This is a genomic window from Microbacterium rhizophilum (assembly GCF_039605615.1).
Lineage (GTDB): Bacteria > Actinomycetota > Actinomycetes > Actinomycetales > Microbacteriaceae > Microbacterium > Microbacterium rhizophilus.
Genome location: NZ_JBCNUN010000010.1, coordinates 1 through 56,291, shown reverse-complemented (window position 1 = coordinate 56,291; position 56,291 = coordinate 1). Strand labels below are relative to the sequence as shown.

Here is a 56,291-nt window from a genome sequence, read left to right as displayed (position 1 = left end):
CGTCGATGCCGTGCGGGTTGTCGATGCGCAGCGCGTCGAGCACGAGGTTCTTCGGCAGGAAGCCCTCGCGGTCGGGGCGGTCGCGCAGGTCGACCTCGTAGACGCGCTTTGTGACCGACTGGTCGCCCTCGAAGTCGTCGCGCTCGATCAGCAGAAGGGCGCCGTCGCGGGTCGTGAAGGCGTCGCCGATCACGTTCAGCGGGTTGTCGGTCTGGTACGACCACGTGCGACCCGTGTAGCGGCCCTTGCGCGTGTCGAACTCGTTGATCACGCGGCGGCGCTGGTCGGTGTCGGCCAGGTACGCGCCCTCGAGCACGGGGTAGAGGTAGCGGCCGTCGCGGGACCCGGCCATCGCCTCGAAGCCGCGGCTGGCCGCGACGGTCGGCTGGGCACCGTCCAGGTACGGGTTCTGCGGCGACTGCGCGCCGGTCAGCGGGAAGGGCTTCTCGAGCAGCGTGCCGTCCTTCGCGAAGTGCAGCAGGAACGGCCCGAATTCCTCGCCGACCCAGAGCGTGCCGTCCTTCGCACGCACGACCGACTCGATGTCGAAGTCGGCGCCCGTGAGCAGCCGCTCGTCCGTGCCCTCGTTCACGATCGGGAAGTCCAGCAGCCCCTTGCGGTCGTTGTACGAGATGTACCTCAGGATGTCGATCTCGCCGGCCCCGCCGCGGGCGGTCTGCCAGTCGGGCTCGACGAGGTAGTTGCGCAGCAGGAAGTCGGCCGAGTTGGCCTGGCTGCCGAAGCCGTTGTCGGGCTGGGCCCAGAAGGTGCCGTCGCCGTTGTCGATCATGGCGGAGAAGCCGGGGATGACCTGGCCGTCGAATGGGCCGGTGCGGCCGTTCGCGGGGGTCACGGCAGCCCCGGAGGCGGGGCCCTCGGCGAGGTGGTCGGCGGAGAGGGTGGCGCGCGCCTCGAGCGTCGGGACGACGGTCTTGACCGTGCGGTCCGGGCCCGAGTGGCCGTGGCCGTGGCCGCCCGCGGCGGACGCGGCGGTGGGGACGAGCGCGGCGATCAGGGATGCCGCGGCGGAGAGGGCGATGAGCGCGGCGGGCGACGTGAGCCGGCGGCGCTGCTGGGGGATGGTCGTCACCCGTGCGACGCTCCTCGCCCCGCCTCACGGCACGGAGGCCATCCGGTGAACGGGGGCAGAACTGCCCAGGCTCGGGATGCCCGCACGCGTGCGGATCGGATCCGTCGGGACGGCGGATCGGATCGCGCGCGCCGCGCTCGGATGTCGGCGGGCGCGACTACCCTGGGTCGCGTGACCGAGCCGATCCCGACCCCGTACGAAGACCTGCTGCGCGACGTGCTCGCGCACGGCACGCACAAGGACGACCGCACGGGCACCGGCACGACGAGCGTCTTCGGCCGGCAGCTGCGGTACGACCTCTCGCAGGGGTTCCCCCTGATCACCACCAAGCGCGTGCACTTCAAGTCGGTCGCGCTCGAGCTGCTGTGGTTCCTGCGCGGCGACTCGAACGTGCGGTGGCTGCAGGAGCGCGGCGTCACGATCTGGGACGAGTGGGCCGACGAGAACGGCGAGCTCGGGCCCGTGTACGGCGTGCAGTGGCGCTCGTGGCCCACCCCGAGCGGCGAGCAGATCGACCAGATCCAGCAGGCCGTCGACCTCCTGAAGACCAACCCGGATTCGCGTCGCATCATCGTCTCGGCCTGGAACCCCGCCGAGATCCCCGGCATGGCGCTGCCGCCGTGCCACGCGTTCTTCCAGTTCTACGTCGCCGACGGCCGGCTGTCGTGCCAGCTCTACCAGCGCAGCGCCGACATGTTCCTGGGCGTGCCGTTCAACATCGCCTCGTACGCGCTGCTGACGCTGATGATGGCGCAGCAGGCCGGCCTCGCGCCGGGCGAGTTCGTCTGGACCGGCGGCGACGTGCACATCTACGACAACCACCGCGACCAGGTCGCCGAGCAGCTCTCGCGCGACCCGTTCCCGTACCCGACGCTCGAGATCACGCGGAAGCCCGCGTCGATCTTCGACTACGAGTTCGAGGACTTCGCGGTGCACGACTACCAGCACCACCCGCCGATCCGCGCGGCCGTCGCCGTCTGATGCCGGTCCGCGCGATCTGGGCGCAGGCCGCGACGGGAGCCATCGGCGCCGACGGCGGCATGCCGTGGGATCTGCCCGAGGACATGGCCTTCTTCAAGCGCGCCACCACGGGCTCGCCCGTGCTGATGGGGCGCCGCACGTGGCAGTCGTTCCCCGAGCGCTTCCGGCCGCTGCCCGACCGTCCGAATCTCGTGATCACGCGCGACGAGGCGTTCGAGGCGCCCGGAGCGGAGGTCGTGCACTCGCTCGAGGCGGCGCTGCGGCGCGCGTGGGAGCTGGACGACGAGGTCTGGATCATCGGCGGCGCCGAGATCTACCGCCAGGCGATGCCGCAGCTCGACGAGCTGTGGGTCACCCGCATCGACCTCGACGTCGAGGGCGACGCGTACGCCCCCGAGATCGACGACTCGTGGCACCTCGTGCGCGCCGATCCCGCGCCGGGGGAGTGGCACACCAGCCGCACCGGCACCCGCTACCGCTTCGAGGTCCTTCGCCGCGCCTGACCCGTGCCCGGGCTCCCGCTCGACGGTCGCTGACTGCTCGGTCTGACGGGTCCGAGTGGCGAGCGGCATGCGCTGAGGTCCGGGTGCGTCCATCCGCACCGCCGACCCGTCAGATCGGCGTTGGTGAGACTCGGGACCCTCGCCCACAGTCTCCGTTGCCGCGCCATCCATCCACATCGACCGCGGATGGCCGTCCGCGAGTCCCGCACGCGGCGAAGCTCGCTACATGGACACGGCCGACCGCGGCGTCTGGCGCACCGCCGAGCTTCTCGCGGACCGGATGTCGCACCGCGACATCGCGCACTCGGTCGCGTCGGGCCGTCTGTTGCGCCTGCGCAAGGGCGTGTACGCGCGTCCCTCGGCCGATCCGGATGTCGTGATCGCGGCCGGCCACAATGCCGCCGTCTGCTGTGCCTCAGCATTGCGGAAGCACGGCGTGTGGGTGCTCGAGGACGAGCCGAAGCTGCACGTGTGGCTAGGGGCGAACGGCAAGGACCCGCTGCGGCACGAGGACGGATGCACCTGCCTGCGTCACTGGGATGGCCCGGGCGCCGCGTTCGGCGTGGTTCCCGTCGTTCACGCGCTCGTGCAGTCAGCGGAATGTCTGGGGCAGGAGGGCTTCTTCGCGGCGCTGGAGTCCGCGATGCAGAAGCAGCTGCTGAGGTACCGCGACGTCCGCGAGATCCGCAGGAGAGTGTCGGCCCGTCATCGCTGGCTGGTGGATCTCGCTCGCTGGGACGCCGAGAGCGGGCTGGAGTCGGTCGTGCGGCTCCGGCTGGTCCGGCTCGGTCTCCGTGTCGCCTGCCAGGTGCGCATCCGCGGTGTGGGCCGAGTGGACTTCGTGCTGAACGGCCGGCTCATCATCGAGATCGACGGACGCGAGAACCACGACGGGCCGAGCAGCCGGCACAAGGACCTCCGGCGCGATGCCGTCTCGGCCGGGCTCGGGTTCCTCACGCTGCGTTTCGACTACGCGCTCGTGATGCACGAGTGGACCGTCGTCGAGTCCGCGATCCTCGCCGTCCTGTCTCGTGTGACGGGGCGGTGAGGCGGGATGGATGCCACGTGACCTCTGCGTGCGCATCAGCCACCCCCGCCCGTCAGATGTTCACTCCGAAGCAACATCCCGCGCCCTCCCGCTCGGCGGGAATGAACAGCCGCGGGACGATAGCCTGGGAGGCATGACGCACTCGGGCAACCCCTTCGGACAGGTGCTCGTCGCGCTCGTCACCCCGATGACGGCCGACGGCGAGGTCGACTGGCCCGCCGTCGAGAAGCACATCGACGACGTCATCAGCTCGGGCGCCGACGGCATCGTCGTCACGGGCACCACCGGCGAGACCTCGACCCTCACCGACCCCGAGAAGCTGCGCCTCGTGGAGGTCGGCAAGGACGTCGCGGCGGGCCGCGCGAAGATCATCACGGGCGGCGGATCGAACGAGACCGCGCACGCGATCGAGCTCTACCGCAAGAGCGAGAAGGCCGGCGCCGACGGCATCATGATCGTCACGCCGTACTACAACAAGCCCACGCAGGCGGGCATCCTGACGCACTTCCGCCTGGTCGCCGACTCGACCGACCTGCCGGTGATCCTGTACGACATCCCGGGCCGCACGGGCGTGCCGATCAGGTACGAGACGATCCTGCGCCTCGCGAAGCACCCGAACATCCTCGCGATCAAGGACGCCAAGGGCGACTTCAGCGAGGTCAGCCGCGTGCTCAACCAGACCGACCTGCTCTACTTCTCCGGCGACGACGCCAACGTGCTGCCGCACCTGGCGATCGGCGCCTCGGGCCTCATCGGCGTGACGGCGAACATCGCATCGGCGCCGTACCGCACGATCGTCGACGCAGTGAACCGCGGCGACCTCGCCACGGCGACCGAGCAGCACAAGAAGCTCGAGCCGCTCGTGCGCGCCGTCATGACGCACGTGCCCGGCACGGTGTCGGCGAAGTACATCCTGCACGGCCTCGGCCGCATCTCCAGCCCTCGCGTGCGCCTGCCGCTCGTCGGTCCGGAGGAGTGGGAGGCGGCCATCATCGAGGACGAGCTCGCGCTCGTGAAGGACGTCTCGGGCGTCGACTTCTCGAACTTCCGGCCCGATCGCAACGCCGCCGCCGGCGGCGCGCTGCCGAAGATCGCCGGCACCACGCGCTGACCAGCGCCCCACGGATCTCCCCGCGGCCGAGAACGCCGCATCACAACACAACACATGAGACCGGATGCCGCATGCGGCCTGCGGTCGGAACCCCCGGGTGCCGCAGAGCGCCCGCGAAAGGCGGACCATGTCCACTCCGATCTTCGATCCTCCCGCCCTCGAGAACGGCGCCCTGCGCGTCACGCCGCTCGGCGGCCTGGGCGAGGTGGGTCGCAACATGACCACGTACGAGTTCGACGGGAAGATCCTGATCGTCGACTGCGGCGTGCTCTTCCCCGAGGAGCACCAGCCCGGCGTCGACCTGATCCTGCCCGACTTCGAGCCGATCCGGAATCGCCTGGACGACGTCGTGGGCGTGGTCCTCACGCACGGTCACGAGGACCACATCGGCGCCGTGCCCTACCTCCTGAAGATGCGTCAGGACATCCCGCTGATCGGATCCGCGCTGACCCTCGCGCTCGTCGAGGCCAAGCTCAAGGAGCACCGGATCAAGCCGGTGCTGACGGTCGTGAAGGAAGAGGAGGAGTGGGACATCGAGCCGTTCGTGCTCGAGTTCGTCGCGGTCAACCACTCGATCCCGGATGCACTCGCCGTCGCGATCCGCACCCCCGCGGGCCTCGTGCTGCACACGGGCGACTTCAAGATGGACCAGCTGCCGCTGGACGGCCGCATCACCGACCTGCGCGCGTTCGCGCGCCTCGGCGAGGAGGGCGTGGACCTGTTCCTGCCCGACTCGACCAACGCCGACGTGCCGGGCTTCACGCCGACCGAGCGCGCGATCGGCCCCGTGATCGACCAGGTCATCTCGAAGACCCCGGGCCGCGTGATCGTCGCGAGCTTCTCGAGCCACGTCCACCGCGTCCAGCAGGTGCTCGACGCCGCCGCCGCCAACGGCCGCCGCGTGGCGCTGCTCGGCCGCAGCATGGTCCGCAACATGACGATCGCCGCGGACCTCGGCTACCTGAAGGTGCCGGACAACGTCCTCATCGACTACAAGAAGGCCAAGGACATCCCGGACGACCAGATCGTCTACATGTCGACCGGATCCCAGGGCGAGCCGATGGCGGTGCTCAGCCGGATGGCCAACCTCGACCACGCGATCGAGCCGGGCCACGGCGACACGGTGATCCTGGCGTCCAGCCAGATCCCGGGCAACGAGAACGCGATCTACCGCGTGATCGACGGCCTCACCAAGCTCGGTGCGAACGTGGTGCACAAGTCGAACGCGAAGGTGCACGTCTCCGGTCACGCCGCGGCGGGAGAGCTGCTGTACTGCTACAACATCCTGAAGCCGAGGAACGTGCTGCCGGTGCACGGCGAGTACCGCCACCTGATGGCGAACGCCAAGCTCGCACAGGACACGGGCCTCGCCGAGGAGCGCACGATCCTGGGCGAGAACGGCTCGGTCGTCGACCTCAAGGACGGCGTCGCGCGCGTCGTGGGGCAGCTCGACCTCGGCTTCGTCTACGTCGACGGATCGACCGTGGGCGAGATTACGGATGCCGACCTGAAGGATCGCCGCACGCTCGGCGAGGAGGGCTTCGTCTCGGTCATCGTGGTGGTCGACGCGGCCACCGGCAAGATCATCACGGGTCCGGAGATCCACGCACGCGGGATCGCCGAGGACAGCTCCGTGTTCGAGGCCGTGAAGCCCAAGATCGCCCGCGCCCTCGAGGAGGCAGCCGCCTCCGGCGTGCGCGACACCCACGCGCTGTCGCAGGTCGTCCGCCGCACGATCGGGCGCTGGGTCAACCAGTCGCTGCGCCGCCGGCCGATGATCGTGCCGCTCGTCATCGAGGCGTGATCTTCGTGCCCGCGCGCTGATCGATCGCTCGGCCGACCCTTCGGGCCGGCGCTCGCGCTCGATGGCTGTCGCTGACGCTCCATCCACGCGCTGGTTTGGTCGCTTCGCTCCACGCTCCCTTCGGTCGCACAGGGGCATACCCCGACGGACGCAGGGTGCGGTCGCTCCGATCCCACGGAATCGGTGCCGGATCCCCGCGTTGATCGGCGTCGCTCCCGCGGGATGTCGGTGGTCCGACGTACCGTGGAGGCATGCCACGCACGTCCGCCGCGTCGAAGAGCTCGAGTCCGAGCAGAGGCCGAGCGGCTTCGAAGACCGAGGCCGCGAGCGGCTCGCGCGCGCGCAAGAAGCCCGAAGCCGCGGCGAAGCCGTACTTCGAGGCCTCGGATCGCCCGCCCGTCGCGGTGCGCGCCTGGAACGGCCTCGGCCACGCGGTCGGCGGCCTCTTCCGCGCGTTCGGCCCCGAGTCGCTGGAGAAGGACGACCGCCGCGACGGCTTCCCGCTGCTGCTCGTGCTGCTCGCGGTCGCGGGCGCGGTCACCGAGTGGTTCTTCATCGGCAACGAGATCGCGATGAACATCAGCGCGTACACGTTCGGCGGGCTCATCGGCCGCACGGCGTTCGTGTTCCCGGTCGCGCTGCTTCTGCTGGCGGGCTGGCTGTTCCGTCATCCGTCGTCCGTGCACGACAACGGGCGCATCGGCATCGGCTTCGCGCTGCTGACCATCACGGTCGCGGGGTTCTGCCACATCGCAGGACTCCGGCCCCAGCCGTCCGAGGGCGTGCCCGTGCTGAGCCAGGCCGGAGGCCTGTTCGGCTGGATGGCCGGCGAGCCGACCGCGATGCTGCTGAGCGAGATCGGCGCGTACGTCCTGCTGTCGCTGATCGCGGCGCTGAGCGTGCTGATCATCACGAAGACGCCGCCGAACCGCATCGGCCGCCGCCTGGGCGAGCTGTACGCGTGGATGTTCGGCGCCGAGCGCGCCGAGGAGGCCGCGAAGGACGGGACCGCCGCGACCGAGGTGCTCGAGCAATCCGATGACGAGCACGTGCCGTGGTGGCGCCGCAACAAGTCGGGCCGGGAGGAGGATCCCGACGTCGTCGACTCGCCGCAGGATCTCACGGAGCTCCTCACCGAGCAGTCGAACGGCGGCTACGACAAGGCGATCGTCGTGGCGGAGCCGGATGAGGACCCGCGCGACTCCGCCACGCAGGTGCTCAGCTCGATCAGCGGCGTGACCGGCGGCCTGGCCGAGCGCGGCTCCACGGGCCTCGTGGGCGACGGCGACGACTCCGAGACCGGCGAGCTGCCGGGCCTGCTCGGCTTCGGCACCGACGGTCCCGGCGCGCGCGGACCGCAGCCGCCCGTCGCCCCGTACGTGCTGCCCTCGCCCGCGTCGCTGTCCGCGGGGCCGCCCTCGGTCGCCCGGAGCGAGGCGAACGATCGCGTCGTCGAGCAGCTCACGCGCGTGCTGGCCGAGTTCAAGGTCGAGGCCAAGGTCACCGGCTTCTCGCGTGGCCCGACGGTCACGCAGTACGAGATCGAGCTGGCGCCCGGTGTGCGCGTCGAGCGGATCACGCAGCTGCAGAGCAACATCTCCTACGCCGTCGCGTCGAACGACGTGCGGATCCTCGCGCCCATCCCGGGCAAGAGCGCCATCGGCATCGAGATCCCCAACACCGACCGCGAGACCGTCGCGCTCGGCGACGTGCTGCGCTCGGGTGCCGCGCAGAAGTCGGCGCATCCGATGACGGTCGGCGTCGGCAAGGACGTCGGCGGCGGGTTCGTCGTCGCCAACCTCGCCAAGATGCCGCACCTGCTCGTGGCGGGCTCGACCGGATCGGGAAAGTCCAGCTTCATCAACTCGATGATCACGAGCATCCTGATGCGCGCGAAGCCCAGCGAGGTGCGCATGGTGCTGGTGGACCCGAAGCGCGTCGAGCTCACGAACTACGCCGGCGTGCCGCACCTGATCACGCCCATCATCACGAACCCCAAGAAGGCCGCCGAGGCGCTGCAGTGGGTCGTGAAGGAGATGGACATGCGGTACGACGACCTCGCGTCGTTCGGCTTCCGCCACATCGACGACTTCAACGCCGCGCTCGCGAAGGGCGAGGTGGAGGTCCCCGCCGGCAGCGAGCGCGTGCTCAAGCCCTACCCGTACCTGCTGGTCGTGGTCGACGAGCTCGCCGACCTGATGATGGTGGCCCCGCGCGACGTCGAGGACTCGATCGTCCGGATCACGCAGCTCGCGCGCGCGGCCGGCATCCACCTGGTGCTCGCCACGCAGCGTCCGTCGGTCAACGTCGTGACGGGCCTCATCAAGGCCAACGTGCCCTCTCGCCTCGCGTTCGCGGTGACGAGCGTCACGGACAGCCGCGTCATCCTCGACGAGGGCGGCGCCGACAAGCTGATCGGCCAGGGCGACGCGCTGTTCTCGCCCATGGGCTCGTCGAAGCCGATCCGCGTGCAGGGCGCGTGGGTCACGGAGGACGAGATCGATCGCGTCGTCAGGCACGTCACGGGCCAGGCGCGCCCCGAGTACCGGGCCGACGTGGCCGAGGCGATCGAGGCGAAGAAGAAGGAGATCGACGAGGACATCGGCGACGACCTCGAGGTGCTGCTGGCCGCCGCCGAGCTGGTGGTCACGAGTCAGTTCGGCTCGACGTCGATGCTGCAGCGCAAGCTTCGGGTCGGCTTCGCCAAGGCCGGTCGCCTCATGGATCTCCTCGAGTCGCGCGAGATCGTCGGCCCCTCCGAGGGCTCAAAGGCCCGCGACGTGCTGGTCACGCCCGAGCAGCTGCCCGAGGTGCTGGCGCGCATCAAGGGCGAGGAGCCGCCGACGAGGTCCACCGCGACCCCGGCCGGCGACGACGACCACGCCGACGACGACCGCTACGGCGAGGATCCGATCGAGGCGCAGTTCCAGGGCCGGCCGGTCGAGGACGATGAGGGCGACGAAGACGCCTGGCAGCTGACCGGACGGGACTGACGGACATGGCCATCCCACGGCAGCTGCCCAACGCGATCACGGTCGTCCGCATCCCGCTCGCCGTCGTCTCGTTCGTCCTGCTGCTGATGGGCGGCGTGCTCGGCGCGGACGATCTCACGCTGCGCTGGATCGCGGCGATCATCTTCGTCGTCGGCATGGCGACGGACTGGGTGGACGGCTATCTCGCCCGCAGGCACGGCATCGTGAGCGATTTCGGCAAGCTGTGGGATCCGATCGCGGACAAGTTCCTCACGGGCGCGGGCTTCGTGGGCCTGGCGATCCTCGGCGAGGTGTGGTGGTGGATGGTCGTGGTCATCCTCATCCGAGAGTGGGGGATCACGATCCACCGCCTCATGATCGCGAACGAGCACGTGGTCGCCGCCGCGTGGATGGGCAAGATCAAGACCGTGGTGCAGGCGGTCGCGCTGTCATGGGCCCTGCTGCCCTTCTGGCTGTGGATCGGCGTGCCCGCGTTCACGATCATCTCGCTGGTGCTCGTGTCGACGGCGGTGCTCCTGACGATCGCGAGCGGCATCGACTACGTCGTCGCGCAGGTCCGCGGGGCGCGGCGGGCGGCATGACGACCGACGCGGGGGCCGCCGAGCTGCTCGCCCTCCTGCGGGACCGTGGCTGGACCGTGGCGGTCGCCGAGTCCCTCACGGGCGGGCTCGTGGTGGCCTCGCTCGTCAGCGTCCCCGGCGCGTCGCTCAGCCTGCGCGGGGGAGTGGTCGCGTACGACACCGCGATCAAGGCCTCGGTGCTCGGCGTCGACGGCGACCTGCTCGCCGCGGACGGCCCCGTCCACCCGCAGGTCGCCCTCGAGATGGCCGAGGGCGTGCGGCGCGCGCTCGCGGTCGACGGGCGCCCGGCCGACGTCGGCATCGCGACCACGGGGATCGCCGGGCCGGACTCCCCGGACGGCCAGCCCGTCGGCACGGTGCACATCGGGGTCGCGACCCCGGAGGGCCCGCTGGTCGAGTCGTTCGTCTTCCCGGGCGACCGCGTCGCGATCCGGGAGGCGGCGCGCGCCGCGGCGATCGCGACGGCGCTGCGCGCGGTCGGTGCCGATCCGCGGGACCCTCGTGTTTCGAAGGTGTGAAACATGGCCGATTCTCACCCCATGCATATGCCGGCGGGATTAAATTGGGTCCATCGGTGTTGTACTCTGGTGCACCCGGTCGGGACAGCAGTGAGGAGGGGGCCGCGATGATCCTGGTTCGTCAAGAGATCGGCGATGTGCTGCGCGACATGCGTCAGCAGAAGGGCCAGACCCTCCGTCAGGTCGCCAGCAAGGCGAGCGTCGCGCTCGGCTACCTCAGCGAGGTGGAGCGCGGCCAGAAGGAGGCGTCGAGCGAGATCCTGGCGTCGGTGGCCGAGGCCCTCGATGTGCCGATCTCGTCGATCATGCGCGAGGTCGGCGACCGCATCGCGGTGCTCGAGGGCGTGCAGTCCTTCCCCGACGTCGTGCCCGACGACCTCGTCGCCGAGGTCGGCCCCGAGCTGTCGCTGCGTTGAGGCGCAGCGAGTTCCTGCGCGCGGTCGACGACGAGTTCGGCCCGCGCGCCACGACGCTGATGAGCGATCTCGTGCTCCCCGGCATCGGGCTCACGCCGCAGGATGCGCTCGAGGCCGGCGTGTCACCGCGAGAGATCTGGCTCTCGCTGTGCGCCGAGACCGACGTGCCGCTGAGTCGTCGGTACGGTGCGGGCCGGCTCGAGCCGCGTCGCTGACCTCCTTCGAATACCGTCCCCGCCCTTCCGGCGTGTCATCGAAGATGCGTTCGAAGTCGGCGTAGTGTCGTCCCCAGGTGGCGGATGCCGCTCATCTGCTCCCGTAGGCGGGCTCGCCGGATCGAATGTCGGTGGCCCTCCGTAGCGTGACAGGTGGCACATCAGCCACGCGCCTTGTCGCAGATGCCCGGCCTCCGCCGGGAGCGCGACAGCCTACAGGCGACGGACACACGATCCAGAAGGAGCAGGTCATGGCATCAGCAGCCGATCGCGAGAAGGCCCTCGACACGGCCCTCGCCCAGATCGACAAGCAGTTCGGCAAGGGCTCGGTCATGCGACTGGGCAGCGACGAGCGCGCGCCCGTCGAGGTGATCCCCACCGGGTCGATCGCGCTCGACGTCGCTCTCGGCATCGGCGGCCTGCCCCGCGGCCGCATCGTCGAGATCTACGGTCCGGAGTCGTCGGGTAAGACGACCCTCACGCTCCACGCGATCGCCAACGCACAGCGTGCGGGCGGCATCGCCGCCTTCGTCGATGCCGAGCACGCGCTCGATCCCGAGTACGCCCAGAAGCTCGGCGTCGACATCGACCAGCTCCTCGTCTCGCAGCCCGACACGGGCGAGCAGGCACTCGAGATCGCCGACATGCTGATCCGCTCGGGCGCGATCGACCTGGTCGTCATCGACTCCGTCGCGGCGCTCGTGCCTCGCGCCGAGATCGAGGGCGAGATGGGCGACTCGCACGTGGGTCTGCAGGCGCGCCTCATGTCGCAGGCGCTGCGAAAGATCACCGGTGGCCTCAACCAGACCAAGACGACGGCCATCTTCATCAATCAGCTGCGCGAGAAGATCGGCGTGTTCTTCGGATCGCCCGAGACCACGGCCGGCGGCAAGGCGCTCAAGTTCTACGCGTCGGTGCGCCTCGACATCCGCCGCATCGAGACCATGAAGGACGGCGCCGAGGCGGTCGGAAACCGCACGCGCGTCAAGGTCGTGAAGAACAAGATGGCGCCGCCCTTCAAGCAGGCGGAGTTCGACATCCTGTACGGCACGGGCATCTCGCGCGAGGGCAGCCTGATCGACTTCGGCGTCGACCACGGCATCGTCAAGAAGTCGGGCTCCTGGTACACGTACGACGGCGACCAGCTCGGTCAGGGCAAGGAGAACGCCCGCCGCTTCCTGATCGAGAACGCCGATGTCGCTCTCGAGATCGAGAGCAAGATCAAGGCGAAGCTCGGCATCGGGCAGCCCAAGGCGGCCGCGACGGACGCCCCCGCCGACGAGGTGGCGGCTCGCCGCACGGCGTGATGTCCCGTTTCGACGTCGCTCGACGACCGGGGGTGAGGCATGGCCGCCGATGACGACCGCCTCGCCCCCGTCATCCCCCTCTTCGGGCAGGCACCTGACGCGTCGTCCGCTCCGGCGGACGCCGCGCCCGGCGAGGACGTGGAGAACTGGCACACCACGTGGCGCGACCTCGGCTCAGGGCCGGACGACCGCCGTCCCCGGCCCGTCAAGCCGCTCGAGGTCACGCCGTCGGCGGGCGGCGTCCGCTTCGTCGAGCTTCCCGAGGACGAGGCGGACGAGTCCGATCCGGACGAGCTGCGCGAGCTGGCGGAGGCGCGGCTCATCAAGGCGCTGCGCCGCCGCTCGCTGTCGGTCTCCGAGGCGCGGGCGACGCTCCGCGAGAGCGAGCTCGCCGCCGAGGCGATCGACGAGATCGTCGAGCGCCTCCTGCGGCTCGGCGCCCTCGACGACGCGGCGCTGGCGGATCAGCTCGTATACGCGGGCGTCGAGCGCAAGAACCAGGGGCGGCGAGCGATCGCCCAGGCGCTCTCGGCGCGCGGCATCGATCGAGCGGTGATCGATCAGGCGCTCGCGGAGCTGCCCGACGACGACTTCGAGCGCGCCCTCGAGTACGCGCGGGGCAAGGCGTCGTCGCTGCTCCGCTACGACGACGACACCGCGCTGCGTCGCCTCAGCGGTCAGCTCGCCCGCCGGGGCTACGGCGGGGGCCTCGCGATGTCCGCGGCCCGCGCGGCGCTGCAGGAGGCCCGCAGCCCGCGGTCCTCCTCACCCCGCTTCGACTGAGGCGGGGTGGCGCCGGGCGACGGGCCGCGCCTGCGCGGGACTCTCCCGCAGAGCGAAACGTACAATGAGCAGGCCATGACCACACCATCCAGCGCCCCCACCCTCATCGAGGCGTCGCCCGCCGCGCTCACCGCCGACGGACGGCCGCGCTCGTACGAGGTGCGCACCTTCGGCTGCCAGATGAACGTTCACGACTCCGAGCGCCTCTCGGGCTCGCTCGAGAGCGCCGGCTACGTGCGCGCGGAGGCGGGCGCCGACGCCGACGTCGTCATCATCAACACGTGCGCGGTGCGCGACAACGCCGCGGGCAAGCTCTACGGCACGCTCGGCCACCTGAAGTCCCGCAAGGACAAGCACGAGGGCATGCAGATCGCCGTCGGCGGCTGCCTCGCGCAGATGGACAAGGAGGCCGTGCAGACTAAGGCCCCCTGGGTCGACGTCGTGTTCGGCACGCACAACATGGGCTCGCTGCCGAGCCTGCTCGAGCGCGCCCGTCACAACGGCGAGGCCGAGCTCGAGATCCTCGAGTCCCTCGAGACGTTCCCCTCGACGCTGCCGACCAAGCGCGACTCGGTCTACAGCGGGTGGGTGTCGATCTCCGTCGGCTGCAACAACACGTGCACGTTCTGCATCGTCCCGAGCCTGCGCGGCAAGGAGAAGGACCGCCGGCCGGGCGACATCCTGAACGAGCTGCGCCTGCTGGTCGACGACGGCGCGATCGAGGTCACGCTGCTCGGCCAGAACGTGAACTCCTACGGCGTCGAGTTCGGCGACCGCCAGGCGTTCGGCAAGCTGCTGCGCGCCGCGGGCGAGATCGACGGACTCGAGCGCATCCGCTTCACGAGCCCGCACCCCGCCGCGTTCACGGACGACGTGATCGACGCCATGGCGGAGACGCCCGCCGTGATGCCGCAGCTGCACATGCCGCTGCAGTCCGGCAGCGACCGGATCCTGCGCGAGATGCGCCGCTCGTACCGCAGCGCGAAGTTCCTCGGGATCCTGGATCGCGTGCGCGAGCGGATCCCGCATGCCGCGATCTCGACGGACATCATCGTCGGCTTCCCCGGCGAGACCGACGCGGACTTCGAGGACACCCTGCGCGTGGTGGAGCAGGCGCGCTTCGCGAGCGCGTTCACGTTCCAGTACTCCATCCGCGAGGGCACGCCCGCCGCGACGATGCCGGACCAGGTGCCGAAGGACGTCGTGCAGGAGCGCTACGAGCGCCTGGTCGCCCTGCAGCAGCGCATCACGCTCGAGGAGAATCAGAAGCAGCTCGGCCGCTCGCTCGAGGTGCTCGTCTCGACCGGCGAGGGCAAGAAGGACCAGGCGACCCACCGCCTCACGGGACGCGCCGAGGACAACCGCCTCGTCCACTTCGAGGTGCCCGAGGGCTCCGCCGTGCCGCGTCCGGGCGACGTCGTCACGGTCGAGGTCACGCACGCCGCTCCCTCGCACCTGCTCGCGGACTCCGCCGACGGTGCGCCGCTGCGCATCCGCCGCACGCGCGCGGGCGACGCCTGGGACCGCTCGCAGGCCGAGTCCTGCGCCGTGCCCGCGCCCGGCGCGACGACCGCCGGCGGGGCCGTGAAGCTCGGCCTGCCGACACTGCGCATCGGCGTGTGACCGCGCCGCACCTCTTCGCGATCGTCGGGGCCACGGGCACCGGCAAGAGCGACCTCTCGCTCGACCTCGCCGAGGTCCTCGGCGGGCGCGGCACGCCCGCCGAGGTCGTGAACGCCGACGCCATGCAGCTGTACCGCGGCATGGACATCGGCACCGCCAAGGTGCCCGTGGCCGAGCGCCGCGGCGTCCCGCATCACGTGTTCGACGTGCTCGACGTGACCGAGGACGCCGCCGTCGCGCGGTACCAGCAGGACGCGCGCGCCGCGATCGACGACATCCACGCGCGCGGGCGCCACGCGATCCTGGTCGGCGGATCCGGTCTGTACGTCTCGAGCGTGCTGTACGAGTTCCGCTTCCCGCCCCGCGACGAGGCCCTGCGTGCCGCGCTCGAGGCGGAGCTCGCGGCGCACGGCACGGGCGCCCTGTACGCGCGCCTGCAGCGGGAGGACCCCGCCACGTCCGCCCGCGTCGATCCGCAGAACGGGCGGCGCATCGTGCGCGCGCTCGAGATCCTCGCCCTCGGTGAGACCACCCACGGCGCCGCACTCCCCGAGGAGCCCGTGCCGTGGCGACCCGCCACCGTGGTCGGGCTCCGCATGGAGCGCCCCGCGCTGATCGAGCGCCTCGACCGCCGCGTCGAGCGGATGTGGGCCGAGGGCATGCTCGACGAGACCGCGCGCCTGCGCGAACGAGGGCTCGAGCGCGGCCGCACCGCCTCCCGCGCGATCGGCTACGCGCAGGCTCTCGCGCAGCTCAGGGGCGACCTGGCGCAGGCGGAGGCGATCGCCGAGACGCAGGCGCTCACGCGCAGGTACGCCCGCCGGCAGGTCTCCTGGTTCGGGCGGTACGCCCCGAGCGCGGAGGTCGACGTGTCGTGGTTCGAGGCCGGCGCCGCCGATCCGGAGTCCCTGGCAGACTCGATCGGGTGACCGTCGACATCCGCTCCTTCGCCCCGTCGGATGAGGAGCATGTCGTCGCGCTGTGGCGTGCGGCCGGCCTCGTCAGGCCGTGGAACGACCCGCACCGGGACCTCGCCCGGGCACGGGCCGTCTGGCCGGAGCTGCTGCTCGTCGCCGCGGACGGCGGCGAGGTCGTCGGATCCGTCATGGCCGGGTACGACGGGCACCGCGGCTGGCTGTACTACCTCGCGACCGCGTCGCATCGCCGCGGCGAGGGCATCGGCCGCCGCCTGATCGCCGAGGCGGAGGCGCGGCTGGAGGCGCTCGGCTGCCCCAAGGTGATGCTCATGGTGCGCGCCGACAACGAGGCCGTGCTCGAGTACTACGACGCGATCGGGTACCAGCGCGAGACGAGCCGGCTCACGAGCCGCCGGCTCATCCCCGACGAGCGAGCCCTGAATAGACTGGGCCCATGACCGAGATCGCCTTCACCAAGGGCCACGGGACGGGCAACGACTTCGTGATCGTCGCCGACCCCGAGGGCGAACTCGACCTGACCGACGCCCAGGTCGCCACGCTGTGCGACCGCCGGTTCGGGATCGGCGCCGACGGGCTGCTGCGTGTCGTGCGGTCGGCGCGCCTCGCCGAGGGCGCGGCCTCGCTGGCGGAGGAGCCCGAGGCCGAGTGGTTCATGGACTACCGCAACGCCGACGGCTCGAAGGCCGAGATGTGCGGCAACGGCGTGCGCGTGTTCGCGCACTACCTGCTCGAGGCGGGACTCGCCGATCTGCCGGCCGGATCCACCCTGCCGATCGGCACGCGCGCGGGCGTGCGCGACGTGATGCGCAGCGGCACCGGCTACCAGGTCGACCTCGGCCGATGGCGCGCCGAGCCGGGCGATCCGCTCGTCACCGCCCGCGGCCTCAGCGTCTCGCGCCCGGGCCTCGGCATCGACGTCGGCAACCCCCACGTGGTCGTGGCGCTGGCGTCCGACGACGAGCTCGACGGGCTCGACCTGGGCGCCAGGCCCGCGATCGACCCCGAGCCGCCGCACGGCGCCAACGTCGAGTTCGTCGTGCCGCACGAGCCGCTCGTGAAGGACGGCGTCGGCCGCGTCCGGATGCGCGTGTTCGAGCGCGGCGTCGGCGAGACCCTCAGCTGCGGCACGGGCGTGGCGGCCACGGCGCTCGCGGTGCGCGACTGGGCCGGCCGCGGCGCCCCCGACCACTGGCGCGTCGAGGTGCCCGGCGGCACGCTCGGCGTGCGGATGTTCCCCGCCGAGGACGGCGAGCACGTCGCGCTGTCCGGTCCCGCCGTGCTCGTGTACGCGGGCACCGTCACCCTGGCCTGAGCCGTGACGCCCCCGCTGCGCGGCATCGTGCTCGCGGGTGGGCGATCGTCCCGCCTGGGCGGACGCCACAAGCCCGCCATCCGCGTGGACGGCGTGCCGATCGTCGCGCGCGCGATCGCGGCGCTCCGCGAGGCGGGCGCGGAGCCGCTGGTCGTGGGGGAGGCCCGGTCCGTGCCGGGCGGGGTGCCGGTCGTCCGGGAGGATCCGCCGTTCGCCGGGCCGCTCGCCGCGGTCGCGGCGGGTCTCGGCGCGCTGACCCCCGCGCCGGACGGCGTGATCCTGCTGCTGGGCGGCGACATGCCGTTCGTCACCGCCGCGACGCTGGCGCGCCTCGCCGCCCTCGCCGCCGTCGCCGCGGGCGGCGCCGCGTACGCCGAGGGCGGGGACGGGCGCGCGCAGCCGCTCTGCGCGGCATGGGATGAGGCCGTGCTCCGTGCGCGCCTCGCGACGATCGGCGATCCCGCGAACCTGCCGCTGCGCGTCCTGCACGAGACACTGGATCCCGCGCGCGTCCACGTGCCGGCACGCGAGCTGCTCGACGTCGATACACCTGACGACCTGCGCGAGGCAAGCCGCGCCCCGTCGGCTTGCAATATGCCGCCGGACCGGCTGGAGTGAGACGATGACGAAAGACACCGCTCTCCAGTCGGTCGACGCCCCGTCCGGCCTGAAACGGGCCATCGGCACGCCGCTGCTGTTCGCCTTCATCGTGGGCGACACGCTCGGCGCCGGCATCTACACCCTGGTCGGGACCATGGCGACCGACGTGGGCGGTGTCATCTGGCTGCCGCTGCTCATCGCCCTCGTCGTGGCGCTGCTGACCGCCGGCACGTACGCCGAGCTCATCACGAAGTACCCGCACGCGGGTGGTGCGGCGCGATATGTGGACAAAGCGTTCGGCAAGCCCTTCCTGTCGTTCCTCGTGGGCTTCCTCATGATGGCGTCCGGGATCACGACCGCCGCCGCCCTCGCCAACGCGTTCGCCGGCGACTACTTCGCGGCGCTGTTCGACGTGCCCGCCATCCCCGTCGCGATCGGGTTCATCATCGTCCTCACGCTCGTCAACCTCCGTGGTGTGAAGGAGTCGCTGGCCGCCAACCTCGTCGCCTCGATGATCGAGGTCACCGGCCTTGTGATCGTCATCGCGATCGCGGCGATGGTGTTCGGCAGCGGCGGCGGAGAGCCCGCGCGCATCTTCGAGTTCGCGCCCGACGTCCCGCCGCTGCAGGGCGCATTCGCGGCATCCATCGTCGCGTTCTTCTCGTTCCTCGGCTTCGAGGCCGCGGCGAACATGGCCGAGGAGGTCAAGAACCCGTCGAAGGCGTACCCGCGGGCGCTGTTCGGAGCCATCGCCACGGCCGCCGTCGTCTACCTGCTGATCGCGATCGGCGCCGTCATCGTCGTCGAGCCGACGACCCTCGCCGAGTCCACCGGCCCGCTGCTCGAGGTCGTCACCGCCAGCGGCTTCGCGCTGCCGCCGTGGCTGTTCAGCATCATCGCGCTCGTCGCGATCGCCAACGGCGCACTGCTGTTCATGGTGATGGCCAGCCGCGTCGGGTACGGCCTCGCCGAGTCGGCCCTGCTGCCGCACGCGTTCGGTCGCGTGCTGCCGAAGCGCCGCACGCCGTGGGTGTCGATCCTCGTCGTGGCCGGCGCGACCATGCTGCTCACCGTCATCGGCGACATCGGCACCCTCGCCGAGACCACCGTGCTGCTGCTGCTGCTGGTCTTCCTCACGGCGAACGTCAGCGTGCTCGTCCTCAAGAAGGACAAGGTCGCGCACAAGCACTTCTCGGTGCCGCGGGTGGTCCCGGTGCTCGCGATCATCGCCTCGATCGTGCTCCTCACGCAGCAGACCGGCGCGGTCTGGCTCGGCACGGCCGGCTACGTGGTCGTCGGCACCATCCTGTTCTTCATCGCGCGCGCGGGACGCAAGCGCGGCGACCAGAGGCTCGCCGAGCGCACCGGGGCGATCGACACCGTCTGATCGGATCGGCGCCCCGTCACCCGAGAGGGAGGCGGGGCGCTCGCGGTCTCCTACGTCTGCGGCAGCGCGAGCGGCTCGGTGGGGGGCGAGCCGTGCCGGCGCACCTTCAGCACGCGATACCCCTTGCCTGTGGCGGTGCGGTACACGCTGAAGCCGTCGTCGAACGTCGTGGCGAGCCAGCGCTGCAGGGAATCCGATCCGAGGTCCCGCTTGACCACGAGGTGCGCGTCGCTGCGCTCCGCGAGACGCGGGATCCACGTCTCCATGAGTTCGTGGAGGATCGACTTGCCGACGCGGATCGGCGGGTTCGAGCGGATCGTGCGGAACGTCACGTGCTCGGGAACATCCTCGGGCAGCACGGCGTTGACATTGTCGAGGCCGAGGGATGCGGCGTTGCGGCGCACGAGATCCAGCGCGCGCTCGTTCACGTCGACGGCCCACACGCGTGCGTGGGGCGACATCATCGCCATGCTGAGCGCGATGGGGCCCCAGCCGCAGCCGAGGTCGAGGAAGTCGCCGCCGGCGGGCGGTTCGGGAGTGTTCGCGAGCAGGACCGACGTGCCCACGTCGAGGCGCTCGGGGCTGAAGACCCCGGCCGCTGTCGTGAGCTCCACGGTGCGTCCGACCAGGGGCACTCGGATGCGGCGGAGGTTCTCGGCACTGGTGGGACTCGCGGAGAAGTAGTGGTCCACCATAGGGGGCCAGCGTACCGGAGGAGCCGCCATCACGGGGAGACGGGCGCCCGCGGATCGGGCCCCCGGAACACCCCCCCGTAGCCGCGCGACACGCGGGAGAATAGGCTGGAGAGCTCGATGCCCGCGGATGGCCGCGGACCGCATCGGAATGAAAGGCATGGATGACTGACACCACCACCCCCGATCCCACCGCCGCGAACGGCCTCGAGGTCGACGTCGACCTCGCCCGCGCGCTGGGGGCGCCCGACCTGGTGGACCGCGTGCTGGCGCGCGCCGAGTCCCGCACCGGCGCGAGGGTGTTCGGGTCGGCGCAGGCGCTGCAGGACGTCACGACCACGGGCGACGGATCCGCCGACGGCGAGCAGTGGGACCGCGAGGAACGCGCCGCGCTCCGCCGCGTCGCGGGGCTGTCGACCGAGCTCGAGGACGTCACCGAGGTCGAGTACCGGCAGCTGCGCCTCGAGAACGTGGTGCTGGTCGGCGTGTACTCGCAGGGCTCGCAGCTCGACGCCGAGAACTCGCTGCGCGAGCTCGCGGCGCTCGCCGAGACCGCCGGCGCCGTCGTGCTCGACGGCGTGCTGCAGCGGCGCCCGCACCCGGATCCCGCGACGTACGTCGGCCGGGGCAAGGCCGCCGAGCTGAAGGACATCGTCGCCGCCGTCGGCGCCGACACCGTGATCGCCGACACCGAGCTCGCGCCCAGCCAGCGGCGCGCGCTGGAGGACGTCGTCAAGGTCAAGGTGATCGACCGCACCACGGTGATCCTGGACATCTTCAGCCAGCACGCCAAGAGCCGCGAGGGCAAGGCGCAGGTCGAGCTCGCGCAGCTCGAGTACCTGCTGCCGCGCCTGCGCGGCTGGGGCGACTCGATGAGCCGCCAGGCCGGTGGCCAGGTCGGCGCGGGCGGCGCGGGCATGGGCTCGCGCGGACCCGGTGAGACGAAGATCGAGCTGGACCGTCGCCGCATCCGCACGCGCATGGCGCAGCTGCGCCGGCAGATCCGCGACTTCGCGCCCGCGCGCGAGGCCAAGCGGGGCGAGCGCAAGCGCAACACGATCCCCTCGGTCGCGATCGCCGGCTACACCAACGCCGGCAAGTCGAGCCTGCTGAACCGTCTGACGAGCGCGGGCGTGCTGGTCGAGAACGCCCTGTTCGCGACGCTGGATGCCACGGTGCGCCGCTCCGAGACCTCGGACGGTCGCGTCTACACGCTCGCCGACACCGTGGGCTTCGTGCGGAATCTGCCGCACCAGCTCGTGGAGGCGTTCCGCTCGACGCTCGAGGAGGTGGCCGACGCGGATGTGATCCTGCACGTCGTGGACGCGCACCATCCGGATCCGGCCGGTCAGATCCAGACCGTCCGCGACGTGATGGGAGACGTCGGCGCACGCGACATCCACGAGATCGTCGTGTTCAACAAGGCCGACCTCGTCGACGACGACGCGAAGCTCGTGCTGCGCGGGCTGGCGCCTGCGGCCGTGTTCGTCTCCTCGCGCACGGGCGCCGGCATCGACGAGCTGCGTCAGGTGGTCGAGGCCGCGCTGCCGCTGCCGGACGTCGAGCTGCGCGCGCTGGTGCCGTACGAGCGCGGTGACCTGATCTCGGCGATCCACGAGCAGGGCCACCTGCTCGAGCGCTCGCACGAGGAGGGCGGCACGCTCGTGCACGCGCACGTGTCCGAGCGACTCGCGGCGGCGCTCGAGCCGTTCCGGGTCGCGTAGCGTGCGGATCCGGCCGTACGCGCCCGGCGATCGGGACGCGGTGGCCGACATCTGCCTGCGCACGGCGGACGAGGGATCCGACGCCACCGGCGTCTTCGCGGACGACGGGCTCTGGGCCGACGTGTTCGCGCTGCCGTACGTGACGCGACACCCGGAGCTCGCGTTCGTCGTCGAGGCCCCGGATGGCAGGGTCGTGGGCTACGTGCTCGGGACGGACGACACGGACGCGTTCGAGGACTGGTTCGCCGGATCGTGGTGGCCGCGGATCGCGGCGCGGCACCCGCGCCCCGACGTCGAGCGCACGCGCCAGGACGGAACGCTGATCTACGCGTACGGCCGCCGCGCGGGGCACGAGCCCTACGCGGGGCAGGGCTACCCGGCGCACCTGCACATCGACCTGCTGCCCGAGGCGCAGGGACGCGGGCTGGGACGCCGCCTCATCCTCACGCTGCTGGACGAGCTGCGCCGTCGCGGCGTGCCGGGTCTGCACCTCGTCGCGTCCGCGCGCAATGCCGGCGCGGTGGCGTTCTACGACCGCATCGGCCTGACGCGCCTCGACTCGCACCCCGGCGTGCAGGCATTCGGCGTGCGGCTCGACCGATGAGCGAGCCGGGGTCCGCGCGCGTCGTGCTGTGGGACTTCGACGGGACGCTCGCACACCGCGCGGGGCTCTGGGCCGGGGCCATGGTCGAGGCGCTCGTGCGCAGCGGCGCCGTGCCCCTGCCGCCGGAGGACCTGCGACCGCACCTCGCCGCGGGCTTCCCGTGGCACACGCCGGACGAGCCGTGGGGCGCGATGCCCGCGACCGAGTGGTGGGGCCGGCTGCGGCTCGTGCTGCAGGCGGCATACGCGCGGGCGGGACTGGACGACACGGTCGCCGCGCACGCGGCCGAGTTCGTCGCGCTCGAGTACTACCGGCCGGATGCCTGGACGCTGGTCGACGGCGCGGCCGAGGCGCTCGAGACCACGCGAGCGGCGGGCTATCGCAACGTCGTGCTCAGCAACCATCCGCCCGAGCTCGCGGGTCTCGTGGCGGCGCTCGGGCTGGATCCGCTCGTCGACCGCGTGATCACGAGCGCCGAGGTCGGCGCGGACAAGCCCCACAGCCTGATCTTCGAGCACGCGCTGCGCGTCACCGAGGCGGGGCCGGACGTCTGGATGGTCGGCGACAACCCCGTCGCGGACGTCGCGGGCGCCGAGCGCGCCGGCATCCGCGCGATCCTCGCCGATGGCGCCTATCCCGACGCGCTCGGCGTGACGGTCCTCGAGGCGGCCCGCCTGATCGCCGGGGACCGGCCCGCGGGCTGCTGAGGCCGCGCACAGGCCCACCGGCCCGGGCGCAGGCTCATCCGTCCCGCGAGTGCACTCGCGTCACATCCGTCCTGCATGCGGGCGCCCGGATGCTCCGACCGGCTCTCGGGGCGCCCGGTCACCAGGGGAGGCCGCCCGCCCACTCGCAGAATCGCACGACCTCCGGGCGGCATCCGAGGTACCCGGAGGCGATCTCTGGATCGTCGCGCATCCGATCCCGTGCGAAGCGCAGCGGATCACGGCCGAGGCCGGCACCGCGCGCCCGCCGGTCTCCCGCCGTCAGATCGCCGTGCCGGACCGGGCCGATCCCCCCGGATCAGTCGAGCTCGATGGGCGGGACGCCGGGGGTGTCGAAGCCGAGGATGCGGCCGAGGAAGGCCAGCTCCGACTCGAAGGCGCGCACGAGCGTCTCCGCCCGGCGGAAGCCGTGCGACTCGCCGTCGAACAGCACGTACGCGTGCGCGACGTGGTTGGCCGCGAGCGCGTCACGCAGCGCCTCGGACTGCGAGGGCAGAACGACCGGATCCTCGGAGCCCTGCAGGATCAGCAGGGGCGTCCGCAGGGTCTCGGGGCGCGACAGCGGCGACCGGCTCACGTACAGCGGCTCCGCCTGGGGGAGCGGCCCCACGAGGCCGTCGAGGTAGCGCGCCTCGAAGTCGTGCGTGTCCTCCGCGAGCCTGCGGAGATCCGCGACGCCGTAGCGGCTGATGCCTGCGGCGAACGCGTCCGTGTCCGCGACGGCGCACAGCACGGTCCAGCCGCCCGCGGATCCGCCCTTGATCGCGATGCGCGCGGGATCCGCCAGGCCGGCGGCGGCGATGCCGCGGGCGGCCGCGGCGGTGTCCGCCACGTCGGCGATGCCCCAGCGGCCCCGCAGCCGCTCGCGATAGGCGCGGCCGTACCCGGTCGATCCGCCGTAGTTGACGTCCAGCACGCCGATGCCGCGGCTCGTGAAGTACGCCACGGCGAGCGACAGCTCGCCCGAAGCGTGCGCCGTCGGACCGCCGTGCACGAGCACCAGGTACGGTGGCAGCTCGCCGTCCGGCGCCGTGACGTCCGGGTTGGTGGGCGGGTACGCGAACGCGTGCACCTCTCCGTCCGGACCGTCGAACGTGAGCGCGCGCGAGCTCGGCAGCCACGCCGCATCCAGCGCGGGCACACCGCCGCGGACGGCCGTCAGCGTGTGCACGTCGACGTCCAGCAGCCACAGCCCGCCGGGCACCCGGGCGCCCGCCCCCGTGAGCAGCACGCGCGAGCCGCGCACGTCGCGGATCAGGATGCCGCCCGACAGCGGCGTCTCGAGGACCTCGACCGTGCCCCCGGCCGGATCGAGCACCACCAGCTCGTCGGTGCCGTGCGTGCGCACCGCGACGACGCGGCCGTCGGCGAGGGGCGCGTACCAGCGGGCCCCGAGGTTCCACAGCGGTCCTCCCGTGTCGGCATCCGCGGCGGCCAGCGGCTCCGACGCCCCCGCGGCGTCGAGGCGCACCCGATGCAGGTTCCAGCGGCCCCCGCCCGGGCCTTCGCCCGCGGGATCGGCGCTGAACATCAGCTCGTCGTCGCCCGTCCACTCGGGCTGCAGCGCCGCGACCGGCCCGGTGGCGGTGCGCCCGCCGGCGATCCGCACGTGATCCGTGACCGTGCCGTCGGGCCCGATCCGGCCGACGCGCAGCTCGGCGGCATCCCACGGCATGTCCGGGTGGTCCCACGCGATCCACGCCAGGCGGTCGCCCCGAGGGGCGGGATAGGCGAGGAAGCCGGATCCGACCGCCACGCTCAGGATCGCGGAGGCGTCGTCCGCGGCCGAGCCGTCCAGCGGGATCACGACGATGTCGCGTGCGGGGATGCGGTCGGCGCGCAGCGTCTCGCGCACGGCCCACAGGCGTCCCTCGGCGAAGGTGAGGTCGCCGAACGACATGCCGAGACCGGCGGGAGTGAGCGGGACGGGCTCGCCGTCCGCGGTCATCCGGTGGACGCGCTGATCCGATCCCTCGACGAACAGCAGCTCGCCGTCGTCCGTCGCGGTCCACGCGCCGCCGCCGTACTCGTGCACGCGGGAGCGCGCGCTCCACGGCGCCGGCAGCAGCACATCCGGCTCGCCGTCGGCCTGGCGCAGGATCGCGGTGCGCCCCCTCTCGGCGGGGACGCTCTCGCTCCACCAGATCTCGCCCCGCGGGCCGACGAACCGCGCGCCGTCGAGGCGCGGGGACCCGCCCGCGATGTCGGACGCCTGCAGCGGCGACGGCCAGGAACCGTAGGGAAGCGTGGACATGCCCCCACGCTATCGGGAGGCTCGGACGCGGGTCAGACCGCGCGCATCACCGCGACGATCTTGCCCAGCACCACGGCCTCGTCGCCGAGGATCGGCTCGAAGGCGGAGTTGCGGGGCAGCAGCCACGTGTGCCCGTCGCGCTGGCGGAACACCTTCACGGTGGCCTCGCCGTCGAGCATGGCCGCGACGATGTCGCCGTTCTCCGCCGTGTTCTGCACGCGCACGACGACCCAGTCGCCGTCGCAGATCGCGGCGTCGATCATCGACTCGCCGCTGACCTTGAGCATGAACAGCTCGCCCTTGCCGACGAGCTGCCGCGGGAGGGGGAAGATCTCCTCGACCTGCTGGTCGGCCGTGATCGGCACGCCCGCGGCGATGCGGCCCACGAGCGGCACCATCGCGGCGTCGCCGACGCTCGGCACGCCCGCATCGAGGTTCTCGCCGGACTGGCCGGGCAGGTCGATCAGCACCTCCATCGCGCGCGTCTTGCCGGGGTCGCGCCGCAGGTAGCCGCTGAGCTCGAGCTGGCCGAGCTGATGCGTGACGCTCGAGAGCGACTTGAGCCCCACCGCGTCGCCGATCTCGCGCATGGTGGGCGGGTAGCCCTTGGACTGGATGGAGCGCTGGATGACCTCCAGGATCGCCAGCTGCTTGTCGCTCAGGCTCTTGCGCCGACGCGTACGACGCTTCTCGTCGAGTTCGGCGGGCGTCGTGGCGGCGCTCATCTGACCGGCTCCTTCTCCTCCGACGGTGAATGTCGGTGGCCCGTGGTGGGGTGTCTCTGTCATCGAAACCGTATCCGAACCGGCCCGGGATTCGGAAGATCCGTTCGAGCGTGTCGCGGATCGGGTCGGACCGGATTTCGAAGAAGGCGTTGACACATTCGAAGATTCGAAGATAGATTCGGAACAGAGCTTCGCATCCGGCCCTCCCGGCCGAGGTGCCGGGTGCGAAGCCTCTCCGAACGAAGAAGGAGCATCCGATGAGCACGGTCAGCATCACCGCATACGAGGTCCCGGCCCGCACGCGGGTGAGCGGCGCTCGCACGGCGACGCGCCTGCGGCTGACGCGCCGCGGGCGCCGCGTGCTCGCGGCGATCGCAGCCGCCCCCGTCGCCGCCGGTCTCGCGCTCGCGATCGTGAGCGGAGGCGGAGCGCTCGCGTCGCGCGACGCCGGCGCGCCTGCGGGCACCTTCGACTCCGTCACGGTGATGCCCGGCGAGTCGCTGTGGTCCATCGCCGAGGAGGTGGCCCCCGCCGCCGACCCCCGCGACGTGGTCGACGCGATCATCGCGCTGAACCAGCTGCCGTCCTCGGCGGTCGCCGCGGGCGAGCGCCTCGCGATCCCGGCCGAGTACTCCGCCGGCTGACCCGGCGGGGCCGCCGTCCCGCGGCCCTAGCATGGAAGGGTGACGGTCTCTCTCGACGACTTGCCGATCCGCGACGACCTGCGCGGCCAGAAGCCCTACGGAGCGCCCCAGGCGCCGCTTCCCGTGGCGCTCAACGTCAACGAGAACACGCATCCGGTGCCTCCGGAGGTCGCGGACGACATCGCCGACGCGGTCGCGCAGGCGCTGCGGGACGTGAACCGCTACCCCGATCGCGAGTTCCTCGAGCTGCGCGAGGGCTTCGCGCAGTACCTCGGCCACGGCGTCGACCCGTCCCAGATCTGGGCCGGCAACGGCTCCAATGAGGTGCTGCAGCACCTGCTGCAGGCCTTCGGCGGTCCCGGGCGCACGGCGTTCGGGTTCGAGCCGACCTACTCGATGTACCGGTTGCTCACGCGCGGCGTCGGCTCCGAGTGGCTCGCCGGCACGCGCGGTCACGACTACCGGATCAGCCCCGAGGACGCCGCCCGCCAGGTCGCCGACGCGCGACCCGACGTGGTCTTCCTGTGCGCGCCGAACAACCCCACGGGCACCCCCCTCTCGCTCGACGTCGTCGAGGCCGTCTACGACGCCGCCGACGGCATCGTGATCGTGGACGAGGCCTACCAGGAGTTCGCGCCGCGCGACTCGCCGTCCGCCATCACGCTGCTCGGAGGCCGGCCGCGGCTGGCCGTCTCGCGCACCATGAGCAAGGCGTTCGCGTTCGCGGGCGCGCGCGTCGGCTACCTGGTGGCCGATCCGGTCCTGATCGACGCACTCCGGCTCGTCCGGCTGCCGTACCACCTCAGTGCGCTGACCCAGGCCGCCGCGACCGCCGCGCTGCGTCACGCCGACACGATGCTGGGCATGGTCGACGAGATCGTCGCGCAGCGCGACCGGATGGGCGCCACGCTCGAAGCGCTCGGCTACCAGGCGCACGAGTCGTGGACGAACTTCATCCTGTTCGGCGGCGTCCAGGACCCGGCCGCCACGTGGCAGGCGCTCTACGACCGTGGCGTGCTCATCCGCGACATCGGCATCCCCGGTCACCTGCGCGTGACCGCGGGCACCGAGGAGGAGACCACCGCGTTCCTCGAGGCGCTCTCCGATCTCGGGGGTCGCTGAGGCCGGCCCCGGAGCGCGGTGCCGTGCCCCGACTAGGATCGAAGGCATGACGACTGCCCGAATCGCGCGCCGCACCCGCTCCACCAGCGAGTCGAGCGTGGAGCTGGAGCTGAACCTCGACGGCACCGGCAGGAGCTCGATCTCGACGAGCGTGCCGTTCTTCGACCACATGCTCACGGCGTTCGCGAAGCACTCGCTCACCGACCTGACCGTGACGGCCACGGGCGACACGCACATCGACGCGCACCACACGGTGGAGGACGTCGCGATCGTCCTCGGGCACGCGATCCGCGAGGCGCTCGGCGACAAGGCCGGCATCTCGCGCTACGGCGACGCGCTCGTGCCCCTCGACGAAGCGCTCGCGCAGGCCGTCGTGGACATCTCCGGGCGCCCGTACCTCGTGCACGAGGGCGAGCCCGCGGGCTTCGAGCAGCACCTGATCGGCGGCCACTTCACCGGATCGCTCGTGCGCCACACGTTCGAGGCCCTCGCGTTCAACGCGGGCCTCACCGTGCACGTCCGGGTGCTGTCGGGCCGCGACCCGCACCACATCGCCGAGGCGGAGTACAAGGCGTTCGCGCGCGCGTTCCGGCAGGCCAAGGCACTCGACCCGCTGGTGGAGGGCGTGCCGTCGACCAAGGGCGCGCTGTGAGCGCAGCCGCCGACGAGAGCCGGGACGCCGGGCGCCGCCCGGTCGTCGCGGTCCTGGACTACGGCTCCGGCAACATCCACTCCGCCGTCAAGGCGCTGGATGCCGCCGGCGGCGACGTGCACCTGACGCGCGACCCGGGGCTCATCCGCGAGGCCGACGGTCTGCTGGTGCCTGGCGTGGGCGCGTTCCAGGCCGTCATGGACCAGCTGCGCGCGGTGCGCGGCCCCGAGATGATCGAGCGCCGCCTCGCCGGCGGCCGCCCCGTGCTGGGCATCTGCGTCGGCATGCAGGTCATGTTCGAGCGCGGCGTCGAGCGCGGTGTCGAGACCGAGGGCCTCGGCGAGTGGCCCGGCGTCGTGGACGAGCTCAAGGCGCCTGTCGTGCCCCACATGGGCTGGAACACGGTCGAGGCGGGGGAGGGCTCGCGCCTGTTCCGCGGCCTGGAGGACGAGCGGTTCTACTTCGTGCACTCGTTCGCCGCCCAGGAGTGGACGCTCGAGGCGCACGGTCCGTTCGCCCAGCCCGTGGTGACGTGGGCGCGGCACGGCGGACGCTTCCTCGCGGCGGTCGAGAACGGGCCGCTGTCGGCCACGCAGTTCCACCCCGAGAAGTCCGGCGAGGCGGGCATCCGGCTCCTGCGGAATTGGATCGAGGGCCTGCCCGGGGCTACCCTCTGAGATCGTGCCCGCGACGGGAGATGCCCGCCGCACACCGTCCCGCACCGGACGGGCCGAAACCACACCTGGAGCTATGAACGATTTCGCGTCCACGCCCGGACTGATCCTGCTTCCCGCCGTCGACGTCCAGGGCGGCAAGGCCGTGCGCCTCACGCAGGGCGCCGCCGGATCCGAGACCGACTACGGCGACCCGATCGAGGCCGCGGAGAACTGGGCCAAGCAGGGCGCCCAGTGGATCCACCTGGTCGACCTCGACGCCGCGTTCGGCCGCGGCAGCAACGCCGGCGTGCTGCGCAAGGTGATCAAGCACATGCGCGGCATCAGCGTCGAGCTGTCGGGCGGCATCCGCGACGACGCGTCGCTCGAGGCGGCGCTCGAGAGCGGCGCGCAGCGCATCAACCTCGGCACCGCGGCCCTCGAGAACCCCGAGTGGACCGCCTCGGTGATCGGCCGGTACGGCGAGGCCATCGCGGTGGGTCTCGACGTGCGCGGCACGACGCTCGCGGCGCGTGGCTGGACGCAGGAGGGCGGCGACCTCTGGGAGGTGCTCGAGCGCCTCGAGGAGGCCGGCTGCAGCCGCTACGTCGTGACCGACGTCACGAAGGACGGCACGCTGCGCGGCCCGAACATCGACCTGCTCCGCGAGATCACGTCGCGCACGAGCCGGCCGGTGGTCGCCTCGGGCGGTGTCTCGAGCCTCGACGACATCGCGGCGCTGCGCCGCCTCGTGCCGAACGGCGTCGAGGGCGCCATCGTCGGCAAGGCCCTCTACGCGGGCGCGTTCACGCTCGCCGAGGCACTGGATGTCGCGGCCGACTGACGGCGAGGACCCGGCGGCCGACTCGGCGGGCGTCCCCTGGGAGGGGCGCCACTTCGAGGCGAATCCGCACTCGGGTGACGACGGATCCGCGGATCCCGCGCTGCTCGCGGCGCTCACGGCGTTCCATGCCGGCGGGGGAGATCAGGTCGCCGTGATCGACGCGCTGCGTCATGCGCGCGTGCTGATCCCGCTCGTGGCCGAGAAGGGCGACGAGGGCGTGGGCGCCCACGGCCTGCCCGTCGACAAGACGCAGGAGCTGTCGATCGTGACCGTGGCCGCACCCGACGGCCGCAAGGTGCTCCCCGTGTTCAGCTCGGTCGCCGCTCTCGGCCGCTGGGACCCTGTCGCCCGTCCGATCCCCGTGGAGGCGGTGCGCGCGGCGCTGGCCGCCTCGTCGGAGCAGACCGACCTGATGGTGCTCGACCCGACGTCCGAGACCGAGTTCGTGGTGCGACGGCCGGCAGTGTGGGCCGTCGCGCAGGGGGAGCCGTGGGAGCCGAGCTTCGTCAGCCCCGACGTGTTCCTCGGCCTGCAGGAGAGCATCGCGGGGGAGCTCGCCGTGCTGGATCTGGGCGTCGAGCCGGGCGATCCCACGGGACGGCTGCGCGGCCCCGAGCTCGTGGTGCGTCTCACGCTGATGTCGGGCCTGGATCGCGCGGAGCTCGACGCGGTGCTCGCGCGGCTCGCGCGCCGCTGGTCGGCGGACGACCGCGTCGCCACGCTGGTCGACTCGCTCTCGGTCAGGCTCGACAGCGCGTAGCCCTTGCGGATGTCCGCCGCACCGGCGGATGATCGGCTGCGCGCGTGGCGCGGCCGACGGAGGTGGCGCATGGACGAGGAACCGCAGGACGACCCCTACCGGGCGTCCCTGGACGCCGCCCACCGGCACGCGCTCGGCTGGCTCGACTCCGTCGCCGAGCGGCCGATCCGGCCCGATGTCGATGCGGGCGGCATGCGCGCGCGGCTGCCGCGGGACCTGCCCGAGGACGGTGCGGATCCCGTCGCCGTGGTCGACGAGCTCGCCGAGGCCTGCGGGCCCGGGCTCATGGCGATGGGGTCGCCGCGGTTCTACGGCTTCGTGATCGGCGGCACGTACCCCGCGGCGCTGGCGGCGGACTGGCTGGTCTCGGCGTGGGATCAGAACACCGGATCGCGCCAGCCGACGCCCGCGACCGCCGCCGTCGAGGAGGCGGCCGGCGAGTGGCTCCTCGACGTGCTGCGGCTCCCGGCCGGCAGCGGCGTCGGCTTCGCGACCGGCGCGACCGTGGCGAACCTGTCGTGCCTCGTGACGGCGCGCGACGCCGTGGTCCGCGCGCACGGCGGCGATCCGGTCGCAGGCCTCCAGGCGGCGCCGCCGGTCCGGTTCCTGGCCGGTGACGCCGTGCACACGTCGGTCGTGCTGGCCGGGCGCATCGCCGGCCTCGGGGCGCCGCGCACCGTGGGCGCCGACGGCGAGGGCCGCATCGACGTCGCCGGCCTGCGCCGGGCGCTGGCCGAGGGGGACGGCCCCGCGGTCGTGGCGCTGCAGGCGGGCGACGTGCACTCGGGGGCGTTCGACGACTTCGCGGCGGCGATCGCCGTGGCGCGGGACGCGGGCGCGTGGGTGCACGTCGACGGCGCGTTCGGCCTGTGGGCGGCCGCGACCCGGCGGCTGGACCACCTCACCGCGGGGCTCGCGGACGCCGACTCGTGGGCGACCGACGCGCACAAGACGCTCAACGTGCCGTACGACTGCGGCGTCGCGATCGTGCGCGACGAGGCCGCGATGGCGGCGTCGCTCGGGGCGCACGCGTCCTATCTGCCGGCGGTCGCGAACGTGTGGGATCCGTACGACCGCGTTCCCGAGCTGTCGCGCCGCGCCCGCGGGGTTCCGGTCTGGGCCGCGCTGCGCGCGCTCGGGCGCCGCGGCGTCGAGGGGCTCGTCGACGGCCTGGTCGAGGCCGCCGCCGGTCTCGCGGAGGGCTTGCGCGCGATCGGCGGGCTCGAGGTGCTCAACGACGTCGTGTTCACGCAGGTGTGCCTCGCGGCACGCGACGACGCGGGCACCGCGGCGCTCGGCGAGTGGCTGCGCGACGAGGGCACCGTGTGGGCGTCGTCGTCCGCGTGGCGCGGCCGCACCGTGGTGCGCTTCGCCGTGAGCAACCACGGCACCGACCACGAGGCGGTGCGCCGGACGATCGACGCGGTCGCGCGAGGGGCGGACGCGCTCGGTCTCAGATGACCGGGCCGGTGTACTTCTCGCCCGGGCCCTTGCCGGGCGCATCCGGGATCGAGGAGATCTCGCGGAAGCGCAGCTGCAGCGAGCGCAGTCCGTCGCGGATCGGGCGGGCGTGCATGTCGCTGATCTCGGGGGCCGCCGCGGTGACGAGGCCGGCCAGGGCGTTGATCAGCTTGCGCGCCTCGTCGAGGTCGATGTCGGCCTCCGCGTCCGGGGCGTCGGCGAGGCCGAGCTTGACCGCCGCCGCGCTCATGAGGTGCACGCACGCCGTGCCGATGACCTCGACCGCCGCGACGTCGGCGATGTCACGGACCGCGGACGTGTCGGATCCGGCGCGCTCCTGCTCCTCCCAGCGGGACTCCCGCTCGGGGTCGAAGGAGTGGGTGTGTCCCGGGTTGGTGCTCATGTGCCGCTCTCTGGTAGACTTTCCCGGGCTCCGGCGGTTCTGAAGAGAATCCCGGACGAAAGAGGATTCACATCCCACCCGCGCTTGCCGTTACAAGGCTACCGGGTCATGCACTCCCTCGCGTTCCACGCGGGTGTTCCAGGCCGTGCGATGCACGTGTCGGAATCGGGTGCGGCCGACGCGTGACGTCTGCCGGGTGGATGCTGATCTCTTCTCCCGCCCGTGGCACGACACCGCGTCACGGTGGCTCTCCATCACCACCCAAGGAGTCCGCATCAGCGATCCCCGTACCAACGAGCGCATCCGCGTGCCGGAGGTCCGACTCGTCGGCCCCGCCGGCGAGCAGATCGGCGTCGTCCGCATCGAGGCCGCCCTGCGCCTGGCGCAGGAGGCCGATCTCGACCTGGTCGAGGTGGCCCCCAACTCGAAGCCTCCCGTCGTCAAGATCATGGACTACGGCAAGTTCAAGTACGAGGCCGCGCAGAAGGCGAAGGAAGCCCGTCGCAATCAGGCCAACACGGTCCTCAAGGAGGTCCGCTTCCGCCTGAAGATCGACGAGCACGACTACGAGACCAAGCGCAAGCGCGCCGAGGGCTTCCTGAAGACGGGCGACAAGGTCAAGGCCATGATCCTGTTCCGCGGTCGCGAGCAGTCGCGCCCCGAGCAGGGCGTGCGCCTGCTGAAGAAGTTCGCGGAGGACGTCGCCGAGTTCGGCACCGTCGAGTCCAGCCCCAAGGTGGACGGCCGCAACATGGTGATGGTCGTCGCGCCGCACAAGAACAAGTCCGAGGTCAAGACCGAGCAGAACGCTCAGCGCGCCGCCAACAAGCAGGCCGCGCGCGAGGCGAAGGGCCAGACGCCCGCCGCCGAGACCGCGGACGCGGAGTAACTCCGCCCGCATTCTCCCGCTCCGGCGGGTGCACACAACATCGCCCCGCGGGGCGCATTCACCAAGGAAGAGAAGATGCCGAAGCAGAAGACCCATTCGGGTGCCAAGAAGCGCTTCAAGATCACCGGCAGCGGCAAGATCAAGAAGCAGCAGGCTGGCATGCGTCACAACCTCGAGCACAAGTCGAGCCGTCGTACGCGCCGCCTGAACCAGGACCAGGTCATCTCGGGCAACGACCTCAAGCAGGTCAAGAAGCTCCTCGGTCGCTGACACCGCGAATCTCGTTAGGAATATAGGAAATGGCTAGAGTCAAGCGGGCAGTCAACGCCCACAAGAAGCGTCGCGTCATCCTCGAGCGGGCCTCGGGTTACCGTGGCCAGCGTTCGCGCCTGTACCGCAAGGCGAAGGAGCAGGTCACCCACTCGCTCGTCTACGCGTACCGCGACCGCCGCAAGCGCAAGGGCGACTTCCGTCGTCTGTGGATCCAGCGCATCAACGCCGCCTCGCGCGCGAACGGCATGACGTACAACCGCTTCATCCAGGGCCTCGGCCTCGCGGGCGTGCAGGTCGACCGTCGCATCCTGGCCGAGCTCGCCGTGAACGAGCCCGCCACGTTCGCCGCGCTCGTCGCGACCGCGAAGGCCGCGCTGCCGGCCGACGTGAACGCGCCGAAGTCGGCCGCGTAAGCTCAGGCTTCCGGAGAGGGCGTCCCCGCCAGGGGGCGCCCTCTCCGCGTACCCGCCGCGTACCTGCCGTTCTCCGGACGTCCGCCGCGGATCCGCGCGGTCGTCACCGCGTCGTCACGTCCGTATGCGCGCCCCGCCATAGACTGAGGACGTGCTGGAGAACCCGCGGTCGCCGCGCGTGAGGGCCGTCGCCAAGCTGGCGAAGCGCAACGCGCGCAAGGAGACGGGGCTGTTCCTGCTCGAGGGGCCGCAGGCCGTCCGCGAAGCGCTGGCCTTCCGCCCCGAGACCATCGTGGAGCTCTACGCGACGCCCACCGCTCTCGAGCGGCATCAGGATGTGCGCACGCTGCTGACCGACGAGGGCCTCGACGCGCAGTTCGTGTCCGAGTCGGTGCTCGAGGCCATGGCCGACACCGTCACGCCGCAGGGCTTCGTCGCCGTCGCGCGGCAGAACCCGACGGCGCTCAAGGACATCTTCGCCGCGGCACCCCGCCTGATCGCGATCTGCGAGGAGGTGCGCGATCCCGGCAACCTCGGCACGATCATCCGCGCCGCCGACGCGGCCGGCGCCGACGCCGTCGTCCTGACCGGGCGCACGGTCGATCCGTACAACCCGAAGGTCGTGCGCTCGACGACCGGATCCCTGTTCCACCTGCCGGTCGCGGTCGGGGGAGAGCTCGAGGACGTGATCGAGCGCGCGCACGCCGCCGGCATGACGGTGCTCGCCGCCGATGTGAAGGGCGACGACCTGCTCGCCGCCCGCGCGGAGGGGCTGCTGGCCGAGCCCACCGGCTGGCTGTTCGGCAACGAGGCGCACGGCCTCGAGGACCGCGCCCTGGCCCTGGCGGACCGCACGCTGCGCCTGCCGATCTTCGGCCGCGCCGAGTCGCTCAACCTCGCCACGGCGGCCAGCGTGTGCCTGTACGAGAGCGCGTTCGCCCACCGCGCCTGAGGTCCTCACGACCCCGCGACACGCCCGGCGCTCCCGACCACCGGGAGTGCCGGCGAGCCCGCGGGCGCCCTGTTACAAGTCGGTAAACCGCGATGGGGCGTGCTGGCTCGCCTCGTGGCCACCCCCTAGGGTGAAACGCATGGCAGAGCCCCTCGTCGTCGTCACGGACGTGCAGAAGCACTATGGCGACTTCCAAGCGTTGAAGGACATCGACCTCACGGTCGACAAGGGCGAGGTCGTCGTCGTCATCGGCCCGTCCGGATCCGGCAAGTCGACCCTGTGCCGCACGATCAACCGGCTCGAGACCATCACGAGCGGCACCATCACGATCGACGGCAAGGAGCTGCCCAAGGAGGGCAAGGGCCTCGCGAACCTGCGTGCCGAGGTCGGCATGGTGTTCCAGTCCTTCAACCTTTTCGCACACCTGACGATCCTCGAGAACGTCACGCTGGGGCCGATCAAGGTGCGCGGCCTGAAGAAGGCCGACGCCGAGCGCGAGGCGCAGGCGCTGCTCGACCGCGTCGGCGTCGGACACCAGGCCGCGAAGCTGCCGGCGCAGCTCTCGGGCGGTCAGCAGCAGCGCGTCGCGATCGCGCGCGCCCTGGCGATGCAGCCCAAGGTCATGCTCTTCGACGAGCCCACCAGCGCGCTCGACCCCGAGATGATCAACGAGGTCCTCGACGTCATGGTCTCGCTCGCCAAGGAGGGCATGACCATGATCGTCGTGACGCACGAGATGGGCTTCGCGCGCAAGGCCGCGAACCGCGTCGTGTTCATGGCGGACGGCCAGATCGTCGAGCAGGCGACGCCGGAGGAGTTCTTCACCGCACCGAAGAGCGACCGCGCCAAGGACTTCCTCTCCAAGCTCATCACGCACTGACGCCCACCGCGCGACGAGGCGCGGACGCGGATCGACCACCCCACCAAGGAGGAATCACATGCGCAAGACTCGACTGATGGCAGGCGCGGGCATCGGCCTCGCGGCCCTGCTCGCGCTCACGGCGTGCAACAGCGGCTCGCCCACCGACCCCGGTGCGAGCGGCGGCGAGGAGCCGGCGGCCGAGGGCCTCTGGGAGGTCGCCGAGGGCGTCGAGCTCGACAGCCCCACGTTCGAGCGCGCCACCGAGGCGGGCAAGATCGTCATCGGCGTGAAGGCCGACCAGCCCGGCCTCGGCTACGAGGACCCGGTGACGCAGGAGCGCACCGGCTTCGACGTCGACATCGCCCGCTGGATCGCCGCATCGCTCGGCTTCGGCGAGGACGAGATCGAGTTCAAGACGATCCCGTCGGCCAACCGCGAGCAGGAGATCATCAACGGCGGCGTCGACTACTACGTCGGCACCTACTCGATGACCGACGCGCGCGACGAGGTCATCGACTTCGCCGGTCCGTACTTCATCACCGGCCAGGGCCTGCTGGTCGCGGCGGACGACGACACGATCAGCGGTCCCGACGACCTCGCCGACAAGGTGACGTGCTCGGTGACCGGTTCGACCCCGCTGCAGCGCATCCGCGACGAGTACTCGGGTGAGGTCACCGAGCGCCAGACGTACTCCGAGTGCGTCGAGCAGCTCAAGGCCGGCCAGGTCGACGCGATCACGACCGACGAGGCCATCCTCGCCGGCTACGTCGCGCTCGAGCCCGAGGAGCTGAAGCTCGCCGGATCGCCGTTCAGCGAGGAGCGCTACGGCGTCGGCCTCGCCGACGGCGACACCGCGCTGAAGGAGCACATCAACACGCTCTTCACGGACGGCGGCGACGTGTGGACGGCGCTGTACGAGCAGTACCTCGAGCCCGCGGGCGTCAAGGCCGAGCAGCCCGCGGTCGACTGACCCTCACCCCGTGTCCGGGGCGGCCTCACGGCCGCCCCGGACGCATCCCCTGACATCCCTCGACACGAGCAAGGAGCCGCATGGGCGTCATCACCGACCACCTCGATCTGTGGGGAGAGGCGCTGCTCGGCACCCTGAAGCTGTTCGCCGGCGGCGGCGTGCTGGCTCTCGTGCTCGGCATCGTCGTCGGCGCCATGCGCGTGTCTCCGGTGCCCATCGCGCGAGCGGTCGGCACGTTCTACGTGAACACGATCCGCAACACCCCGCTCACGCTGGTGTTCTTCGGCTTCGCATCCGCCCTGCCGCCCCTGATCGGCGTCCGCGCGAGCGGTGGCAACGAGGTGCTGTTCGCGATCGGCGCGCTCGGCATCTACACCGCGACGTACGTCGCGGAGACGATCCGATCCGGCATCAACACCGTGCCCGTCGGCCAGGCCGAGGCGGCCCGCGCGATCGGCCTGTCGTTCGGGCAGGTCATGACGCTGGTCGTCCTCCCGCAGGCGTTCCGCTCGGTGATCCCGCCGATGATGAGCGTCTTCATCGCCCTGCTGAAGAACACGACGGTCGCCGCGGGCTTCGCCGTGATGAACCTCGGCTCCATGCGCGACTGGCTGAGCGAGCAGGGCGAGAACCAGCTGCTCGTCATCGTCTGGGTGATGATCATCTTCGTGGCCCTGGTGATGCTGCTCTCGTGGGCGCAGCGCACCGTCGAGAAGCGTTGGACGGTGGCACGATGAGCGGCAGCGTTCTCTACGACGTCCCCGGCCCCCGGGCCATGGCACGCAACCGCGTGATCGGAGCTCTGACGATCCTCGTGGTGCTCGCGGTGATCGCGTTCTTCGTATGGCGACTGTTCGAGACCGGCCAGTTCGCCGCCTCGAAGTGGGAGGCCTTCACCTACACCGCCATCTGGGCGCAGATCCTCCAGGGCATGCTCAACACGCTCGCGGCGTTCGCGCTCGCCGCCGTCGGCGCGCTCGTGGTCGGCTTCCTGCTCGCGATCGGGCGGCTCTCCGATCACGTCTGGGTGCGCTGGCCGTTCACGGTCGTGATCGAGTTCCTGCGCGCGGTCCCCGTGCTGGTCATGATGTTCCTCCTCTACTACGGCCTTCCCGTCGTGGGCATCCGGATGCCGAGCTTCTGGGTCGTGGTCATCGCGCTCGTCGCGTACAACGGCTCCGTGCTCGCGGAGGTGATCCGCGCCGGCGTCGAGTCGCTGCCGCGTGGTCAGAAGGAGGCCGGCTATGCGATCGGCCTGCGCAAGTCGGGAGTCATGCGCCTGATCCTGTTGCCGCAGGCCGTGCGCGCGATGATGCCGGTCATCCTGTCGCAGCTCGTCGTCACGCTGAAGGACACCGCGCTGGGCTTCATCGTCACGTACGAGGAGCTGCTGTTCTTCGCCAAGCGTCTCGGCTCGGCGGCGACGCTCGACTCGCCGATCGTCCAGTCGACGATCATCATCGGCGCGATCTACATCGGTCTCTGCCTCATCCTCTCGGGCGCGTCGCGGTTGATCGAGAAGCGCATGCAGAAATCGCCGCGCGTCCGGGCCGCGCAGGCGGCCATCGCGCCGCGTCTGCACGAGGGCACCAACACCGAGATCATCGGCGTGCAGGACCTCGACCATCTCGACGACGTCGCGAAGGCGGACGTGATTGCGAATCGCCGCGGGCTCGGGAAGCACGACCCCGGCAGCACCCCGGGCGCGCACCTCTGACCCGGGCGGGCGGCATCCGTCCGCCCGACTAGACTCGGGTCTCGTGTCCGACGCTCCAGAGATCACCCCGCCTTTGATCACTCCAGAGGCGGTGGAGGCGGCGGTCGCGGGCGCGCTCGCGGCGATCGCCGATGCCCCCGACACGGCCGCGCTGAAGGCCGCCCGATCCGCTCACGCGGGGGAGGGGTCTCCGCTCGCCGCGCTGAACGCGCAGATGCGCCACGTGCCGAACGACCGCAAGGCCGAGTTCGGCAAGCTGGTGGGATCCGCCCGCGGGCGCGTCATCCAGGCCCTCGCCGCACGCGAGGCCGAGCTGGCCGAGGCCGAGACCGCCGCGCGTCTCGAGGCCGAGCGGATCGACATCACCGCCGTGCCGTCGCGCACGCGCGTGGGCGCCCGCCACCCGATGAGCGTGCTGCAGGAGCAGATCAGCGACGTGTTCGTCGGCATGGGCTGGGAGATCGCGGAGGGTCCCGAGCTCGAGCACGAGTGGTACAACTTCGACGCGCTGAACTTCGACGAGGACCACCCGGCGCGCCAGATGCAGGACACGTTCTTCGTGGATCCGGTCGCCCGTCACCTGGTGATGCGCACGCACACGAGCCCCGTCCAGGTGCGCTCGATGCTCGAGCGCGACCTGCCCATCTACGTCCTGTGCCCGGGCCGCGTGTACCGCACGGACGAGTTCGACGCGACGCACCTGCCCGTCTTCACGCAGGCCGAGGGCCTCGTGGTGGACAAAGGCATCACGATGGCGCACCTCAAGGGCACGCTCGACCACATCGCCCGCGCCCTGTTCGGCGCCGAGGCGAAGACGCGCCTGCGCACCAACTACTTCCCGTTCACGGAGCCCTCGGCCGAGTTCGACCTGTGGCACCCGACCTTCAAGGGCGGCGCGCGCTGGATCGAGTGGGGCGGCTGCGGGATGGTCAACCCCAACGTGCTGCGCGCGGCGGGGATCGACCCCGAGGTGTACTCGGGCTTCGCGTTCGGGATCGGGATCGAGCGGGCCCTGATGTTCCGCAGCGACGTGCAGGACATGCGCGACATGGCCGAGGGCGATGTCCGCTTCAGCGAGCAGTTCGGGATGGTGGTGTGATGCGCGTCCCGCTGTCGTGGCTGCGTGAGTACGTGGATGTGCCGTCCTCGGCGACTCCCGAGGACGTCCTCGCGGCGCTCGTGTCGGTGGGCTTCGAGGAGGAGGACGTCTTCCGCTTCGAGGTGAGCGGCCCGGTCGTGGTCGGCACCGTCCTCTCGTTCGAGGCCGAGCCGCAGAAGAACGGCAAGACGATCCGCTGGTGCCAGGTGGACGTCGGCGAGGCGGAGCCGCGCGGGATCGTGTGCGGCGCCGGCAACTTCTTCGAGGGCGACAAGGTCGTGGTGTCGCTCCCCGGCGCCGTGCTGCCCGGTCCGTTCCCCATCTCGGCGCGCAAGACGTACGGGCACGTGTCGGACGGCATGATCGCGTCCGCGCGCGAGCTGGGCCTCGGCGACGAGCACAGCGGCATCCTGCGGCTCGTCGAGCTCGGGCTCGACGCCGAGCCCGGTGCGGACGCGATCGCGCTGCTCGGGCTGGACGACGTCGCGGTCGACGTGAACGTGACGCCGGATCGCGGCTACGCCATGTCGATCCGCGGCATCGCGCGCGAGTACGCGCACGCCACGGGCGCGGCCTTCCGCGACCCCGCTCTCGCGGTCTCGCCCGTCGCGGCATCCGGGTTCTCCGTCGTCGTCGACGACCGGGCGCCGATCCGCGGACGCAGCGGCGTCACCGAATTCGTCACGCGCGCCGTGCGCGGCATGGATCCGTCGCGCCCGACGCCGCCGTGGATGGTCGCGCGCCTCACGCTCGCGGGCATCCGGTCGATCTCGCTGCTCGTGGACATCACGAACTACGTGATGCTCGAGCTGGGCGGGCCGATCCACGGCTACGACCTCGCCAAGCTGACCGGGGGGATCACCGTCCGCCGCGCGAGCCAGGGCGAGACCCTCCAGACGCTCGACGGCCAGGTGCGCACGCTGAACACCGAGGACCTGCTCATCGCGGACGAGTCCGGCGCGATCGGCCTGGCCGGCGTGATGGGCGGTGCGACCACTGAGATCAGCGGGACGACGACGGATCTCCTCATCGAGGCCGCCGTGTTCGACACCGTCTCGATCGCCCGCACCGCGCGCCGCCACAAGCTGCCGAGCGAGGCCTCGCGCCGCTTCGAGCGGGGCGTCGATCCGCTGCTGCCCGCCGCGTCGGCGCAGCGCGTCGTGGACCTGCTGGTCGAGCTCGCGGGCGGCACGGCCGATCCCCTCGGCAGTGCGATCGGAGCGACGCACGCGCCCACGCCCATCGCCCTCCCCGCCGGCTTCGTGCAGGGCGTCGTGGGCGTGGACTACACGGCCGCGCGCATCGCCGAGACGCTGACGATCATCGGCTGCGACGTCACCGAGACCGTCGACGGCTGGTCGGTGGTGCCGCCGTCGTGGCGCCCGGACGTCACCGACAAGTGGACGCTGGCCGAGGAGGTCGCGCGGATCGACGGGCTCGACCGCATCCCGTCCGAGCTGCCGACGCCGCCGTCGGGCCGCGGCCTGACCCCCGCCCAGCAGGGCCGCCGCCGCGTCGCGAACGCGCTGGCCGCCGCGGGCTTCGTCGAGACGCCGTCGTTCCCCTTCATCTCGGAGGAGCAGAACGACCTGCACGGATCCGCGACCGGCGCGCACCTGCCGAGCGTCCGGCTCGCGAACGCGCTCGACGGCCAGGCGCCGTTCCTGCGTCGCTCGCTGATCCCGGCCCTGCTGCAGACCGCGCACCGCAACGTGGCGCGCGGCCACACCGATCTGGCGCTGTTCGAGGTCGGCACCGTGTTCCTCCCGGAGCCCGGTGTCGAGTACGGCACCGCGACGATCCCGCCCGGAGCCGTGCGCCCTGACGCGGAGACGCTCGCGCGCCTGGACGCCTCGATCCCGCCGCAGCCCCGCCATGTGGCGCTGCTGCTGGCCGGCGCCGTGTCGCCGAAGCAGCCGGGCCGCGAGGCCGAGGGCGCGGGACTCGAGGTCGCGCTCGACGCGGTGCGCGTGATCGCGGCCGCAGCGGGCGTGGAGATCTCGGTCGCCCAGGGCGAGCGCGCGGCGCTTCATCCGGGTCGCACGGGTGTGCTGGCGGTCGACGGGGTCGAGGTCGGCTATGTCGGGGAGCTGCTGCCCGCCGTCGCCGCGGACGCCGATCTGCCGGGCCGCGTGACGGTCGCCGAGCTCGACCTGGACGCGATCCTGTCGCTGGCGGGGGAGCGCGTGACCGTGGCGTCGCTGTCGACCTTCCCGGCCGCGACCCAGGACGTCTCGCTCGTGGTCGACGCCGCGCTGCCCGCCTCCGACCTGCGCGCCGCGCTCGTCGACGGCGCGGGCGAGCTGCTCGAGAGCCTCCGCCTGGTCGACGACTACCGCGGTCAGGGCATCCCGCAGGGTTCCAAGAGCCTGACGTTCGCGCTGCGCTTCCGCGCTCCCGACCGCACCCTCACCGCGGCCGAGGCCACGGAGGCCAAGCTCGCCGGCGTCGCCCTCGCCGCCGAGCGCCACGGCGCCGCCCTCCGCGAGTAGCCCCGGGCGCCGCGAGACGCCCGGACCCGCGAGACTGCATCGCCCCGCCGAGACTGCGTGTGACCACCGCTGCCTCGGCGGGGCGCTGCAGTCTCAGCGGGGCGATGCAGTGTCACGCGCGTGGCCAGGGCGTCCTGCGGAGGCCGAGGGCTTCGGGCAGCGAGTGCAACGGGCCCTGCTGCTGGGGGCGCACGGGGCGAAGGGACGCCGCGCGCAGGATCGCATCGAGGGCGGGCGGGTCGCCGACCTCCGGCCAGCCCCACCGCCCGAATCCTCCCCGGCGTCGGCGCAGCCGGTCCTCGCGGCGCTTCTCGTCCCACAGGACGGCCGGGTCGCCGGACTCGTACTTGACCCGCCCGTCCGCTTCGCCGATGACATCCGGACCGCGCCAGTACGTGTCCACGCGCGAGATGCTTCCGTCGGGCATCCGGAACTCGACCTGGAGCTCCGGCGGCTCGTACCCGAGCCACTCGATCACCGCGCGGCTGATCGACTCGATCGCGGTCTCCGCCTTCGGTGTGGCACGGCTCAGCGGCCACATGGCTGCGCGGCGCCCTCGCGCGCTGCGGCGCAGAGCGTTCAGCTCGAGCAGGTGCCCCGCTTCCAGTGGCGGATGCTGGCGCAGGACGGCATCGGCGACGGCGAGGGCGACGGCCGGATGCCGCGCACGCGCGATGTCGATGGCGGTGTCGGGCGCAGCGACGAACGCGATCCCGTCGGTGCGCCGGATCTCGCGCTCATCCTGCGACACGTGCGTGCGGACGTCACCGGCCAGCCGCGCGGTGCCGTCCGGGTTGAGCACGTGGATCTCCGCGGGCTCGCCGATGATCGGCAGCCCCGTCAGCACCGCGGCGGATTCGAGGGCGAAGACGGCGTCGGGATGCGTCAGCGCGTAGGCGTGGACTCGGGCCAGGTACCTCTCCCACGGCGCGAGCTTCCCCCAGAGGCTGCGCGGCGCGTACACGCCGTGACGCACGCGATGCAGCTCACCGCGCCGCTCGGCGACATCGAGCCGGAAGTCCGCGGCAGACGGGCGCAGCAGCGGCACGGGGGATGATCGGATCGTCGCCTCGAGGGTCGTGGCCGGCATGCTCGTACGATCGCGTCACCTCGACCGCCCGCGCGGGCTGGACCGGTCGATTGTGCGGATCCGGACGGCATCCGCGCCCTGTGGACGAGGCGGCGCGTCCGGTCCCGGACACGCGCGGAGATGCCCAGACTGCATCGCCCCGTCGAGCCTGCACGTGTCCGCTGCTGTCTCGGCGGGGCGATGCACCCTCGGCGGGGCGCTGCAGTCTCGCGGTCCCGAGGCAGCCCGCCCGCGCCTCAGCGCACGCCGTGCGCGCCGCGGAGCGGCACGAAGCGGACGCCGCCCAGGTCGTCCAGCGCGAGGTCCTCGCCGCGGCGCGTGGCGCGCACGAGCTGCTGCCAGCCGGCTACGCGCTCGAGCGGCATGACGATGCGGCCGCCGTCGGCGAGCTGCTCGATCCACGGCGCGGGGATGTCGGGGCCCGCCGCCGCGGCGAGGATCGCGTCGAACGGGGCCTGATCCGGCAGCCCGAGCGTGCCGTCGCCCTCGACGACGTGCACCGAGGGCAGGTCGGCGAGCGCGGCGCGCGCCTGCTCCGCGAGCTGGGGCACGTACTCGATCGACCACACCTCCGCTCCGATCGCGGCGTACACGGCCGCGGCGTAGCCGGATCCGGTGCCGACGTCGAGCACCCGGTCGCCGGGCTTCAGCCGCCCCGCCTCGGCGGTCAGCGCCACGATGTACGGCTGCGAGATGGTCTGCCCGTGGCCGATCGGCAGGGGCGAGTCGGCGTACGCGTCGCCCGCGGTCGAGGGCGGCAGGAACCGCTCCCGCGGCACTGCGGCCATCGCGTCGAGCACCCGGCGATCCGAGATCCCGCGCGCCCGGATGTGCCACTCGAGCATCGCCTCGCGCTCGGCGGCGCGATCCGGACCGGGGTCGTCGTCCATCGCCCCACGGTACGTCGGCCGCACGCCGTCTGCTAGCGTGGCCGCATGCCGACCGGCGCGACGATCTCCCACCCCACCACGGGCATCGTCCTGCGCCGACGTCCGCGTGGCCGCCGAATCCCGGCGATGCCGCGACGCTCTCGCGCCTGAGCGCGATCGAGCAGGCCTTCACGGGCCGAGCGGTGTCGCCGTCTCCGGCCCCTGCTCACGGACAATAAGGTGGAATCATGACCTATTCGGTCGCCGTCTCCGGCGCTTCTGGCTATGCGGGAGGCGAGCTGCTGCGGCTGCTCGCCGACCACCCCGACGTCGAGATCCGCACCGTCACGGCGCACTCCAACGCCGGCCAGCCGCTCATCGCGCACCAGCCGCACCTGCGTTCGCTCGCGCACCTCACGCTGCAGGACACGACGCCCGAGATCCTGTCGGGGCACGACATCGTGTTCCTCGCGCTGCCGCACGGCCAGTCCGGCCGGTACACGGATGCGCTCACGGACGTGAAGCTCGTGATCGACTGCGGAGCGGATCACCGTCTCACGGGCAAGGACGACTGGGACGCGTTCTACGGCGGCGACTTCCACGAGGCGTGGACGTACGGCGTGCCGGAGCTGATCGTGGGCGCCGGCAAGCAGCGCGACCAGCTCGTCGGCGCGACGCGCATCGCCGCGCCCGGCTGCAACGCGTCCACCATCAGCCTGAGCCTGGCGCCGGGCGTCGCGGCGGGCGTGATCGACGCGTCCGACATCGTGAGCGTCCTGGCGGTCGGCCCGTCGGGCGCGGGCAAGAGCCTCAAGCCGAACCTGCTGGCGAGCGAGATCCTCGGATCCGCGAATCCCTACGCGGTCGGCGGATCGCACCGCCACACGCCGGAGGTGCAGCAGGCGCTGCGCGCGGCCGGCGCGATCGACCCGCGGATCTCCTTCACTCCCGTGCTCGTGCCGATGGCGCGCGGCATCCTCGCGACGAGCACGGCGCGGATCGCCGGCGACGCGAGCGACGAGCAGATCCGCGCGGCGTGGGAGGACGCGTACGGCGACGAGACCTTCGTGCAGCTGCTGCCCGAGGGGCAGATGCCGCGCACGGCCGACGTGATCGGCGCCAACACGGCGCTGATCGGCCTCGCGATCGACCGGGCGGCGGGCCGCGTGGTCGTCGTCACGGCCGTGGACAACCTGACCAAGGGCACGGCGGGAGCCGCGATCCAGTCGATGAACATCGCGCTCGGCCTCCCGGAGGGCCGCGCGCTCAGCGTGAACGGAGTGGCCCCGTGAGTGTGACCGCAGCCCAGGGCTTCGAGGCGGCCGGCGTCGCCGTCGGGCTCAAGTCGACCGGCAAGAAGGACGTCGCCGTGGTCGTCAACCGCGGGCCGCTCAAGGCGGGCGCGGCCGTGTTCACCTCGAACCGCGCGAAGGCGAACCCGATCCTGTGGTCGCAGCAGGCGATCGCGGACGGCGTTGTCGAGGCCGTCGTGCTCAACTCGGGCGGCGCGAACTGCTTCACGGGCGAGTTCGGCTTCCAGACCACGCACCAGACCGCCGAGAAGGCCGGCGAGCTGCTCGGCGTCAGCGCGGGCGACGTGATCGTGTGCTCGACCGGGCTGATCGGATCCGGCGACGAGGTCTTCCGAGCCAAGGTCCTGGATGGCACGACGCAGGGCATCGCGGCGCTCGGCGCCGACGGCGGCGACGACGCGGCCGCGGCGATCATGACGACCGACACGGTGCCGAAGACGGCCGCCCGCCATGCCGACGGCTGGACGATCGGCGGCATGGCCAAGGGCGCGGGCATGCTCGCGCCGGGCCTCGCGACGATGCTCGTGGTCATCACGACCGACGCGGTCCTCGACGCGGCGACGCTCGACGCGCACCTGCGGGCCGCGACCCGCGTGAGCTTCGACCGCCTCGACTCGGACGGCTGCATGTCCACCAACGACCAGGTCACGCTGCTCGCGAGCGGCGCCAGCGGCGTCGAGCCGGATGCCGCCGCGTTCCGCGCGGCCCTCGTCGAGGTGTGCACCGAGCTCGCGGCGAAGCTGCAGGACGACGCCGAGGGCGCGAGCCACGCCATCACGATCGAGGTGCGGGGCGCGCTGAGCGAGGACGAGGCGGTCGAGGTGGGACGCTCCGTGGCCCGCAACAACCTCTTCAAGGCCGCGATCTTCGGCAACGACCCGAACTGGGGGCGGGTGCTCGCCGCGATCGGCACCACCGAGGCGGCGTTCGACCCGTACGACGTCGACGTCTCGATGAACGGCGTGCGCGTGTGCACCAAGGGCGGACCGGATCGCCCGCGCGAGGAGGTCGACCTCACGCCGCGCGCCACGCACGTCCTGATCGACCTGCACGCAGGCTCCGCGACCGCGACGATCCTGACCAACGACCTCACCCACGACTACGTGCACGAGAACAGCGCCTACTCCTCATGACGGATCACATCGACATCCAGGACACCAGTCCCGAGGAGGCCGCGGCGAAGGCCGCGACCCTCATCGAGTCGCTGCCGTGGGTGAAGCGCTACCGCGACCGGATCGTGGTGGTGAAGTACGGCGGCAACGCGATGATCAGCGAGGAGCTGCAGGACGCGTTCGCGCAGGACATCGCCTACCTCCGCTACGTCGGCGTGCGCCCCGTCGTGGTGCACGGCGGCGGCCCGCAGATCTCGTCGATGCTCGACCGCCTCGCGATCCCGAGCGAGTTCAAGGGCGGCTACCGCGTCACCAGCACCGAGGCGATCAGCGTCGTCCGGATGGTGCTGACGGGCCACATCAACCCGCAGCTCGTCGCGAAGATCAACTCGCACGGGCCGCTCGCGACGGGCCTCAGCGGCGAGGACGCCGGCCTGTTCGGCGGCCGCAAGCGCGGCGTCGTGATCGACGGCGTAGAGGAGAGCCTCGGCCGCGTGGGCGACGTCGTGCACGTCGACCCGACCGCGGTGCTCGACCACCTCGACGCCGGTCGCATCCCGGTCGTCTCGAGCATCGCGCCGGACCTGGATCATCCGGGTCAGTCGCTCAACGTCAACGCGGACGCCGCGGCGGCGGCACTCGCGATCGCGCTCAAGGCGCGCAAGCTCGTCGTGCTGACGGATGTCGCCGGCCTGTACGCCGACTGGCCCAACCGCGATTCGCTCGTCTCGCACCTCACGGCGGACGAGCTGCGCGACATGATGCCGAAGCTCGAGTCGGGCATGATCCCGAAGATGCAGGCGTGCCTCGACGCGGTCTCGGGCGGCGTGGGCGCCGCGGCGATCATCGACGGCAGGGTGAAGCACTCGGTGCTGGTGGAGCTCTTCACGAGCAAGGGAATCGGAACGCAGGTGACGCAGGCATGACGAACGACAGCTGGCAGGATGTCGCCTCCCGCGACCTGATGAGCCTCGGCGGCCGCCTCGCGCTGCTCGTGCGCGGCGAGGGATCCCACGTGTGGGACGCCGACGGCACGCGCTACCTCGACTTCCTCGGCGGCATCGCCGTGAACGCGCTCGGCCACGCCCACCCGGTGTTCGCCGAGACCGTCGCACGGCAGGCGGCCACGCTCTCGCACGTGTCGAACTACTTCGCCACGCCCCAGCAGCTCGAGCTCGCCGCGCGCCTGAAGCAGCTGGCCGGCACGGGGGAGAAGGGCCGCGTGTTCCTCGCGAACTCCGGCACCGAGGCCAACGAGACCGCGATCAAGCTCGCCCGTCTTCATGACCGCGACGGCTTGATCGTCAGCCTGGAGGGCGCATTCCACGGCCGCTCCACGGGCGCGCTCGCGCTCACCCCGAAGGCCGCGTACCAGGACCCGTTCCGGCCGCTGATGCCGGGCATCGTGCACATCGCGCCGACGATCGAGGCGCTCGAGCAGCTGTTCGCCTCGGGGGAGCGGATCTCCGCGCTCGTGGTCGAGCCGATCCAGGGCGAGGCTGGCGTGCTCCCGCTGCCCGAGGGCTACCTGCGCCGCGCGCGCGAGCTCACCACCGCGAACGACGCGCTGCTCCTCCTCGACGAGGTGCAGACCGGCATGGGCCGCACCGGCCGCTGGTTCGCCTTCCAGGCCGAGGGCATCCTGCCCGACGCCATCACGCTCGCCAAGGGCATCGCGGCGGGCTTCCCGCTCGGCGCGCTCGTGACCTTCGGCGACGCGAGCGGCCTGTTCTACCCCGGCACGCACAACTCCACGTTCGGCGGCAACCCGCTCGCGAGCGCCGTCGCGAACGCCGTGATCCAGGAGATCCAGGATCGGGATCTGCTCGCGAACGTCACCGAGCGCGGCGCCGAGCTGCGCGCGGGCGTCGAGGGCCTTCCCCTCGTCGCCGACACGCGCGGGGCGGGCCTGCTGATCGGCATCCGCCTCACCGCGCCCGTCGCCGCCGAGGTGCGCGCGGCGGCCCACGAGCGCGGCCTGATCGTCAACGCGCCGACCGAGGACGCGATCCGGATCGCGCCCGCCTACACGATCGGCGACGCCGAGGTCGCGGAGTTCCTCGAGCTCTTCGAGGCCGCCCTCGCGGCGGTCGCCGGCCCCCAGAACCAGGAGACGAAATGACCCGCCACTTCCTGCGCGACGACGACATCACGCCGGCCGAGCAGTCCGAGATCCTGGACCTGGCGGCGCAGCTGAAGAAGGACCGCTGGGCCGACAAGAGCCTCGCCGGCCCGCAGACCGTCGCGGTGATCTTCGACAAGTCCTCGACCCGCACCCGGGTGTCGTTCGCGGTCGGCATCGCCGATCTGGGCGGCTCGCCGCTGATCATCTCGACCGCCAGCAGCCAGCTCGGCGGCAAGGAGACCCCGGCCGACACGGCGCGGGTGCTCGAGCGCCAGGTCGCCGCGATCGTGTGGCGCACGTATGCGCAGGCGGGCCTGGAGGAGATGGCCAAGGACACCGTCGTGCCCGTGGTGAACGCCCTCAGCGACGACTTCCACCCGTGCCAGCTGCTCGCCGACCTGCTCACGATCCGCGAGCACAAGGGGGCCCTGGCGGGCCTGACCCTGTCGTTCTTCGGCGACGGCCGCAGCAACATGGCGCACTCCTACGTGCTCGCGGGCGTCACCGCCGGCATGCACGTGCGCGTCGCCTCGCCCGAGGACTACGCGCCGCGCGAGGACGTCATCGCCGACGCCGACCGGATCGCCGCCGAGACGGGCGGATCCGTCACGCTGCTGACCGATCCGCTCGAGGCCGCCGCGGGCGCCGACGTCGTGGTCACCGACACGTGGGTGTCGATGGGCAAGGAGGAGGAGAAGCTCGCGCGCCTGCGCGACCTCGGCGCGTACAAGGTGACGCAGGAGACCATGTCGGTCGCCGATGCCGAGGCGATCTTCATCCACTGCCTGCCCGCCGACCGCGGCTACGAGGTCGACGCGGACGTGATCGACGGCCCGCAGAGCGTGATCTGGGACGAGGCCGAGAACCGGCTGCACGCGCAGAAGGCGCTGCTGGTGTGGCTGCTGCGTCAGCCCTGACCGACCGGCTCGTCTCGGGCCTGGACCGCATCGACGGACCCGGCCGCGAGCCCGGCGTCGACCTGGCCCGCGGCCTCGCGGTGATCGGCATGTTCGGCGCGCACCTGCTCGACACGACGCCGTTCGACTGGGCGCATCCGGAGACCTGGATCGACGCGGTCAACGGACGTCCGTCCGTCCTGTTCGCGACGCTCGCGGGCGTCTCGCTCGCGCTCGTCACGGGCGGCGTGCGCCCCCTCGAGGGGACCGGGATGACGTACGCGCGCGCCCGGATCGCGCTGCGGGCCGCGTGCATCTGGCTGCTCGGCGTGCTGCTCGTGATGCTGCAGACGCCGGTGCTCGTGATCCTGCCGGCGTACGCGATCCTGTTCCTGCTCGCGCTGCCGCTGCTGCGCGTCCGCCCCGCCTGGCTGTTCGGCGTCGCCGGCGCGATCGCCGTGACCATGCCGTTCGCCGTGTTCGCGATCGACGCGTGGCCCGGGTGGGAGCGCGAACCCGGCCTGACGATCGTGCACGTGCTCGGCTGGCACTACCCCTTCCTGCTGTGGGCCGCGTTCGTCGTGGCCGGGATCGGCATCGGTCGCCTCGCGTTCTCGCGGCCGCTGACGGCGACCGTGCTGGTCGTGGTCGGCGCGGTGCTCGCCGCCGTCGGCTACGGCGTGATCGGGCAGTGGGCGCTGCTCGCGCCGGCCGATTCGCTGTGGGGCGTCGCGCTCTCGAGCGTCGCGCACTCGAGCGGGATGGGCGAGGCGGTCGGCTCGGGCGGCGTCGCGATCGGCGTGATCGCGCTGTGCGCCCTGCTGTGCCGCACGCCCGCGGGCTTGCTCGTCCTGCCGCTGCGCGCGGTCGGCGCCATGCCGCTGACCGCATACACCGCACAGCTCGTCGCGTGGGCGGTGCTGCAGCCGCCGATCGACGGCTACGGCTCCAAGCTGGCGGCGTTCCGCGCGCTCGAGCCGTTCTGGCCGATGACGATCGCGACCATCGCGGCCTGCACGCTGTGGACGCTGCTCGTCGGCCGCGGGCCGCTCGAACGCCTGATCGGCTGGATCGCCGCCGTCGGGCCGCGTGAGACGGATCGATAGGCTGGAGACCATGAGCGAGGCGGATCAGCAGGGCACCCCGGGCCGGCGGAAGACGGGCGAGGGCGCCCTCTGGGGAGCGCGATTCGCGAGCGGCCCGTCGCCCGAGCTGCAGACGCTCAGCCGCTCCACGCACTTCGACTGGCGCCTCGCGCTCTACGACATCGCGGGCTCGCACGCCCACGCCAAGGCGCTCGCCGCCGCCGGCTACCTCGAGGCCGACGAGGAGCAGCGCATGCACGAGGGACTCGACGCGCTCGCGCGCGGCATCCAGGACGGGACGCTCGAGGCCCGCCCCGGCGATGAGGACGTGCACGGCGCGCTCGAGGCCGCGCTGATCGACGTCGTCGGATCCGAGCTCGGCGGACGCCTGCGCGCCGGCCGCAGCCGCAACGACCAGATCGCGACCCTGGTGCGGATGTACCTGCTCGACCACTCGCGCGTGATCGCGAAGGACCTGCTCGCGCTGATCGACGCGCTCGTGGCGCAGGCCGACGCGCACGCGGGCGTCATCCTGCCCGGCCGCACGCACCTGCAGCACGCGCAGCCCGTGCTGCTGGCACACCACCTGCAGGCCCACGCGTGGCCGCTCGTGCGCGACCTCGAGCGCCTGCGCGACTGGCGCCCTCGCGCCGCCGTCTCGCCGTACGGCGGGGGCGCGCTCGCCGGATCCACGCTCGGGCTCGACCCCCAGCTGGTCGCCACGGAGCTCGGGCTCGACCGCCCGGCCGAGAACTCGCTGGACGGCACCGCCGCGCGCGACGTCGTGGCGGAGTTCGCGTTCATCACGGCGCAGATCGGCGTCGACCTGTCGCGCTTCGCGGAGGAGATCATCCTCTGGAACACGCGCGAGTTCGGCTTCGTGACGCTCGACGACGGCTACTCGACCGGGTCGAGCATCATGCCGCAGAAGAAGAACCCCGACATCGCCGAGCTCGCGCGCGGAAAGGCGGGGCGCCTGGTCGGCAACCTGACGGGCCTGCTCACGACGCTCAAGGGCCTGCCGCTCGCGTACAACCGCGACCTGCAGGAGGACAAGGAGCCCGTGTTCGACTCGGTCGACACGCTCGAGGTCGTGCTCCCCGCCTTCACCGGCATGGTCGCGACGCTGCGCTTCGACGGGGACCGGATGGCCGAGCTCGCGCCGCAGGGGTTCTCGCTCGCGACGGACGTCGCCGAGTGGCTCGTGAAGCGGCGCGTGCCGTTCCGCGAGGCGCACGAGATCTCGGGCGCGCTCGTGCGCGCCTGCGAGGACGGCGGCATCGGCCTCGAGGACGCCTCGGACGACCTGCTCGCCTCGGTCTCGGCGCACCTGACCCCGGAGGTCCGCGAGGTGCTCTCGATCGAGGGATCCGTCGCGAGTCGCACGGGCGCGGGCGGCACGGCGCCGGAGCGCGTCGCCGAGCAGCGCGCCGAGCTGATCTCGCGCGCGCAGGGTGCGGTGCACGCGCTCGGGCTCTGAAGGGGACCATGACGCACGACGGCACGACCGAAGAGCGCCCGGTGACGACGCCGGATCCGACCGATCCCGAAGCGCTCCCGACCGGCGCGCCCTGGTGGGAGGCGTCGGTCATCTACCAGGTGTACCCGCGCTCCTTCGCGGATGCCGACGGCGACGGCACCGGCGACCTCCGCGGGCTCATCGCGCGGCTGCCGTACATCGCCTCGCTCGGAGCGGACGGCGTCTGGCTCACCCCGTTCCAGCCGTCCCCGGGCGTGGATCAGGGCTACGACGTGCAGGACTACTGCGACGTCGATCCGCAGTTCGGAACGCTCGAGGACTTCGACGAGCTCGTCACCCGCGCGCACGCCGCCGGTCTGCGGGTGCTCGTCGACATCGTGCCGAACCACACGTCGACCGCGCACGAGCTGTTCCGGCGTGCCGTGACGGAGGGACCCGGATCGGATGCGCGACGCCTGTTCCACATGCGGCCCGGCGGCGCGGACGGCACTCCGCCCAACAACTGGCTCAGCGTGTTCGGCGGGCCCGCGTGGACGCGGGTCGATCCGCGGTCGAGCACCGACCTCGACTGGTACCTGCACCTGTTCTCGCCCGCCCAGCCGGACTGGAACTGGGACGCGCCCGAGGTCGGGGACCTGTTCGACGGCGTGCTGCGGTTCTGGTTCGACCGCGGCGCGGACGGCGCCCGGATCGACGTGGCGCACGGGCTCTTCAAGGCCGAGGGGCTGCCGGACTCGCCCGTCGTGCCGACCGTGATCGACGGCCTCCGCTCGAACCCGCTCGCGATGGACCAGGAGGCGGTGCACGAGGTGTACCGGCGCTGGCGGCGCCTGGCCGAGCGGTACGAACCCGCCCGCCTGCTGGTGGGCGAGGTGAATCTCGAGCCCGAGCGCTCGGCCCGGTACACCCGCCCCGACGAGCTGCACCAGACGTTCGCGTTCGCCTTCGCGCGGCTCGGCTGGGCGCCCGAGGCGTGGTGCGCCGTCGGACGCGACCTCGAGCACATGCGCCGGGTCTACGGCGCCGCGCCCACGTGGGCCCTCGAGAACCACGACCTCGTCCGCACGGCGACGCGGTTCGGCGGCGGCGACGTCGGCCTCCGGCGGGCGCGCGCCGGCATCCTCGCCACCCTCGGCTTCCCCGGCGCGGCGTACCTGTACCAGGGGCAGGAGCTCGGGCTGCCCGAGGTGGACGTGCCGGAGGACCGTCGCCGCGATCCGATGTGGTTCCGCGGCGGCGTGAGCCGCGACGGCGCCCGCGTGCCGCTGCCGTGGACCGTGAGCGCCGCCGCCGCCCACGGCTTCGCAGCCGAGGAGGGCGCCGGCCCGTGGCTGCCGCAGCCCGAGGGCTGGGGGGAGCACAGCATCGAGCGGCAGAACGGGGATCCCGGATCGACGCTGGAGCTGACGCGCCGAGCGCTGGAGATCCGTCGCGCGCTGATCCGCGACGGGCTGCTCGACCCGCACGCCGGCGCGGAGTGGCGCCTGGACGGCGGGGCCCTGTCGTGTGTCAGCGCGACGGGACTGACCGTGGTGGTGGCGATGGGGGAGGAGCCCGTGGCGCTTCCCGAGGGGCGGGTGCTCCTCGCGTCCGCCGAGGTCCACGACGGCATGCTGGCGGCGGATGCCGCGGCGTGGGTGGTGCGCGCGGGCTGATCGCGCCGCGCCGACCGGGTCCGCCGCCATGTCGGTGCCCCTGGGCAGGATGGAGCCATGGACCGGATGACGTCGAGGAGCTGCGGATGATCGTCGCCGGGCTCATGCTGCTCGCCGTCGGCGCGGCCGACCTGGCGCGCACGGTGTTCACGCGGTCGGCCTCGAGCGTGCGCTTCTCCGCGCTCGGCGGCGTGGGTCTCGCGGCGCTCGTGATCGGCGTCCTGGTCGGTGCCCCGCTCGCCGGCCTCGCAGCCGTCGTCGTCGCGGCGCTGTGGCTCTGGCTGATGCCGGATCGGGGGCGCTCGCCCGCATCGATCTGGCCCGCCGCGGGCCTGGGCGCGCTGAGCGCGCTCGCGCTCGTGCTGGTGCCCGCCGATCACGGCACCGGCGCGTTCGGGCTGGTTGAGATCGACTCGCCGCTGGGAGCGCTGACGCTGCCGGGCGTGCTGCTCATGATCGGGGCGCTCGCGTACCTGCTCGAGTCGGCCAATGTCGTGGTGCGCGCGACGCTCGAGCGCGAGAACATCGCGCCGGATCCCGCGCCGGGCGAGACCGAGACCGTCATGGGGCCCGATGGCCTCGCCGTCATGCCGAAGCTCGGCCCGGGGCAGGTGATGCGCGGCGGCCGGCTGATCGGCCCGCTCGAGCGGGCGATCGTGTTCGGGCTGACGCTCGCGGCCGCGTACCCGCTGCTGGCGGCCTTCATCGCGGCCAAGGGCATCGTGCGCTTCCCGGAGATCTCCCGCGACGGCGATGGGGGAGACCGCGCCGAGTACTTCCTGGTGGGCAGCATGGTCAGCTGGGTGCAGGCGCTGTCCGCCGCGTTCCTCGTCTGGTGGGGCCTGCGATCCTGACGTTCCGCGGCCCGGCGAGACCATAGGCTAGAGCGCGTGAGCGCTGACACCGTCGCCGCACCGGCGATCGACCCGACCTTCGACACGATCTGGGACGAGCTCGTCTGGCGCGGGCTGATCCACGTGTCGACCGACCAGGATGCGCTGCGCGACCTGCTGGCCGGGCCCCCGATCGTCTACTACTGCGGCTTCGACCCGACGGCGCCGAGCCTGCACCTGGGCAACCTCGTGCAGCTGCTCACCATGCGCCGGATCCAGCTCGCCGGGCACCGCCCGCTGGGTCTGGTCGGCGGGTCCACGGGCCTCATCGGCGACCCGCGTCCGACGGCCGAGCGCACGCTCAACACCCGCGAGACCGTGGCCGAGTGGGTCATGAAGCTGCGCGCGCAGGTCGAGCGCTTCCTCGACTTCGAGGGCGACAACGCCGCGCGCATCGTGAACAACCTCGACTGGACCGCGCCCCTGAGCGCGATCGACTTCCTGCGCGAGATCGGCAAGCACTTCCGGGTCGGCACGATGCTGAAGAAGGACGCCGTCAGCGCGCGGCTGAACTCCGAGGCCGGCATCAGCTACACCGAGTTCAGCTACCAGCTCCTGCAGGGCCTCGACTACCTCGAGCTGCACCGCCAGTACGCCTGCGTGCTGCAGACCGGCGGAAGCGACCAGTGGGGCAACCTGACGAGCGGCGTGGACCTCATCCATCGCGTCGAGGGCGTCTCGGTGCACGCGATCGGCACCCCGCTGATCACCAACAGCGACGGCACCAAGTTCGGCAAGAGCGAGGGCAACGCCATCTGGCTCGATCCGGAGATGTGCAGCCCCTACGCGATGTACCAGTTCTGGCTCAACACCGACGACGCCGACGTGATCGCGCGCCTGAAGGTGTTCACGTTCCTGACGCGCGCCGAGATCGAGGAACTCGAGCGTCTCGTCGCCGAGGAGCCGTTCCGCCGCGCCGCCCAGAAGCGCCTGGCGCTCGAGGTGACCACGACCGTGCACGGACCGGAGGCCGCCGCTGCCGCGGTGGACGCGTCCGAGGCGCTGTTCGGCCGGGGCGACCTCGCGTCGCTCGACGCCGCGACCCTCGCCTCGGCGCTGCGGGAGCTGCCGCACGCCGACGTGCCGGCCGGCACGCAGGTGGTGCAGGCGCTCGTGGAGACCGGGCTCGTGTCGTCGGTGTCCGAGGCGCGCCGCGCGATCTCGCAGGGCGGCGTCTCGCTGGACGGCGAGAAGGTCGACGCCGACGGCGTGACCGTCGCCGGCTCGCTCCCCGGGGGAGTGTCCGTGCTCCGGCGCGGGAAGAAGGCCCTGGCTGGGCTCTTCGTCCGGTAGCGGACCGCGCCCGGCCGCGCGACACGCCCGGGAGTGGGTGTGGTTTGCCGGGTGGCGGGGATCTGCGTAATGTATTCCCTTGTCGCCGCCAAGCGGTGAGGTTGAGCCGGAAGGCTCCCACCCCAGGTCGGCGACGGACACCGCGATGATGTTCCTCTTGCGAGGGCTGGTCGGGGTGTGTCTGGACGGGCTTGCTGCCGGTTCGGGATGCCATCTGGCGCGTTGAGCGCCACGGCGTGTCGATTTGACAGCGAGATCGGGCCGGATAAGATAGAGAAGTTGCCCCGGAGGGCTGCGGTGGGAGCCGCAGGGCTGGGAGCATCCGATCCTTGAGAACTCA

Annotated in this window: 55 protein-coding genes (1 of these 55 running past the window's edge); 48 read left to right on the top strand and 7 right to left on the bottom strand. The window is 72.0% G+C overall.

Annotated features, from left to right (window positions below; all coding sequences use genetic code 11):
* Window positions 1–1,090 carry the 5' portion of an esterase-like activity of phytase family protein gene (locus AAD528_RS14880; RefSeq protein WP_345752865.1) on the bottom strand. The gene continues 1,202 nt to the left of window position 1, outside the view, so only the first 1,090 of its 2,292 coding nucleotides appear in the window; the start codon lies at window positions 1,088–1,090; its stop codon lies off the left edge, out of view.
* Window positions 1,091–1,231: 141 nt separating this feature from the next.
* Here AAD528_RS14880 and AAD528_RS14875 point away from each other — a divergent pair, with 141 nt between their 5' ends.
* From AAD528_RS14875 to AAD528_RS14790, 18 genes are all read left to right on the top strand, one after another.
* Window positions 1,232–2,071, top strand: coding sequence for a thymidylate synthase (locus tag AAD528_RS14875; RefSeq protein ID WP_375339635.1), 840 nt, complete (start codon window positions 1,232–1,234; stop codon window positions 2,069–2,071).
* Window positions 2,071–2,574, top strand: coding sequence for a dihydrofolate reductase (locus tag AAD528_RS14870; protein ID WP_345752863.1), 504 nt, complete (start codon window positions 2,071–2,073; stop codon window positions 2,572–2,574). The genes AAD528_RS14875 and AAD528_RS14870 overlap by 1 nt, the downstream gene beginning before the upstream one ends.
* Window positions 2,575–2,800: 226 nt before the next feature.
* Entirely contained in the window at window positions 2,801–3,622 is an 822-nt protein-coding gene (locus AAD528_RS14865; protein ID WP_345752862.1) for a DUF559 domain-containing protein, read from the top strand.
* 133 nt (window positions 3,623–3,755) lie between these two features.
* Window positions 3,756–4,733, top strand: a complete 978-nt coding sequence (gene dapA, locus AAD528_RS14860) for a 4-hydroxy-tetrahydrodipicolinate synthase (protein ID WP_345752861.1) — start codon at window positions 3,756–3,758, stop codon at window positions 4,731–4,733.
* Between the two features lie 127 nt (window positions 4,734–4,860).
* Window positions 4,861–6,537 carry a ribonuclease J gene (locus AAD528_RS14855; RefSeq protein WP_345752860.1) on the top strand — a complete coding sequence of 559 codons (1,677 nt, stop codon included), beginning with the start codon at window positions 4,861–4,863 and terminating at the stop codon, window positions 6,535–6,537.
* Between the two features lie 251 nt (window positions 6,538–6,788).
* Entirely contained in the window at window positions 6,789–9,530 is a 2,742-nt protein-coding gene (locus AAD528_RS14850) for an FtsK/SpoIIIE family DNA translocase (RefSeq protein WP_345752859.1), read from the top strand.
* A 5-nt stretch (window positions 9,531–9,535) separates the two neighbouring features.
* Window positions 9,536–10,111 (top strand): CDP-diacylglycerol--glycerol-3-phosphate 3-phosphatidyltransferase, encoded by a 576-nt coding sequence (gene pgsA / locus AAD528_RS14845; RefSeq protein ID WP_345752858.1) that lies wholly within the window; start codon window positions 9,536–9,538, stop codon window positions 10,109–10,111.
* Window positions 10,108–10,629, top strand: coding sequence for a CinA family protein (locus AAD528_RS14840; RefSeq protein ID WP_345752857.1), 522 nt, complete (start codon window positions 10,108–10,110; stop codon window positions 10,627–10,629). The genes pgsA and AAD528_RS14840 overlap by 4 nt, the downstream gene beginning before the upstream one ends.
* Before the next feature lie 107 nt (window positions 10,630–10,736).
* On the top strand, window positions 10,737–11,045 hold the full coding sequence (locus tag AAD528_RS14835; protein WP_345752856.1) for a helix-turn-helix domain-containing protein: 309 nt from the start codon (window positions 10,737–10,739) through the stop codon (window positions 11,043–11,045).
* Window positions 11,042–11,260, top strand: coding sequence for a DUF3046 domain-containing protein (locus AAD528_RS14830; RefSeq protein WP_345752855.1), 219 nt, complete (start codon window positions 11,042–11,044; stop codon window positions 11,258–11,260). The genes AAD528_RS14835 and AAD528_RS14830 overlap by 4 nt, the downstream gene beginning before the upstream one ends.
* A gap of 251 nt (window positions 11,261–11,511) precedes the next feature.
* Window positions 11,512–12,567, top strand: coding sequence for a recombinase RecA (gene recA / locus AAD528_RS14825; RefSeq protein WP_345752854.1), 1,056 nt, complete (start codon window positions 11,512–11,514; stop codon window positions 12,565–12,567).
* 39 nt (window positions 12,568–12,606) lie between these two features.
* The gene (locus AAD528_RS14820) at window positions 12,607–13,350 is read left to right on the top strand and encodes a regulatory protein RecX (RefSeq protein WP_345752853.1); all 744 of its coding nucleotides are present in this window, start codon (window positions 12,607–12,609) and stop codon (window positions 13,348–13,350) included.
* 75 nt (window positions 13,351–13,425) lie between these two features.
* On the top strand, window positions 13,426–14,973 hold the full coding sequence (gene miaB / locus AAD528_RS14815; protein ID WP_345752852.1) for a tRNA (N6-isopentenyl adenosine(37)-C2)-methylthiotransferase MiaB: 1,548 nt from the start codon (window positions 13,426–13,428) through the stop codon (window positions 14,971–14,973).
* The gene (gene miaA / locus AAD528_RS14810) at window positions 14,970–15,902 is read left to right on the top strand and encodes a tRNA (adenosine(37)-N6)-dimethylallyltransferase MiaA (protein WP_345752851.1); all 933 of its coding nucleotides are present in this window, start codon (window positions 14,970–14,972) and stop codon (window positions 15,900–15,902) included. The genes miaB and miaA overlap by 4 nt, the downstream gene beginning before the upstream one ends.
* On the top strand, window positions 15,899–16,348 hold the full coding sequence (locus AAD528_RS14805; protein ID WP_345752850.1) for a GNAT family acetyltransferase: 450 nt from the start codon (window positions 15,899–15,901) through the stop codon (window positions 16,346–16,348). The genes miaA and AAD528_RS14805 overlap by 4 nt, the downstream gene beginning before the upstream one ends.
* Window positions 16,345–17,223 carry a diaminopimelate epimerase gene (gene dapF / locus AAD528_RS14800; protein ID WP_345752849.1) on the top strand — a complete coding sequence of 293 codons (879 nt, stop codon included), beginning with the start codon at window positions 16,345–16,347 and terminating at the stop codon, window positions 17,221–17,223. The genes AAD528_RS14805 and dapF overlap by 4 nt, the downstream gene beginning before the upstream one ends.
* Before the next feature lie 3 nt (window positions 17,224–17,226).
* Window positions 17,227–17,841 (top strand): molybdenum cofactor guanylyltransferase, encoded by a 615-nt coding sequence (mobA, locus tag AAD528_RS14795; protein WP_345752848.1) that lies wholly within the window; start codon window positions 17,227–17,229, stop codon window positions 17,839–17,841.
* 4 nt (window positions 17,842–17,845) lie between these two features.
* Window positions 17,846–19,210, top strand: coding sequence for an APC family permease (locus AAD528_RS14790; protein ID WP_345752847.1), 1,365 nt, complete (start codon window positions 17,846–17,848; stop codon window positions 19,208–19,210).
* A 50-nt stretch (window positions 19,211–19,260) separates the two neighbouring features.
* Here the strand turns inward: AAD528_RS14790 and AAD528_RS14785 are convergent, their stop codons facing one another.
* Window positions 19,261–19,905 carry a class I SAM-dependent methyltransferase gene (locus AAD528_RS14785; RefSeq protein ID WP_345752846.1) on the bottom strand — a complete coding sequence of 215 codons (645 nt, stop codon included), beginning with the start codon at window positions 19,903–19,905 and terminating at the stop codon, window positions 19,261–19,263.
* Between the two features lie 161 nt (window positions 19,906–20,066).
* Here AAD528_RS14785 and hflX point away from each other — a divergent pair, with 161 nt between their 5' ends.
* Genes hflX through AAD528_RS14770 form a run of 3 tightly spaced genes read left to right on the top strand, consistent with a single transcriptional unit; the run spans window position 20,067 to window position 22,937 of the window.
* Window positions 20,067–21,626 (top strand): GTPase HflX, encoded by a 1,560-nt coding sequence (gene hflX, locus AAD528_RS14780; protein WP_345752845.1) that lies wholly within the window; start codon window positions 20,067–20,069, stop codon window positions 21,624–21,626.
* A 40-nt stretch (window positions 21,627–21,666) separates the two neighbouring features.
* On the top strand, window positions 21,667–22,230 hold the full coding sequence (locus AAD528_RS14775; RefSeq protein ID WP_345752844.1) for a GNAT family N-acetyltransferase: 564 nt from the start codon (window positions 21,667–21,669) through the stop codon (window positions 22,228–22,230).
* Window positions 22,227–22,937, top strand: a complete 711-nt coding sequence (locus AAD528_RS14770) for an HAD family hydrolase (RefSeq protein ID WP_345752843.1) — start codon at window positions 22,227–22,229, stop codon at window positions 22,935–22,937. Before AAD528_RS14775 ends, AAD528_RS14770 begins: the two co-directional genes overlap by 4 nt.
* 316 nt (window positions 22,938–23,253) lie before the next feature.
* Here AAD528_RS14770 and AAD528_RS14765 read toward each other — a convergent pair whose 3' ends face one another.
* Together AAD528_RS14765 and lexA are read right to left on the bottom strand one after the other, a co-directional pair.
* The gene (locus tag AAD528_RS14765; RefSeq protein WP_345752842.1) at window positions 23,254–25,209 is read right to left on the bottom strand and encodes a prolyl oligopeptidase family serine peptidase; all 1,956 of its coding nucleotides are present in this window, start codon (window positions 25,207–25,209) and stop codon (window positions 23,254–23,256) included.
* Between the two features lie 32 nt (window positions 25,210–25,241).
* Window positions 25,242–25,934 carry a transcriptional repressor LexA gene (gene lexA, locus AAD528_RS14760; protein WP_345752841.1) on the bottom strand — a complete coding sequence of 231 codons (693 nt, stop codon included), beginning with the start codon at window positions 25,932–25,934 and terminating at the stop codon, window positions 25,242–25,244.
* A gap of 257 nt (window positions 25,935–26,191) precedes the next feature.
* Between lexA and AAD528_RS14755 the strand changes: the two genes are divergently transcribed.
* From AAD528_RS14755 to AAD528_RS14725, 7 genes are all read left to right on the top strand, one after another.
* Entirely contained in the window at window positions 26,192–26,578 is a 387-nt protein-coding gene (locus AAD528_RS14755; protein ID WP_345752840.1) for a LysM peptidoglycan-binding domain-containing protein, read from the top strand.
* A 39-nt stretch (window positions 26,579–26,617) separates the two neighbouring features.
* Window positions 26,618–27,700: a histidinol-phosphate transaminase gene (locus tag AAD528_RS14750; RefSeq protein WP_345752839.1), complete on the top strand. Its 1,083-nt coding sequence runs from the start codon at window positions 26,618–26,620 to the stop codon at window positions 27,698–27,700.
* Between the two features lie 46 nt (window positions 27,701–27,746).
* Window positions 27,747–28,352: an imidazoleglycerol-phosphate dehydratase HisB gene (hisB, locus tag AAD528_RS14745; protein WP_345752838.1), complete on the top strand. Its 606-nt coding sequence runs from the start codon at window positions 27,747–27,749 to the stop codon at window positions 28,350–28,352.
* Window positions 28,349–29,029, top strand: a complete 681-nt coding sequence (hisH, locus tag AAD528_RS14740) for an imidazole glycerol phosphate synthase subunit HisH (protein WP_345752837.1) — start codon at window positions 28,349–28,351, stop codon at window positions 29,027–29,029. Before hisB ends, hisH begins: the two co-directional genes overlap by 4 nt.
* Before the next feature lie 73 nt (window positions 29,030–29,102).
* Entirely contained in the window at window positions 29,103–29,849 is a 747-nt protein-coding gene (gene priA, locus AAD528_RS14735; protein WP_345752836.1) for a bifunctional 1-(5-phosphoribosyl)-5-((5-phosphoribosylamino)methylideneamino)imidazole-4-carboxamide isomerase/phosphoribosylanthranilate isomerase PriA, read from the top strand.
* A complete protein-coding gene (locus AAD528_RS14730; protein ID WP_345752835.1) occupies window positions 29,833–30,609 on the top strand; it encodes an SseB family protein in 777 nt (258 codons plus the stop codon). Before priA ends, AAD528_RS14730 begins: the two co-directional genes overlap by 17 nt.
* A 69-nt stretch (window positions 30,610–30,678) precedes the next feature.
* The gene (locus tag AAD528_RS14725) at window positions 30,679–32,070 is read left to right on the top strand and encodes a pyridoxal phosphate-dependent decarboxylase family protein (RefSeq protein WP_345752834.1); all 1,392 of its coding nucleotides are present in this window, start codon (window positions 30,679–30,681) and stop codon (window positions 32,068–32,070) included.
* On the opposite strand, the gene AAD528_RS14720 is transcribed toward AAD528_RS14725, so the two are convergent.
* Window positions 32,063–32,473 carry a DUF1844 domain-containing protein gene (locus tag AAD528_RS14720; RefSeq protein WP_345752833.1) on the bottom strand — a complete coding sequence of 137 codons (411 nt, stop codon included), beginning with the start codon at window positions 32,471–32,473 and terminating at the stop codon, window positions 32,063–32,065. The two genes, AAD528_RS14725 and AAD528_RS14720, sit on opposite strands and share 8 nt — an antisense overlap.
* 274 nt (window positions 32,474–32,747) lie before the next feature.
* Here AAD528_RS14720 and infC point away from each other — a divergent pair, with 274 nt between their 5' ends.
* From infC to pheT, 10 genes are all read left to right on the top strand, one after another.
* The gene (gene infC, locus AAD528_RS14715; protein WP_345752926.1) at window positions 32,748–33,362 is read left to right on the top strand and encodes a translation initiation factor IF-3; all 615 of its coding nucleotides are present in this window, start codon (window positions 32,748–32,750) and stop codon (window positions 33,360–33,362) included.
* A 75-nt stretch (window positions 33,363–33,437) separates the two neighbouring features.
* Entirely contained in the window at window positions 33,438–33,632 is a 195-nt protein-coding gene (gene rpmI, locus AAD528_RS14710) for a 50S ribosomal protein L35 (RefSeq protein WP_345752832.1), read from the top strand.
* Window positions 33,633–33,661: 29 nt separating this feature from the next.
* A complete protein-coding gene (gene rplT / locus AAD528_RS14705) occupies window positions 33,662–34,048 on the top strand; it encodes a 50S ribosomal protein L20 (RefSeq protein ID WP_221859610.1) in 387 nt (128 codons plus the stop codon).
* A 151-nt stretch (window positions 34,049–34,199) separates the two neighbouring features.
* Window positions 34,200–35,000, top strand: coding sequence for a TrmH family RNA methyltransferase (locus AAD528_RS14700; RefSeq protein WP_345752831.1), 801 nt, complete (start codon window positions 34,200–34,202; stop codon window positions 34,998–35,000).
* A gap of 139 nt (window positions 35,001–35,139) precedes the next feature.
* Window positions 35,140–35,880, top strand: coding sequence for an amino acid ABC transporter ATP-binding protein (locus AAD528_RS14695; RefSeq protein ID WP_345752830.1), 741 nt, complete (start codon window positions 35,140–35,142; stop codon window positions 35,878–35,880).
* Between the two features lie 58 nt (window positions 35,881–35,938).
* Window positions 35,939–36,832, top strand: coding sequence for a glutamate ABC transporter substrate-binding protein (locus AAD528_RS14690; protein ID WP_345752829.1), 894 nt, complete (start codon window positions 35,939–35,941; stop codon window positions 36,830–36,832).
* 80 nt (window positions 36,833–36,912) lie between these two features.
* Window positions 36,913–37,569 (top strand): amino acid ABC transporter permease, encoded by a 657-nt coding sequence (locus AAD528_RS14685; protein ID WP_345752828.1) that lies wholly within the window; start codon window positions 36,913–36,915, stop codon window positions 37,567–37,569.
* Window positions 37,566–38,549: an amino acid ABC transporter permease gene (locus AAD528_RS14680; protein WP_345752827.1), complete on the top strand. Its 984-nt coding sequence runs from the start codon at window positions 37,566–37,568 to the stop codon at window positions 38,547–38,549. Before AAD528_RS14685 ends, AAD528_RS14680 begins: the two co-directional genes overlap by 4 nt.
* 43 nt (window positions 38,550–38,592) lie before the next feature.
* On the top strand, window positions 38,593–39,648 hold the full coding sequence (gene pheS / locus AAD528_RS14675) for a phenylalanine--tRNA ligase subunit alpha (protein ID WP_345752826.1): 1,056 nt from the start codon (window positions 38,593–38,595) through the stop codon (window positions 39,646–39,648).
* A complete protein-coding gene (gene pheT / locus AAD528_RS14670; RefSeq protein WP_345752825.1) occupies window positions 39,648–42,140 on the top strand; it encodes a phenylalanine--tRNA ligase subunit beta in 2,493 nt (830 codons plus the stop codon). Before pheS ends, pheT begins: the two co-directional genes overlap by 1 nt.
* 112 nt (window positions 42,141–42,252) lie before the next feature.
* Here pheT and AAD528_RS14665 read toward each other — a convergent pair whose 3' ends face one another.
* Window positions 42,253–43,230, bottom strand: coding sequence for a hypothetical protein (locus AAD528_RS14665; RefSeq protein WP_345752824.1), 978 nt, complete (start codon window positions 43,228–43,230; stop codon window positions 42,253–42,255).
* Window positions 43,231–43,466: 236 nt separating this feature from the next.
* Complete coding sequence (locus AAD528_RS14660) at window positions 43,467–44,120, bottom strand: protein-L-isoaspartate(D-aspartate) O-methyltransferase (protein ID WP_345752823.1); 654 nt, start codon at window positions 44,118–44,120, stop codon at window positions 43,467–43,469.
* Window positions 44,121–44,347: 227 nt separating this feature from the next.
* Between AAD528_RS14660 and argC the strand changes: the two genes are divergently transcribed.
* From argC to tyrS, 10 genes are all read left to right on the top strand, one after another.
* On the top strand, window positions 44,348–45,391 hold the full coding sequence (gene argC / locus AAD528_RS14655; RefSeq protein WP_345752822.1) for an N-acetyl-gamma-glutamyl-phosphate reductase: 1,044 nt from the start codon (window positions 44,348–44,350) through the stop codon (window positions 45,389–45,391).
* Window positions 45,388–46,545, top strand: coding sequence for a bifunctional glutamate N-acetyltransferase/amino-acid acetyltransferase ArgJ (gene argJ, locus AAD528_RS14650; protein ID WP_345752821.1), 1,158 nt, complete (start codon window positions 45,388–45,390; stop codon window positions 46,543–46,545). The genes argC and argJ overlap by 4 nt, the downstream gene beginning before the upstream one ends.
* Window positions 46,542–47,450 (top strand): acetylglutamate kinase, encoded by a 909-nt coding sequence (gene argB / locus AAD528_RS14645; RefSeq protein WP_345752820.1) that lies wholly within the window; start codon window positions 46,542–46,544, stop codon window positions 47,448–47,450. Before argJ ends, argB begins: the two co-directional genes overlap by 4 nt.
* Window positions 47,447–48,646: an acetylornithine transaminase gene (locus tag AAD528_RS14640; protein ID WP_345752819.1), complete on the top strand. Its 1,200-nt coding sequence runs from the start codon at window positions 47,447–47,449 to the stop codon at window positions 48,644–48,646. The genes argB and AAD528_RS14640 overlap by 4 nt, the downstream gene beginning before the upstream one ends.
* Window positions 48,643–49,566, top strand: a complete 924-nt coding sequence (gene argF, locus AAD528_RS14635) for an ornithine carbamoyltransferase (RefSeq protein ID WP_345752818.1) — start codon at window positions 48,643–48,645, stop codon at window positions 49,564–49,566. Before AAD528_RS14640 ends, argF begins: the two co-directional genes overlap by 4 nt.
* Window positions 49,545–50,651: a heparan-alpha-glucosaminide N-acetyltransferase domain-containing protein gene (locus AAD528_RS14630; protein ID WP_345752817.1), complete on the top strand. Its 1,107-nt coding sequence runs from the start codon at window positions 49,545–49,547 to the stop codon at window positions 50,649–50,651. Before argF ends, AAD528_RS14630 begins: the two co-directional genes overlap by 22 nt.
* Window positions 50,652–50,661: 10 nt before the next feature.
* Window positions 50,662–52,110, top strand: coding sequence for an argininosuccinate lyase (gene argH, locus AAD528_RS14625; RefSeq protein WP_345752816.1), 1,449 nt, complete (start codon window positions 50,662–50,664; stop codon window positions 52,108–52,110).
* Between the two features lie 8 nt (window positions 52,111–52,118).
* Window positions 52,119–53,765, top strand: coding sequence for an alpha-amylase family glycosyl hydrolase (locus tag AAD528_RS14620; protein WP_345752815.1), 1,647 nt, complete (start codon window positions 52,119–52,121; stop codon window positions 53,763–53,765).
* Window positions 53,766–53,851: 86 nt separating this feature from the next.
* Window positions 53,852–54,619, top strand: coding sequence for a hypothetical protein (locus AAD528_RS14615; RefSeq protein WP_345752814.1), 768 nt, complete (start codon window positions 53,852–53,854; stop codon window positions 54,617–54,619).
* Between the two features lie 36 nt (window positions 54,620–54,655).
* Complete coding sequence (gene tyrS, locus AAD528_RS14610) at window positions 54,656–55,951, top strand: tyrosine--tRNA ligase (protein WP_345752813.1); 1,296 nt, start codon at window positions 54,656–54,658, stop codon at window positions 55,949–55,951.
* Window positions 55,952–56,291 lie beyond the last annotated feature (340 nt).

What these genes read in the sequence shown, in the direction of transcription:
- AAD528_RS14875 (WP_375339635.1), top strand. Translation starts at nt 1,232, where the DNA reads ATGTCGGCGGGCGCGACTACCCTGGGTCGCGTGACCGAGCCGATCCCG.
- AAD528_RS14870 (WP_345752863.1), top strand. Translation starts at nt 2,071, where the DNA reads ATGCCGGTCCGCGCGATCTGGGCGCAGGCCGCGACGGGAGCCATCGGC.
- AAD528_RS14865 (WP_345752862.1), top strand. Translation starts at nt 2,801, where the DNA reads ATGGACACGGCCGACCGCGGCGTCTGGCGCACCGCCGAGCTTCTCGCG.
- dapA (WP_345752861.1), top strand. Translation starts at nt 3,756, where the DNA reads ATGACGCACTCGGGCAACCCCTTCGGACAGGTGCTCGTCGCGCTCGTC.
- AAD528_RS14855 (WP_345752860.1), top strand. Translation starts at nt 4,861, where the DNA reads ATGTCCACTCCGATCTTCGATCCTCCCGCCCTCGAGAACGGCGCCCTG.
- AAD528_RS14850 (WP_345752859.1), top strand. Translation starts at nt 6,789, where the DNA reads ATGCCACGCACGTCCGCCGCGTCGAAGAGCTCGAGTCCGAGCAGAGGC.
- pgsA (WP_345752858.1), top strand. Translation starts at nt 9,536, where the DNA reads ATGGCCATCCCACGGCAGCTGCCCAACGCGATCACGGTCGTCCGCATC.
- AAD528_RS14840 (WP_345752857.1), top strand. Translation starts at nt 10,108, where the DNA reads ATGACGACCGACGCGGGGGCCGCCGAGCTGCTCGCCCTCCTGCGGGAC.
- AAD528_RS14835 (WP_345752856.1), top strand. Translation starts at nt 10,737, where the DNA reads ATGATCCTGGTTCGTCAAGAGATCGGCGATGTGCTGCGCGACATGCGT.
- recA (WP_345752854.1), top strand. Translation starts at nt 11,512, where the DNA reads ATGGCATCAGCAGCCGATCGCGAGAAGGCCCTCGACACGGCCCTCGCC.
- AAD528_RS14820 (WP_345752853.1), top strand. Translation starts at nt 12,607, where the DNA reads ATGGCCGCCGATGACGACCGCCTCGCCCCCGTCATCCCCCTCTTCGGG.
- miaB (WP_345752852.1), top strand. Translation starts at nt 13,426, where the DNA reads ATGACCACACCATCCAGCGCCCCCACCCTCATCGAGGCGTCGCCCGCC.
- dapF (WP_345752849.1), top strand. Translation starts at nt 16,345, where the DNA reads ATGACCGAGATCGCCTTCACCAAGGGCCACGGGACGGGCAACGACTTC.
- AAD528_RS14790 (WP_345752847.1), top strand. Translation starts at nt 17,846, where the DNA reads ATGACGAAAGACACCGCTCTCCAGTCGGTCGACGCCCCGTCCGGCCTG.
- AAD528_RS14785 (WP_345752846.1), bottom strand. Translation starts at nt 19,905, where the DNA reads ATGGTGGACCACTACTTCTCCGCGAGTCCCACCAGTGCCGAGAACCTC.
- hflX (WP_345752845.1), top strand. Translation starts at nt 20,067, where the DNA reads ATGACTGACACCACCACCCCCGATCCCACCGCCGCGAACGGCCTCGAG.
- AAD528_RS14770 (WP_345752843.1), top strand. Translation starts at nt 22,227, where the DNA reads ATGAGCGAGCCGGGGTCCGCGCGCGTCGTGCTGTGGGACTTCGACGGG.
- AAD528_RS14765 (WP_345752842.1), bottom strand. Translation starts at nt 25,209, where the DNA reads ATGTCCACGCTTCCCTACGGTTCCTGGCCGTCGCCGCTGCAGGCGTCC.
- lexA (WP_345752841.1), bottom strand. Translation starts at nt 25,934, where the DNA reads ATGAGCGCCGCCACGACGCCCGCCGAACTCGACGAGAAGCGTCGTACG.
- AAD528_RS14755 (WP_345752840.1), top strand. Translation starts at nt 26,192, where the DNA reads ATGAGCACGGTCAGCATCACCGCATACGAGGTCCCGGCCCGCACGCGG.
- hisB (WP_345752838.1), top strand. Translation starts at nt 27,747, where the DNA reads ATGACGACTGCCCGAATCGCGCGCCGCACCCGCTCCACCAGCGAGTCG.
- priA (WP_345752836.1), top strand. Translation starts at nt 29,103, where the DNA reads ATGAACGATTTCGCGTCCACGCCCGGACTGATCCTGCTTCCCGCCGTC.
- AAD528_RS14730 (WP_345752835.1), top strand. Translation starts at nt 29,833, where the DNA reads ATGTCGCGGCCGACTGACGGCGAGGACCCGGCGGCCGACTCGGCGGGC.
- AAD528_RS14725 (WP_345752834.1), top strand. Translation starts at nt 30,679, where the DNA reads ATGGACGAGGAACCGCAGGACGACCCCTACCGGGCGTCCCTGGACGCC.
- AAD528_RS14720 (WP_345752833.1), bottom strand. Translation starts at nt 32,473, where the DNA reads ATGAGCACCAACCCGGGACACACCCACTCCTTCGACCCCGAGCGGGAG.
- rpmI (WP_345752832.1), top strand. Translation starts at nt 33,438, where the DNA reads ATGCCGAAGCAGAAGACCCATTCGGGTGCCAAGAAGCGCTTCAAGATC.
- rplT (WP_221859610.1), top strand. Translation starts at nt 33,662, where the DNA reads ATGGCTAGAGTCAAGCGGGCAGTCAACGCCCACAAGAAGCGTCGCGTC.
- AAD528_RS14695 (WP_345752830.1), top strand. Translation starts at nt 35,140, where the DNA reads ATGGCAGAGCCCCTCGTCGTCGTCACGGACGTGCAGAAGCACTATGGC.
- AAD528_RS14690 (WP_345752829.1), top strand. Translation starts at nt 35,939, where the DNA reads ATGCGCAAGACTCGACTGATGGCAGGCGCGGGCATCGGCCTCGCGGCC.
- AAD528_RS14685 (WP_345752828.1), top strand. Translation starts at nt 36,913, where the DNA reads ATGGGCGTCATCACCGACCACCTCGATCTGTGGGGAGAGGCGCTGCTC.
- AAD528_RS14680 (WP_345752827.1), top strand. Translation starts at nt 37,566, where the DNA reads ATGAGCGGCAGCGTTCTCTACGACGTCCCCGGCCCCCGGGCCATGGCA.
- pheT (WP_345752825.1), top strand. Translation starts at nt 39,648, where the DNA reads ATGCGCGTCCCGCTGTCGTGGCTGCGTGAGTACGTGGATGTGCCGTCC.
- AAD528_RS14665 (WP_345752824.1), bottom strand. Translation starts at nt 43,230, where the DNA reads ATGCCGGCCACGACCCTCGAGGCGACGATCCGATCATCCCCCGTGCCG.
- AAD528_RS14660 (WP_345752823.1), bottom strand. Translation starts at nt 44,120, where the DNA reads ATGGACGACGACCCCGGTCCGGATCGCGCCGCCGAGCGCGAGGCGATG.
- argC (WP_345752822.1), top strand. Translation starts at nt 44,348, where the DNA reads ATGACCTATTCGGTCGCCGTCTCCGGCGCTTCTGGCTATGCGGGAGGC.
- argB (WP_345752820.1), top strand. Translation starts at nt 46,542, where the DNA reads ATGACGGATCACATCGACATCCAGGACACCAGTCCCGAGGAGGCCGCG.
- AAD528_RS14640 (WP_345752819.1), top strand. Translation starts at nt 47,447, where the DNA reads ATGACGAACGACAGCTGGCAGGATGTCGCCTCCCGCGACCTGATGAGC.
- argF (WP_345752818.1), top strand. Translation starts at nt 48,643, where the DNA reads ATGACCCGCCACTTCCTGCGCGACGACGACATCACGCCGGCCGAGCAG.
- argH (WP_345752816.1), top strand. Translation starts at nt 50,662, where the DNA reads ATGAGCGAGGCGGATCAGCAGGGCACCCCGGGCCGGCGGAAGACGGGC.
- AAD528_RS14620 (WP_345752815.1), top strand. Translation starts at nt 52,119, where the DNA reads ATGACGCACGACGGCACGACCGAAGAGCGCCCGGTGACGACGCCGGAT.
- AAD528_RS14615 (WP_345752814.1), top strand. Translation starts at nt 53,852, where the DNA reads ATGATCGTCGCCGGGCTCATGCTGCTCGCCGTCGGCGCGGCCGACCTG.